Source organism: Henriciella marina, assembly GCF_027213945.1.
GTDB lineage: Bacteria > Pseudomonadota > Alphaproteobacteria > Caulobacterales > Hyphomonadaceae > Henriciella > Henriciella marina_A.
Genome location: NZ_JAPWGW010000001.1, coordinates 725,021 through 781,517, shown reverse-complemented (window position 1 = coordinate 781,517; position 56,497 = coordinate 725,021). Strand labels below are relative to the sequence as shown.

52 protein-coding genes (2 of these 52 cut by a window edge) are annotated in these 56,497 nt (G+C 60.0%); 33 read left to right on the top strand and 19 right to left on the bottom strand.

The window, feature by feature from the left end:
• Window positions 1–1,893, top strand: the 3' portion of a protein-coding gene (locus tag O4G74_RS03950) for a TonB-dependent receptor (RefSeq protein ID WP_269401357.1). Its footprint begins 360 nt before the window's first position; the window shows 1,893 of its 2,253 coding nt (coding positions 361–2,253); the start codon falls outside the window, past its left edge; it ends in the stop codon at window positions 1,891–1,893.
• A gap of 190 nt (window positions 1,894–2,083) precedes the next feature.
• Here O4G74_RS03950 and O4G74_RS03945 read toward each other — a convergent pair whose 3' ends face one another.
• Complete coding sequence (locus O4G74_RS03945; protein WP_269401356.1) at window positions 2,084–3,958, bottom strand: ribonucleoside-diphosphate reductase subunit alpha; 1,875 nt, start codon at window positions 3,956–3,958, stop codon at window positions 2,084–2,086.
• Window positions 3,959–4,301: 343 nt separating this feature from the next.
• On the bottom strand, window positions 4,302–5,534 hold the full coding sequence (locus tag O4G74_RS03940) for a serine hydrolase domain-containing protein (RefSeq protein ID WP_269401355.1): 1,233 nt from the start codon (window positions 5,532–5,534) through the stop codon (window positions 4,302–4,304).
• Window positions 5,535–5,579: 45 nt separating this feature from the next.
• Here O4G74_RS03940 and O4G74_RS03935 point away from each other — a divergent pair, with 45 nt between their 5' ends.
• Window positions 5,580–5,900, top strand: a complete 321-nt coding sequence (locus O4G74_RS03935) for a hypothetical protein (RefSeq protein ID WP_269401354.1) — start codon at window positions 5,580–5,582, stop codon at window positions 5,898–5,900.
• Between the two features lie 6 nt (window positions 5,901–5,906).
• Here O4G74_RS03935 and O4G74_RS03930 read toward each other — a convergent pair whose 3' ends face one another.
• Both O4G74_RS03930 and putA read right to left on the bottom strand, forming a co-directional pair.
• On the bottom strand, window positions 5,907–6,773 hold the full coding sequence (locus O4G74_RS03930) for a DUF3298 and DUF4163 domain-containing protein (protein ID WP_269401353.1): 867 nt from the start codon (window positions 6,771–6,773) through the stop codon (window positions 5,907–5,909).
• 33 nt (window positions 6,774–6,806) lie between these two features.
• On the bottom strand, window positions 6,807–9,932 hold the full coding sequence (gene putA, locus O4G74_RS03925; protein ID WP_269401352.1) for a bifunctional proline dehydrogenase/L-glutamate gamma-semialdehyde dehydrogenase PutA: 3,126 nt from the start codon (window positions 9,930–9,932) through the stop codon (window positions 6,807–6,809).
• A 120-nt stretch (window positions 9,933–10,052) separates the two neighbouring features.
• Between putA and O4G74_RS03920 the strand changes: the two genes are divergently transcribed.
• Window positions 10,053–11,159 (top strand): glycosyltransferase family 4 protein, encoded by a 1,107-nt coding sequence (locus O4G74_RS03920; protein WP_419715346.1) that lies wholly within the window; start codon window positions 10,053–10,055, stop codon window positions 11,157–11,159.
• Entirely contained in the window at window positions 11,156–12,037 is an 882-nt protein-coding gene (locus O4G74_RS03915; protein ID WP_269401350.1) for a phosphotransferase, read from the top strand. Before O4G74_RS03920 ends, O4G74_RS03915 begins: the two co-directional genes overlap by 4 nt.
• On the opposite strand, the gene O4G74_RS03910 is transcribed toward O4G74_RS03915, so the two are convergent.
• Both O4G74_RS03910 and murI read right to left on the bottom strand, forming a co-directional pair.
• Entirely contained in the window at window positions 12,034–13,128 is a 1,095-nt protein-coding gene (locus O4G74_RS03910) for a substrate-binding domain-containing protein (protein ID WP_269401349.1), read from the bottom strand. The two genes, O4G74_RS03915 and O4G74_RS03910, sit on opposite strands and share 4 nt — an antisense overlap.
• Window positions 13,129–13,206: 78 nt before the next feature.
• The gene (murI, locus tag O4G74_RS03905) at window positions 13,207–14,067 is read right to left on the bottom strand and encodes a glutamate racemase (RefSeq protein WP_269401348.1); all 861 of its coding nucleotides are present in this window, start codon (window positions 14,065–14,067) and stop codon (window positions 13,207–13,209) included.
• Window positions 14,068–14,212: 145 nt separating this feature from the next.
• Here murI and O4G74_RS03900 point away from each other — a divergent pair, with 145 nt between their 5' ends.
• Complete coding sequence (locus O4G74_RS03900) at window positions 14,213–14,845, top strand: hypothetical protein (RefSeq protein ID WP_269401347.1); 633 nt, start codon at window positions 14,213–14,215, stop codon at window positions 14,843–14,845.
• Window positions 14,846–14,853: 8 nt separating this feature from the next.
• Here the strand turns inward: O4G74_RS03900 and O4G74_RS03895 are convergent, their stop codons facing one another.
• The gene (locus tag O4G74_RS03895; protein ID WP_269401817.1) at window positions 14,854–16,272 is read right to left on the bottom strand and encodes a dihydrolipoyl dehydrogenase; all 1,419 of its coding nucleotides are present in this window, start codon (window positions 16,270–16,272) and stop codon (window positions 14,854–14,856) included.
• A gap of 20 nt (window positions 16,273–16,292) precedes the next feature.
• Window positions 16,293–17,330 (bottom strand): zinc-binding metallopeptidase family protein, encoded by a 1,038-nt coding sequence (locus O4G74_RS03890; RefSeq protein ID WP_269401346.1) that lies wholly within the window; start codon window positions 17,328–17,330, stop codon window positions 16,293–16,295.
• Between the two features lie 104 nt (window positions 17,331–17,434).
• Here O4G74_RS03890 and O4G74_RS03885 point away from each other — a divergent pair, with 104 nt between their 5' ends.
• Window positions 17,435–18,325, top strand: a complete 891-nt coding sequence (locus O4G74_RS03885; RefSeq protein WP_269401345.1) for a hypothetical protein — start codon at window positions 17,435–17,437, stop codon at window positions 18,323–18,325.
• Here the strand turns inward: O4G74_RS03885 and aguB are convergent.
• The 3 genes from aguB to O4G74_RS03870 form a co-directional block, all read right to left on the bottom strand.
• On the bottom strand, window positions 18,307–19,149 hold the full coding sequence (gene aguB, locus O4G74_RS03880) for an N-carbamoylputrescine amidase (protein WP_269401344.1): 843 nt from the start codon (window positions 19,147–19,149) through the stop codon (window positions 18,307–18,309). The genes O4G74_RS03885 and aguB overlap by 19 nt on opposite strands.
• Complete coding sequence (locus O4G74_RS03875) at window positions 19,146–20,153, bottom strand: agmatine deiminase family protein (RefSeq protein ID WP_269401343.1); 1,008 nt, start codon at window positions 20,151–20,153, stop codon at window positions 19,146–19,148. The genes aguB and O4G74_RS03875 overlap by 4 nt, the downstream gene beginning before the upstream one ends.
• A gap of 86 nt (window positions 20,154–20,239) precedes the next feature.
• Window positions 20,240–23,338 (bottom strand): TonB-dependent receptor, encoded by a 3,099-nt coding sequence (locus O4G74_RS03870; protein ID WP_269401342.1) that lies wholly within the window; start codon window positions 23,336–23,338, stop codon window positions 20,240–20,242.
• A gap of 222 nt (window positions 23,339–23,560) precedes the next feature.
• Here O4G74_RS03870 and O4G74_RS03865 point away from each other — a divergent pair, with 222 nt between their 5' ends.
• The 7 genes from O4G74_RS03865 to clpB all read left to right on the top strand — a co-directional run bounded on the left by O4G74_RS03865 (window position 23,561) and on the right by clpB (window position 33,773).
• Window positions 23,561–25,282 carry an ArnT family glycosyltransferase gene (locus O4G74_RS03865; protein WP_269401341.1) on the top strand — a complete coding sequence of 574 codons (1,722 nt, stop codon included), beginning with the start codon at window positions 23,561–23,563 and terminating at the stop codon, window positions 25,280–25,282.
• A 49-nt stretch (window positions 25,283–25,331) separates the two neighbouring features.
• Entirely contained in the window at window positions 25,332–28,073 is a 2,742-nt protein-coding gene (locus O4G74_RS03860; RefSeq protein ID WP_269401340.1) for a helicase-related protein, read from the top strand.
• A 288-nt stretch (window positions 28,074–28,361) separates the two neighbouring features.
• Window positions 28,362–28,802, top strand: coding sequence for a TerB family tellurite resistance protein (locus O4G74_RS03855; RefSeq protein WP_269401339.1), 441 nt, complete (start codon window positions 28,362–28,364; stop codon window positions 28,800–28,802).
• A 66-nt stretch (window positions 28,803–28,868) separates the two neighbouring features.
• The gene (gene fdxA, locus O4G74_RS03850) at window positions 28,869–29,210 is read left to right on the top strand and encodes a ferredoxin FdxA (RefSeq protein ID WP_269401338.1); all 342 of its coding nucleotides are present in this window, start codon (window positions 28,869–28,871) and stop codon (window positions 29,208–29,210) included.
• 155 nt (window positions 29,211–29,365) lie between these two features.
• Window positions 29,366–29,893 carry a CarD family transcriptional regulator gene (locus O4G74_RS03845; protein WP_119379117.1) on the top strand — a complete coding sequence of 176 codons (528 nt, stop codon included), beginning with the start codon at window positions 29,366–29,368 and terminating at the stop codon, window positions 29,891–29,893.
• A gap of 173 nt (window positions 29,894–30,066) precedes the next feature.
• Window positions 30,067–30,951, top strand: a complete 885-nt coding sequence (locus O4G74_RS03840; protein WP_269401337.1) for an RNA polymerase factor sigma-32 — start codon at window positions 30,067–30,069, stop codon at window positions 30,949–30,951.
• Between the two features lie 197 nt (window positions 30,952–31,148).
• Window positions 31,149–33,773 (top strand): ATP-dependent chaperone ClpB, encoded by a 2,625-nt coding sequence (gene clpB / locus O4G74_RS03835; RefSeq protein WP_269401336.1) that lies wholly within the window; start codon window positions 31,149–31,151, stop codon window positions 33,771–33,773.
• A gap of 76 nt (window positions 33,774–33,849) precedes the next feature.
• Here clpB and O4G74_RS03830 read toward each other — a convergent pair whose 3' ends face one another.
• Entirely contained in the window at window positions 33,850–33,990 is a 141-nt protein-coding gene (locus tag O4G74_RS03830) for a hypothetical protein (RefSeq protein WP_269401335.1), read from the bottom strand.
• A 10-nt stretch (window positions 33,991–34,000) separates the two neighbouring features.
• Window positions 34,001–34,174 (bottom strand): hypothetical protein, encoded by a 174-nt coding sequence (locus O4G74_RS03825; protein WP_269401334.1) that lies wholly within the window; start codon window positions 34,172–34,174, stop codon window positions 34,001–34,003.
• A 265-nt stretch (window positions 34,175–34,439) separates the two neighbouring features.
• Here O4G74_RS03825 and O4G74_RS03820 point away from each other — a divergent pair, with 265 nt between their 5' ends.
• Window positions 34,440–34,790: a UrcA family protein gene (locus O4G74_RS03820; RefSeq protein ID WP_269401333.1), complete on the top strand. Its 351-nt coding sequence runs from the start codon at window positions 34,440–34,442 to the stop codon at window positions 34,788–34,790.
• A 215-nt stretch (window positions 34,791–35,005) separates the two neighbouring features.
• On the opposite strand, the gene O4G74_RS03815 is transcribed toward O4G74_RS03820, so the two are convergent.
• On the bottom strand, window positions 35,006–36,355 hold the full coding sequence (locus O4G74_RS03815; protein ID WP_269401332.1) for a M23 family metallopeptidase: 1,350 nt from the start codon (window positions 36,353–36,355) through the stop codon (window positions 35,006–35,008).
• Between the two features lie 247 nt (window positions 36,356–36,602).
• Between O4G74_RS03815 and O4G74_RS03810 the strand changes: the two genes are divergently transcribed.
• The 11 genes from O4G74_RS03810 (at window position 36,603) to rimM (ending at window position 45,459) form a co-directional block, all read left to right on the top strand.
• Complete coding sequence (locus tag O4G74_RS03810; protein WP_269401331.1) at window positions 36,603–39,884, top strand: intermembrane phospholipid transport protein YdbH family protein; 3,282 nt, start codon at window positions 36,603–36,605, stop codon at window positions 39,882–39,884.
• Window positions 39,885–39,951: 67 nt separating this feature from the next.
• The gene (locus tag O4G74_RS03805) at window positions 39,952–40,140 is read left to right on the top strand and encodes a YnbE family lipoprotein (RefSeq protein ID WP_269401330.1); all 189 of its coding nucleotides are present in this window, start codon (window positions 39,952–39,954) and stop codon (window positions 40,138–40,140) included.
• A 23-nt stretch (window positions 40,141–40,163) separates the two neighbouring features.
• Window positions 40,164–40,517: a YdbL family protein gene (locus O4G74_RS03800; RefSeq protein ID WP_269401329.1), complete on the top strand. Its 354-nt coding sequence runs from the start codon at window positions 40,164–40,166 to the stop codon at window positions 40,515–40,517.
• Window positions 40,518–40,540: 23 nt separating this feature from the next.
• Window positions 40,541–40,780: a hypothetical protein gene (locus O4G74_RS03795; protein WP_119379125.1), complete on the top strand. Its 240-nt coding sequence runs from the start codon at window positions 40,541–40,543 to the stop codon at window positions 40,778–40,780.
• Window positions 40,781–40,858: 78 nt separating this feature from the next.
• Complete coding sequence (locus O4G74_RS03790) at window positions 40,859–41,515, top strand: histidine phosphotransferase family protein (RefSeq protein ID WP_269401328.1); 657 nt, start codon at window positions 40,859–40,861, stop codon at window positions 41,513–41,515.
• A 67-nt stretch (window positions 41,516–41,582) separates the two neighbouring features.
• Window positions 41,583–41,948, top strand: a complete 366-nt coding sequence (locus O4G74_RS03785) for a response regulator (protein ID WP_119379127.1) — start codon at window positions 41,583–41,585, stop codon at window positions 41,946–41,948.
• A 69-nt stretch (window positions 41,949–42,017) separates the two neighbouring features.
• Window positions 42,018–42,860, top strand: a complete 843-nt coding sequence (locus O4G74_RS03780; RefSeq protein ID WP_269401327.1) for a CheR family methyltransferase — start codon at window positions 42,018–42,020, stop codon at window positions 42,858–42,860.
• A 187-nt stretch (window positions 42,861–43,047) separates the two neighbouring features.
• Window positions 43,048–43,668: a hypothetical protein gene (locus O4G74_RS03775; RefSeq protein ID WP_269401326.1), complete on the top strand. Its 621-nt coding sequence runs from the start codon at window positions 43,048–43,050 to the stop codon at window positions 43,666–43,668.
• Window positions 43,669–43,679: 11 nt separating this feature from the next.
• Window positions 43,680–43,991, top strand: a complete 312-nt coding sequence (locus O4G74_RS03770) for a winged helix-turn-helix domain-containing protein (protein ID WP_269401325.1) — start codon at window positions 43,680–43,682, stop codon at window positions 43,989–43,991.
• A gap of 110 nt (window positions 43,992–44,101) precedes the next feature.
• Window positions 44,102–44,851, top strand: coding sequence for a beta/gamma crystallin-related protein (locus O4G74_RS03765; RefSeq protein WP_269401324.1), 750 nt, complete (start codon window positions 44,102–44,104; stop codon window positions 44,849–44,851).
• A 50-nt stretch (window positions 44,852–44,901) separates the two neighbouring features.
• Entirely contained in the window at window positions 44,902–45,459 is a 558-nt protein-coding gene (gene rimM, locus O4G74_RS03760; protein ID WP_269401323.1) for a ribosome maturation factor RimM, read from the top strand.
• Here rimM and O4G74_RS03755 read toward each other — a convergent pair.
• Window positions 45,448–46,587, bottom strand: coding sequence for a glycosyltransferase (locus tag O4G74_RS03755; RefSeq protein WP_269401322.1), 1,140 nt, complete (start codon window positions 46,585–46,587; stop codon window positions 45,448–45,450). The genes rimM and O4G74_RS03755 overlap by 12 nt on opposite strands.
• 126 nt (window positions 46,588–46,713) lie before the next feature.
• On the opposite strand from O4G74_RS03755, the gene O4G74_RS03750 reads away from it, so the two are divergent.
• Window positions 46,714–47,718 carry a glutathione S-transferase family protein gene (locus O4G74_RS03750; protein WP_269401321.1) on the top strand — a complete coding sequence of 335 codons (1,005 nt, stop codon included), beginning with the start codon at window positions 46,714–46,716 and terminating at the stop codon, window positions 47,716–47,718.
• A gap of 82 nt (window positions 47,719–47,800) precedes the next feature.
• Here O4G74_RS03750 and O4G74_RS03745 read toward each other — a convergent pair whose 3' ends face one another.
• Window positions 47,801–48,277: an Hsp20 family protein gene (locus O4G74_RS03745; protein WP_269401320.1), complete on the bottom strand. Its 477-nt coding sequence runs from the start codon at window positions 48,275–48,277 to the stop codon at window positions 47,801–47,803.
• Window positions 48,278–48,460: 183 nt separating this feature from the next.
• Between O4G74_RS03745 and O4G74_RS03740 the strand changes: the two genes are divergently transcribed.
• The 4 genes from O4G74_RS03740 to O4G74_RS03725 all read left to right on the top strand — a co-directional run bounded on the left by O4G74_RS03740 (window position 48,461) and on the right by O4G74_RS03725 (window position 51,431).
• Window positions 48,461–49,429: a class I SAM-dependent methyltransferase gene (locus O4G74_RS03740; protein ID WP_269401319.1), complete on the top strand. Its 969-nt coding sequence runs from the start codon at window positions 48,461–48,463 to the stop codon at window positions 49,427–49,429.
• Window positions 49,430–49,569: 140 nt separating this feature from the next.
• Window positions 49,570–50,178, top strand: a complete 609-nt coding sequence (locus O4G74_RS03735) for a TIGR02466 family protein (RefSeq protein ID WP_269401318.1) — start codon at window positions 49,570–49,572, stop codon at window positions 50,176–50,178.
• An 83-nt stretch (window positions 50,179–50,261) separates the two neighbouring features.
• Window positions 50,262–50,792 (top strand): inorganic diphosphatase, encoded by a 531-nt coding sequence (ppa, locus tag O4G74_RS03730; protein ID WP_119379137.1) that lies wholly within the window; start codon window positions 50,262–50,264, stop codon window positions 50,790–50,792.
• 15 nt (window positions 50,793–50,807) lie between these two features.
• Window positions 50,808–51,431, top strand: a complete 624-nt coding sequence (locus O4G74_RS03725; protein ID WP_269401317.1) for a LysE family translocator — start codon at window positions 50,808–50,810, stop codon at window positions 51,429–51,431.
• Here the strand turns inward: O4G74_RS03725 and O4G74_RS03720 are convergent.
• Window positions 51,428–52,051, bottom strand: coding sequence for a carbonic anhydrase (locus O4G74_RS03720; protein ID WP_269401316.1), 624 nt, complete (start codon window positions 52,049–52,051; stop codon window positions 51,428–51,430). The genes O4G74_RS03725 and O4G74_RS03720 overlap by 4 nt on opposite strands.
• A 150-nt stretch (window positions 52,052–52,201) precedes the next feature.
• On the opposite strand from O4G74_RS03720, the gene O4G74_RS03715 reads away from it, so the two are divergent.
• A complete protein-coding gene (locus tag O4G74_RS03715; protein ID WP_269401315.1) occupies window positions 52,202–52,813 on the top strand; it encodes a TetR/AcrR family transcriptional regulator in 612 nt (203 codons plus the stop codon).
• 3 nt (window positions 52,814–52,816) lie between these two features.
• Here O4G74_RS03715 and tsaD read toward each other — a convergent pair whose 3' ends face one another.
• Window positions 52,817–53,902, bottom strand: a complete 1,086-nt coding sequence (tsaD, locus tag O4G74_RS03710; RefSeq protein WP_269401314.1) for a tRNA (adenosine(37)-N6)-threonylcarbamoyltransferase complex transferase subunit TsaD — start codon at window positions 53,900–53,902, stop codon at window positions 52,817–52,819.
• Between the two features lie 45 nt (window positions 53,903–53,947).
• On the bottom strand, window positions 53,948–54,958 hold the full coding sequence (locus O4G74_RS03705) for a glycoside hydrolase family 5 protein (RefSeq protein ID WP_269401313.1): 1,011 nt from the start codon (window positions 54,956–54,958) through the stop codon (window positions 53,948–53,950).
• Window positions 54,959–55,088: 130 nt separating this feature from the next.
• Here O4G74_RS03705 and hemC point away from each other — a divergent pair, with 130 nt between their 5' ends.
• Both hemC and O4G74_RS03695 read left to right on the top strand, forming a co-directional pair.
• Complete coding sequence (hemC, locus tag O4G74_RS03700; protein WP_269401312.1) at window positions 55,089–56,051, top strand: hydroxymethylbilane synthase; 963 nt, start codon at window positions 55,089–55,091, stop codon at window positions 56,049–56,051.
• Window positions 56,044–56,497, top strand: the 5' portion of a protein-coding gene (locus O4G74_RS03695; RefSeq protein ID WP_269401311.1) for a uroporphyrinogen-III synthase. 266 nt of this gene lie beyond the right edge of the window; 454 of the gene's 720 nt are visible here — the first part of the coding sequence; it begins with the start codon at window positions 56,044–56,046; its stop codon lies off the right edge, out of view. Before hemC ends, O4G74_RS03695 begins: the two co-directional genes overlap by 8 nt.

Here is a 56,497-nt window from a genome sequence, read left to right as displayed (position 1 = left end):
TCCGCCGCCTCCCCCGACCATCAGGTCGCTGGCGACGGCATTGATGCGGAGAAGATTGAAATCCTGCGCGGTCCGGCGGCGCTGGCCTATGGCGGCCAGGCAATTGGCGGCGTGGTGAATGTCATCGACGGCCTCGTCGTTGAGGACCTTCCTGAAGAGCCTGTCTCCGGCGAAGCCTATGGCGCCTATAACAGCGTCAATGAAGGTCAGGAAGGCGCTATCAAGGGGCGCTTCACCACCGGGCCGTTCGTGCTCTCGCTGTCGGCGTCGGCACGCGACTTCGACAACTACGACATTCCCGGCTTTGCCGAATCCTCACGCCTGCGCGCCCTGGAAGCGCTTGAAGGCGACGATCATCATGAAGAGGACGGGCATGAAGGGGAAGAAGATCCTGAGGAGCATGATCACGAGGTGCACGAAGACGAGGAAATTCGGGACACGCTGGAGAACTCCTTCGTAGAGACTGAATCCTTTGCAGGTGGTCTTTCCTGGGTTGGTGATGGCGCCTTTGCAGGTATTGCTGTGCGCCGTCAGACATCTTCCTACGGCCTACCCGGTCATAGCCACGCACATGAGCATGGTCATGAAGACGAGCATGATCATGAAGATGGCGAAGATCATGATGAAGATCATGATGAAGATCATGACGAGGATCACGAGGAAGAGCACGAGGAAGGCGAAGAGAACCCGTTCATCGACCTCGAGCAGACCCGCTATGATTTGCGCGCTGGCGCTGACCTGAATGTCGGTCCGTTCACCCGCATCGCCGGTAATATTTCCATCGCAGACTATGAGCACACCGAGTTCGAAGCGCCGGGCGAACCCGGCACCAAGTATGAAAGCGACGGTGCTGAAGGCCGTGTCGAGCTTGGAACCGGTTTCGGTGACTGGGAAGGCGCAGTCGGCGTTCAAATCCTCGACAAGACACTGGACGCATTCGGTGACGAGGCCTTCATTACAAAGACCGACACCATGTCGACCGGTGTGTTCCTCTACCAGACAAGGGAATGGGCCAACGGCTTCGGTGTCGAAGGCGGTCTTCGCTACGACTCGGCCGAGCTGGACAATATCGTTGCCGGATCTCGCGAGTACGACCTCTTCTCCGGCTCTTTCGGCGCACACCAGCACTGGGAGAATGGCTGGTTCGTCGGTGGTCAGATCAGCCTGACCGAACGCGCACCAAACGAAAGCGAGCTCTTTGCTGACGGCGCACACCTTGCCACCGAACAGTATGAAGTCGGCGACAATACGCTGGACAAGGAACGCGGCCTGAACTTCGAAGGCACGGTCCGCTGGCGCGGTGACACGGGCTTCGGCTTCGGGGCAAACCTGTTCCACACAGAGTTTGACGGCTTCATCTACCTGACGCCAGGCCTCGCCTTTGATGATGATGGTGACCTCGTCGACGAGATTAACGAACTCCCCGTCTATCTCTTCGCGCAGGAAGACACGAGCTTCACGGGCGGCGAAGTCTATGTCGACTACCTTCTCTCCGGCGGCCCGCTCGGCGCAGACTGGCGCGCTGAAGCCAATGTCGACTTTGTCAGCTCCGACATCGATGATGGCGGCAACGTGCCACTTCTCCCGCCAACGACTTTCAATGCTTCCCTCGATGGCGACTGGGGCCTCTGGAAAGCCGGAGCAAGCGTGATCGTCGCAGCCGACCAGGACGATACCGGTGTTGGTGAGCTGCCAACCGATGGCTACACGACCTTGGACCTTCGAGGAGCTCTGTCACTGGCGGATCTTGGCGTTGGCCGTGAAGGCACCGAATTCTTCCTCGAGGCGCGCAACGTCACGGATGAAGAAGTTCGCTACGCCACCTCCGTACTGAAGGACACCGTCCCAGCCCCCGGCCGCAACTTCCGCGGCGGTGTAAGGATCGTGTTCTAGGCCAGCGGCTCCAGCTTACACTCAACCCCCTCGTCCTTCGACTTTGCTCAGGATGAGGGCGTTGAAATTGCTACCGCTGCGAACATGAAGCACGAGCGGCGTATCTCAGCATCCAAACTAAACAAAAACCCCGGCTCATCGCTGAGCCGGGGTTTTTCTTATTCCCTCAGACGAAGATGAAAAACTGCGCCTACTGGCAGGCGAGGCATTCGTCATAGTCAGTGTTCGGCACGTCCATACCGGTTGCCTTTTCCTTGTCGGCGGCGCCCGCAAAGCTAGCGCGCTGGACCGATTTGGAGCGGCAGTAATAGAGAGACTTCAGGCCTTTTTCCCACGCCGTCCAGTGCAGCATGTGAAGGTCCCACTTATTGATGTCGGCCGGCAGGAAGACGTTGAGCGACTGACTCTGACAGATATACGGCGTGCGGTCTGCAGCCAGCTCAATGATCCAGCGCTGGTCGAGCTCGAAAGCTGTCTTGAAGACGGATTTCTCATGCTCGTCGAGGCATTCGAGATGCTGGACGGAGCCCTCATTCTCGAGGATCGAATTCCAGGTCTCTTCGGTGTTCGCGCCCTTCTGCTCGAGCACACGCTCCAGCTGCTGGTTCTTCACCGTGAAGGAGCCTGACAGCGTTTTGTGCGTGTAGACGTTTGCCGGGATCGGCTCGATGCCAGCAGACGTGCCGCCGCAGATAATCGAGATCGACGCGGTCGGCGCAACGGCCATCTTGTGGCTGAAGCGGGCCATCATGCCGGCTTCGCGCGCATCTTCACATGGGCCACGCTCCTTGGCGAGCTTGACCGATGCCTGGTCGGCGCCGGCGCGGATGTGCTTGAACATCTTCTCGTTCCAGACTTTCGACATCGCGCTTTCGATCGGCACGTTCATCGTCTGCAGGAAGGAGTGGAAGCCCATCAGGCCAAGACCGACCGAGCGCTCACGCTTTGCCGAATAGACAGCGCGGGCCATCTCGTTCGGCGCGCGCTGGATGAAGTCTTCCAGCACATTGTCGAGGAAGCGGAAGATGTCTTCCAGGAAGTTCTCGTCTTTTGACCATTCGAGGAATTTCTCGGCATTGACCGAAGACAGGCAGCAGACAGCCGTGCGGTCTTCGCCATTCTGGTCAACGCCCGTCGGAAGCGTGATTTCCGAACAAAGGTTCGACTGGTGGACCTTGAGGCCAAGCTTGCGCTGGTGCGCAGGCATGGCGTTGTTCACCGTGTCTGTGAAGAGCAGGTATGGCTCACCGGTCTGGATGCGCAGCTCGAGGATCTTCTGCCAGATCTTGCGTGCATTGACGGTGCGCAGCACTTCGCCGGACTTTGGCGAACGCAGGCCGAACTCTTCATCCTTGCGGACGGCTTCCATGAACTCATCGGTGATGTTGATGCCATGGTGCAGGTTGAGGGACTTGCGGTTGAAGTCACCCGACGCTTTGCGGATTTCGAGGAATTCCTCGATTTCCGGGTGGTGCACATCAAGATAGCAGGCAGCCGAGCCACGGCGCAGCGAGCCCTGGCTGATCGCAAGCGTCAGGCTGTCCATCACACGGATGAAAGGAATGATGCCGGAGGTCTGTCCGTTCTGGCCGACTTTCTCACCGATGGAGCGGACATGCCCCCAATAGGTACCGATACCGCCACCATTCGAAGCAAGCCAGACATTCTCGGTCCATGTCTCCACGATATCGTCGAGCGAGTCGCCAACCTGGTTGAGGAAGCACGAAATCGGAAGACCGCGATCAGCGCCGCCATTTGAGAGCACGGGCGTCGCTGGCATGAACCAGAGGCGTGACATGTAGTCATAAATTCGCTGGGCGTGATCCTGATCGTCAGCGAAAGCCTTCGCGACGCGGGCGAACATCTCCTGATAGCTTTCCCCGGTGAGGAGGTAGCGGTCTTCGAGCGTCTTCTTGCCGAACTCGGTCAGCAGCGCATCGCGCGACTCATCGATCGTGATCTCGATATCGTTAACGACCTTGAGATCCGGACGCGGTGTCTGGCCCTTCGGCTTGCCCCGGCGAAGCGCGGCGGATGTTTTGGTCGCAACAGTGCTCGCAGACATGGTGTCTTTCCTCTCAATCGGCCCGTCAAATATAGGGATTTAGCCCCAGAAGCGCCATATGCGGTGCCTCTACCCCGTCCCAATACTAGATATAGTGTTCCTAAGGTTAAGGCTTGGTCAATGGGGACTCTGCCGAATTTACGACGGTTGCCGTGGAATTCTCGCCGTCTTCGGTGGGATTCCTGTCCGCAACGCCCGTCACTAAAAGCGATAAACAAATTGAAGGAAATTTCATTTCGGATGCGGAAAGATCTGGGCCACTGGCGCTCAAACGCGCACCGATGGAAACTCTTTTCCGCAAGACGATAAACACCTTTCAATATGCAGGCGATCGGTCCTCGAATCACCCCTCGCCCTCTGCCGATGAGACCTCCCGGTCGGACACGTCCGGGAAGAGCCGGGCTACCGACTGATTCCACTCATAAAGCCTCGGCCAGTTGTCCCCGCCATTCGGCATCAGGCCGAGCCGTACGATGACGAGATCTTTTGAGGGAACAACCCAGATCGTCTGGCCCTCATGCCCCTGCGCCGAGAAGGCATCAAAGGGTGGTGTCGTTGCAGCTTGCCCGGCAGGCTCTGGCGCGGGGTCTGCGCCAAGCCACCAGCCTGCGCCGTAGACATTGGCCCCGGTGGATACAGGGTCCCGGCGGGAAAAGTCGACCCAACCTTCGGGCAAGAGCCGCTCGCCATCCCAGATGCCATCACGCAGATAGAGATAACCGAACTTTGCAAAGTCGCGCGCCGAAGCCCAGACGAGTGAGCCGCCGAGGAAGGTACCAGCGGCGTCAAACTCAGGCTGCGCATCCATGCCGATGGGGTCCGCCAGCACAGCTCTAATGAACGCGCGCATCCAGAATTTGCGACCTTGGACGCTTAAAGCATCGTCACACCCCCCGTCGCTCGCCTCTCGACAGTGCAAAGTGTCTTCGTGAACAGTCTGCAGCGCCCATCCGATCAGATGAAATCCAGCCGTGGAGTAGTTCCACACCGCACCGGGGTCGTGCGCCAGCTCGAACTCATCCACTATATGTTGTGCTACGTCGAACCGGCCGGGGCCGTACATCATCTGCACGACGTCATTGTCGGCGAGCCCGGTCGAGCCGATTTCGAGATAATCGAGCCCATCCGTCATCGTGAGCCATTGACGCCAGGTGATCTCACCGCGTGGATCGCCCTCTTGAAACGGGGTCGGCATCACATAGTCGATATCTTCGATCAGACCGAGTTCGACCGCCCGGCCAACGAGCGCAGACGTAATCGATTTCGCCATCGACCATGAAACCTGTTTCGTATCCGGCCCGAACCCGTCGGCATAGGACTCGGAGATCAGACGTCCCTCATGGATAATGATGATCGCGCGCGTCTGGCCCATCGGCTCTGTTACGCTTGTCGCCATCGCATCGCGGACAAGAAGCGAAAGCTCTTCATCGATCCCGGCAGGCACCTCGCCCTCGGGCCAGTTTTCAGTGGGCCAGGCAACGCCGTCAGGCTGCGGCGGCAGCGGGACGAGGCCCTGCGCACTGGCCTGCAAGCCGACAACGCAGGCGGCTGCGATGAGGAGAGACTTGAACAACATCGACGCGCTCCGTAACGATTGTCACAGCACATCTAGAGGCAGAGCATGAAACTCGTCAAAGCCGCAATCGTCATCGTGATCATGTTGGGCGTTGCAGCACTTCTCGCCTGGCAATTCATGATCAAGGACCAGATCGATCTTGCCCGTGTCGCGACGCCCTATGGCGCCAAAATGGTCTGCTCGTGTCGGTTTGTTGCAGAGCGCCCCATGGAGAGCTGCCTTGCCGACTTCACCGAAGATGTGAGCGCTGTAAGCTTCCACGAAGAGGACAATGCCATACGCGCAACTGTGCTCGGCGGCGTGGTCAGCGCCACCGCTGTCCATGAGGAAGGTCTTGGATGTTCGCTGATTGAACAGGCGCAGTAAAACTGCTCAGGGCGCGGGCGCGCTCTCTAAGACCTCTGCGTCAGTATCGAACAGGTCACCATATCTCGGCGCGAGCTCATCGACGAAGACCGAGGCGGGCACCGCAATCTCATACGGCCCTTCAGCATAGGCACCGACCGTGTAAGGCTGAAAATGATAGATGAGCCCGGCTGGTGCTTCACTGTCCATCCCGCGCGCAATGGTGAAGTTTTCGAAGATCGCCTCATTATTGTCGAATGCCGCCCTCAGCCAGCTATCCATCAGCTGCTCGTCGCTAAGGCTTTGATCGTTCATACGCTCGCGCTTGGCGGCAATCAGGGCCGCCTGTAACGCATCCGCCATGACGGATCGGGCTGCCACGTCATCCTCAAAAAGGTCCTCGAAGCTGATTTCCTCGCCAAGGCCCTCATCCCAGTTCAGCACATCGAACTGGAAGTTGGGATGCGCGCCGCCAGCATAGGCTGCGTAGGAGCCGAGGAAGGATCGGAGCGTTCCTTCGCGGGGGCCGACTTCATCCCAGCTGACGGTCAGCGAGTGGGGCCGGAAAGCGTAGCCTTCATTCTCTGCATCAGCGCGGTCATTCTGAGCAGCCGCCAGGAAGGCTTCCTGGCCATCCGCTGCACGCTGACGGATCAAAGCCGCCAGCTCCGGATCGATCTCGTCTATGCGCGCTGGAAGCCGGATATCGATGGAGGCCGCTTCAGTCCCGCTGACGATGGCGATGCCACTGTTCGGATCAGCAAACCCGTTGCTAGCGGGCTGCTCAGGCCGCGGCAGCTGCGAGACGCGAACGTTCTCAGACTGATCTGCTCGCTCTGCGCCGCATGCCACGAGAAAGATGGCACCCATCAGGAACACGCTGGCTTGCTTCATGGCCTCGCCCTCAAACGAAACGGAATCAGAGGGTTATAGGCTCAACAATTCCGGATCACCACCCTGGGCCGTGATATCCACCGTGACCACACGCTCGCTTGCGAAGCGGAGCATGTAGTGTGGGCCGCCTGCCTTGGGCCCGGTGCCGGAAAGACCCTCGCCGCCGAAAGGCTGCACACCCACCACGGCACCAGTCATTGAGCGGTTGATATAGGTGTTACCCGCCTTCACAGCGTCGCGGACCTTGGCCGCAAAGCTTTCAAGGCGCGAGTGAACACCAAGCGTCAGGCCATAGCCTTTCGCCTCCAGCGCCGCCCCGACTTCGGCGATATTGTCCGGTTTGTAGCGCACCACGTGAAGCACCGGTCCGAACGTCTCTTTCTCGATCTGGTCGAGCGACTTCAGCTCAATGATCGATGGACCGAAGTAGTGTCCGCCTCTCGGCGTCTCCAGCTTCTTGATGACAGATGCCTCTGCCTCCATGCGCGCCATATAGGCCTGCAGCATCTCATGAGCATCGCTATCGATGACTGGTCCGACATCGGTATCGGCGCGCCCCGGATCCCCGATCTTCAGCTCATCCATTGCGCCCTTGAGGCCCTCCAGAATGAAATCCGCAGTCGCATCAGGCAGGAAGAGGACCCGCAGGGCGGAACAACGCTGCCCCGCAGACCCGAAGGCCGACCCCAGTACATCATCGATCACCTGCTCGCGAAGGGCCGTCGTGTCGACAAACATGCCGTTCAGACCGCCGGTCTCAGCGATCAGGGAAATGATGGGCCCTTGCCTGTCTGCTAGCGTCTTGTTGATCAGACGGGCCGTATCCGTGCCGCCGGTAAAACAGACGCCGCTGACACGAAGGTCCCTCGTAAGTTTTGCGCCCACCGTCTCGCCGCGACCCGGGACGAGGTGAAGCGCACCGGCAGGAAGACCGGCCTCCTGGAAAATGCGGACCGCTTCAAAAGCAATGATCGGCGCCTGCTCTGCAGGCTTGGCAACCACCGTATTGCCAGCGCCCAGCGCAGCTGTGATCTGGCCCGTGAAGATCGCCAGCGGGAAATTCCAAGGCGAGATACAGGCAAACACGCCGCGGCCATGCAGCGAGATGTGGTTGGTCTCACCCGCCGGCCCCGGAAGGCGGGTGCGGCCTTCGAACTTTTCTTCGGCCTGCACCGCATAATAACGGCAGAAATCGACGGCCTCGCGCACTTCCGCGATGCCGTCGACAAACGTCTTGCCGGCCTCTTCAGCCATGAGGGCGACCAGCCGGTCCATATTGGCCTCAAGCGCATCGCCCATATCAGAAAGGATTTTCGCCCGCTTTGCCCCACCGAGGGCGTCCCATTGTGGCTGAAAGGCTACAGCCGCATCGAGCGCCGCATCGACATCGGCGTCGGATGCTTCGCGCACTGTACCGACACGCCGCGACGTATCGGCTGGCGCAAACACCTCTACGCCGCCATCGCTTAGCAGCTTACCGGAGATGATCGGCCCCGCGACGAGCGCCTTGCCCGCTCTCAGCTCATCGACATGGTCTTCCAGAACCTTGCGCTCGCTTGCCTGCGACAGGTCCACTCCGATGGAGTTCTTACGCATCGGGCCATAGAGGCGCGGCGGCGTCGGAATGCGTGGATGGCGGCGGGGGCCGGCCTCGACTTTCGCAATCGGGTCATCGACCACCTTCTCGACATCGACATCCGGGTCGAGGAAGGAGTGGACGAAGCTCGTATTCGCGCCATTCTCCAGAAGACGGCGCACAAGATAGGGTAGAAGGTCCTTATGCGCGCCAACCGGTGCATAGACGCGAACCTTGTCGCCTTTTTCAGCCGCGCCATAGAGCGGCTCACCCATGCCATGCAGGCGCTGGAATTCGTAATTCGTGACGCCCTCTGCTTCGGCCATCATCAGGATGGTCGCGAGCGAGTGGGCATTGTGCGTCGCAAATTGCGCATAGATGCGCGGGCCTGCCTGCAGCAGAGCATGTGCGCAGGCGAGATAGTTGATGTCGGTGCCATGCTTGGTCGTGAAGACCGGGAAGTTCACCATGCCCTCTTCATGGGCGTGCTTGATCTCTGTGTCCCAGTAGGCGCCCTTCACCAGACGCACCATGAGGCGCATGCCGGTCTCCCCGGCAAGTTCCGACAGGCGCTTGATCACATCCTGCGCGCGCTTCTGATAGGCCTGCACCGCAAGGCCAAGACCGCTCCAGCCTTTCAGCGATGGCTCACGCATCAACCGCTCAAGTAGCTGCAGCGAGATAACCAGCCTGTCGGCTTCTTCGGCATCAAGACAGAGATTGATATTCGCCTTGGCGGCATCCTCGCAGAGCGCGAGCAGACGCGGGTAAAGCTCTGCATGGACGCGGGCCTCGTTGACCGCTTCATAGCGCGGATGGAGCGCTGACAGCTTCACCGAGATGCCGTTCTTTGCTTCCGGCGAGAGAGACGCATCACCATCTGACCCCACCGTCTTGATCGCTTCGCGGTAAGACTGGAAGTAGCGCTCGGCATCATCATTTGTGCGCGCGCCTTCACCCAGCATGTCAAAGCTGAAATTGGCCGCTTCACCGGCCTTCACTTTCTTGCGGCCGCGCTTCAGTGCCTCATCAATGGTCCGGCCCAGCACGAACTGCTCGCCCATGATCCGCATGGCCTGCATCATGGCCGCGCGGATGACTGGCTCGCCGCTTTCGCGAACGAGGTTGGATACGAAAGTAGAGGGGCCGCGCTTGGCATCGCTCGGTGCGCCGATGACGCGCCCGGTCAGCATCAGCCCCCAAGTCGAGGCATTGACCAGCCAGCTATCGGACTGGCCCGAATGCGCGCCCCAGTCGCCGGAGCGGATTTTCTCAGCAATGAGATCGTCGCGCGTATCGGCATCCGGAACGCGAAGGAGCGCTTCGGCAAGACACATCAGCGCCAGGCCTTCAGAATTGGAAAGCCCGAATTCCTCGAGGAAGCTTTCCATCATGCCTTTTGGACGACCGGCCGCGCGGGCGATCTGAACAAGTTCGCGGCCGCGGCGAACCGCAGCGGTGCGCGCGCGTTCATCCAGCGGTAGCGATTTAAGGATGTCGCCGACCAGCGCTTCCTCGTCGGCGAATTTCGTCCTGTCGAGCGCGTCCCAGTTCTTGGTCATGGGCGTCAGCGTATCGGGCATAATGTCCTCCGTAGTCGGCCGGTCCTGCACGATCATCCTATCGCAAACCGTAAGGCGGGTTTACGCCGGACTGCATGTCTCTAAAAGTGGGACCACGCAGCCATGCGGCAAGGAGTATAGATGCGCATCATGCTTATCACAGACGCCTGGGAACCACAGGTGAATGGCGTCGTCCGGACCATGAAACGTGTCATCGCCGAGTGCGAGGAAATGGGCCATGAATGGGAGGTGGTCTCGCCTGCTGATGACTTTCTGACCATGCCGCTGCCAACCTATAGCGAGATTCAGCTCGCGCTTTTTGCCCGCAACAAGATTTCCGAACGTTTTGAAAGCTTCCAGCCGGATGCGGTCCACATAGCGACCGAAGGCACGCTTGGCCTCGCTGGCCGTGCCATGTGCCTGAAGGAAAAGCACCCTTTCTCGACGTCATACCACACACGTTTTCCCGAATATGTGTCGGCCCGTTTTCCGGTGCCGACTTCGTGGGGCTACAGCTATGTGCGCTGGTTCCACAAATACTCCGGCAAAGTCATGGTCGCGACACCCTCAATGCGCGAAGAGCTTGAAGAGCACGGCTTCAACAATGTCGTCTCATGGACACGCGGCGTCGATGTCGACCTCTTCCATCCCTCGCGCCGTATTGAGGAAGGCCAGCCCGGCGATCCGTTCGAAGGCCTGCCGCGCCCGATCTTCCTGAATGTCGGCCGCGTCGCCGTTGAGAAGAATATCGAGGCTTTCGCAGAGCTCGACCTGCCCGGCACCAAGGTTATCGTTGGTGAGGGACCGCAGCTGCAGGAGCTGAAGCGCCGCTATCCGGAAGTGAAATTCCTCGGTGCACGGTTCAATGAAGAGCTCGCCACCTGTTTTGCAAGCGCTGACGTCTTCTGCTTTCCAAGCCTCACTGACACGTTTGGCCTCGTCATCCTCGAGGCCATGGCCTCGGGCACGCCTGTTGCGGCCTATAACGCCCCCGGGCCGCGGGACATCATCCCCGGCTCGGATGCGGGCGTCATCGATGAAGATCTCGAAATCGCCTGCAAAGCCTGCCTCGACCTCGACCGCCAAGTCACGCGCTCCTATGCCGAAGGCTATAGCTGGCGCGCCTGCGCAGAGGCCTTCATCGAAAATCTCGACCCGCTTCCGGTACCGGAGCGAAAGCGCTTCTGGCAGAAGATCAGGCTTCGCCGGCGCAAGAAGAAATTTCCACCAGACGCAAAAGCCGGGTGAGTACGCCGCCTGACATAGACACGCTGAAACGCATTGTGGGCGAGTCCGTGCCGGCTCTCGCCGACAAGGATTATTCGCGTATTCGCAGTGGCGGAACCGATAATTCCATTTACCGCGTTGGCGACGGCCACGCGCTCCGTGTGGCGCGCCGCCATGAAGCAATTCCCTCTCTTGCCTACCGCGAACCTGTTGCGATGCGCAGTCTCAAGGATCTGCCGCTGGAGACACCGAAGCTTGTCGCCAACGGGCTCACGGACGCCCCCGAAGAATGGCCCTGGCTGGTCTGCAGCTGGCTGCACGGCGAAAGCGCAGAAGCAAGCGGCCATCAGCTCACCGAAACAGATGCCAAGCGTCTTGCCCTCTTCCTGCTCGACCTGCAGGGCCAGAGGCGCGACTTTGCCGCCGAACCGAATATCGACAATCACTGGCGCGGCTGCGCTCTGGCTCGGCGTGATGAACCGACACGAGGCGCCATTACTGATGTCGCCGAAGACTTTGATGCCATTGGACTCGCCGCGATCTGGAAAGCGGCGCTCGACACGCCCCCGTGCCCCGAACAGGATCGGACGTGGATCCACGGCGACCTTCATGCCGCCAATTTGCTGATCAAGGACGGTGCGCTTTCCGGCGTCATAGACTGGGGGCTATCAGGTCTCGGAGACCCGGCTTCAGACTATATGGCAGGCTTCACCCTGTTTGAAGGCGCAGCGCAGGATGCTTTCTGGAAAGCCTCCGGCATCACCGAATCAGTCTGGCGACGCGCGCGCGGCTGGGCGCTTTCGACCAGTGTGATCGCCTACGCCTTTTATCGCGGGACGAAGACACCGATAGAAAAACGCAGCCGCAAACTGCTCGACGATCTCTCGTTCAGCGTCTAGCTCTCTGCGGCGTCCATTGTCTGGAGTTCGAGCGCCTGCTCGCGCACGGCTGCGCGTTCGGCTTCCTGAAGCGGGATCAGGCCCTTTTCGACGAGGTAGCCCGTAGGTCCCCAGGCATCTTCCTGCGTGAACTCCGAAATGAAATCAGTAAGGCCTGGCACCAGGTTCACATTCTGCTTCTTCACATAGAAGAACATGGAGCGTGAAATGCCATAATCGCCGCTCGCAATGTTTTCGAAACTCGGCTCAAGTCCGCCAATGCTCGCGCCTTTCAGACGGTCGAGGTTCTGCTCAAGGAAAGAAAAGCCCATGATGCCGATACTGTCGGGGTTCTTCATCAGGGTCTGGACAATCGCCGTGTCATTCTCACCAGAGTCGATCCATTTCCCGTCCATGCGGATCGTCGTTGCACGCCGCCCGAATTCGTCAGGATTGCTTTCCTTGAGCGCAGCAACCTCTGGCACTTCTTCAGCGCCGCCCTCCATTGCGAGTTCTGCGAACGCATCGCGCGTGCCTGAAGTTGGCGGCGGGCCAGAAACGAGGATCGGCATGTCGGGCAGGTGATCTGCCACATCCTGCCAGGTCTCGTTCGGGTTGTCCTGCCAGCCACCATTCCCGTCCGGCAATTCCTCGGCCAGCGCGCGGTAGATCTCTTCCTTTGTGATATCCATCGTCGGCGAACCTTTTGCGTTCGCAAGGACGATCCCGTCATAGCCGATCTTGACCTCAACAATCTCGGTAACGCCCTGGCGCTCACAAAGCGCAAGCTCCGACGCCTTCACCGGACGTGACGCATTGCTGATCGAGGGTTCTTTCGGACCGATGCCCTGACAGAAGGCCTGAAAGCCGCCGCCGGTGCCCGTTGTCTCAACGATGGGCGTAGGGAATTCCGAAACCGCACCGAACTGCTCTGCGACCGTGGTCGAGAATGGCGAGACTGTTGATGATCCAACGATCCGGATTTTTTCATCGGGCGAAGCCGCGAAGACCTGTAGCTCGCCAGAGCTGGCATCGATTTCCGACAGGTCGGTCTTGGGCGCACAGGCGCTTGCAAGCAACGCTGCGGACAGGGCCAGGAAGATCGTACGCATGGGGCAGTCCTAAAGTTTGCGATAGTCTCGTCGGCTACCGTTTATATGGCTTTTGTGACAGCCACATGCCTGCTGCTGTCATCTTTCTGCTGTTAGCAGCACGGGCGGCCCGACGCGTTCAAATCCAAAACGCGCACAGACTTTTACAAGGCGGGCATGTTCACTGCCTTCATCCGTGATGAACAGCCGGCCGCCTGCTTCTTCAGACCGGCCGGCCAGTGCTGTACTTCCGAGGACACGCAGGGTCTGACGCGCGATTGCAGCGCCTGAATCGATGAATGTCACGCCGTCAGGCGCCGCCGCTGCGAGCCTTGCGCGCACGAGCGGGAAATGGGTGCAGGCGAGCACAATCGTGTCGACGATGTTGCCATCTCTGGCATTAAAAATCGGGGCAAGCGCGGCAGCAAAGCCTCGCGCGTCGTACGCTTCGCCCGCCGCGAAAGCTTCCGCCAAATGAACAAGATCCACGCTGCCATGAAGAATAACTGTGACGTCGCTTGCAAATTCCTCGATCAGTCTGGCGGTGTAGGCGCGCCGTATCGTGCCAGGTGTCGCAAGCAGTCCGATCACGCCTGTGCGGGTCAATGATGCAGCAGGCTTGATCGCCGGCACAGTGCCAACCACTGGAATATCGAGGCGGGCTCGTACGTCATCCAGCGCAAGCGTACTTGCCGTATTGCAAGCGATCACGAACACATCCGGTCGCGCTTCTCGGACAAGGGCCGCTGCAACTTCCGGCAAGCGGGCCCTTAAAGCCTCGTCGCTCTTGTCGCCATACGGGAAAAACCCGGTGTCAGCGGCGTAATCAACCTGCAGCGCGGGGGCGATCTGCCTGATTTCGCGGGCCACGGTTAGCCCGCCCATACCAGAATCGAAAACGAGCACCCGCCCCTGCGCGTCCCGCATCTGCTGCGTCATGGGCCCGTCTGATTTCGTCATCCTGTCTCCCGTCGCCCTCCCTTATCGCGCACCAGCGTCTGGGTGAACAACCGGGCACAAAAGAAGGGTATTGCTTGCCTAGCGCCAGTCGCTTGAAAAAAGATGAAAACCGACGTATGTTGCACCGCAGCATAAAGGAATAATCATGACCACAGAGACGACAAGGCCGAACCCGCTTGAGCTCTGGTCGGAATCCTTTTCCGCCTGGCGCGACCTCAGCCAGAGTGCAAGCGCAGCCTGGATGGATGCGATGATGGCGATGAAGCCAGGCGTCGGCGAAGCTGCTCCGGAAGCTGCGACCCGCGACCTCTTCCGCAAGCTGGCCGATCTCAATCTTCAACACTGGGAACATGCCGCAAAACTGATCGAGGCGATGCCAGCCTGGATGCGATGGCCGCAAACCGTGCCCGCCGACATGATGACGGACTGGTTCGACAGTCTGCGCCGCCAGCCAGGCGCGCCATATGTCCCGAGCGCGCCCAGGACCCCAACCGCAGCAGCAAGAACCGCTGAGGCCGCAGAAGCGGCCTACCGCCAGCCAACCGCGCTAACGGCGCCCGAAGGCGAGGCCGACGACCTCACCCGTATCAAGGGTATCGGCCCGAAACTATCGAAAACGCTGAATGAGCTCGGCATCTTCCACTTCAAGCAAATTGCGAACTGGGAAGCGGGCGAAGCAGGCTGGATTGATGAGTTCCTGTCCTTCAAGGGCCGCGTAGCGCGCGAACAATGGATTGAGCAGGCCCAGAAGTTCTCTTCCAATGGCGCGCTTCATTAAGGCGCGCGTCAGTCTGATCCAAAATCGCCAGGCAGCTCCGCATCATCGCGGGAGTCCGGCTTCGGCAGCCCAATATCCTGACATATCTGCTTCAACGCCGTCTTCAGGCCTTCCTCCAGTGTTGGATGGTAGAACGGCTTGTTGAGCAGGTCGCTGGCTTTCGATCCATTCTCGATTTCCCAGCACAATAGATGAGCGAGGTGTTCAGCATCGGGGCCCACCAGTGTCGCGCCGGTTAGCGCGCCGCTTTGCACCTCCGCATAAAGCTCGCAGACACCCTGATTGACGGCCATGGCCCGCGCCCGGCCCTGATCAGCGAAGTCGACTTTGCCGACAATCGTATCCTCGTCCGGGTCCTTGCCGACCTTTGCCATGTTCGGCTCGGTGAACATCACTTGCAGGCGGGTCGAGCGTTCGAAGGATTTGATATCGGGATAGGAAGCGGCGTTGGCGCCGGCTATCGTTCCTTCAGTCGAAGCCTCATGCAGGATGGGTCGAGCGCCATTCGCGTCGCCGACGATGAAAACCGGTGACTGGCCGCACTGAAGCGTTCCTTGATCGAAAACCGGTGCGCCATCATCATCCAGCTCAAGGCCAGACTTTTCGAGGTCAAGCGCCTCAAGGTTCGCGGCGCGGCCCGTTGCGACCATCAGCTTCTCGAAACGCGCTTCCCTCGCCTCGCCGTTCTCCGTCCAGTTTACGGTTACGCTGCCATCGTCATTGCGTTGCGCCGCGGGCTCGACCTCGAGGTGGAGGCCAAGTTCAGTCTCCAGGGCGCGGCGTAGCGATGTTTCCGGCTCGCCTTCATCAAGGCCTGCAAGCTGGGCGCTTTTGTCAAAGACCTCTACCTGCACACCAAGCCGGGCCAGCGTCTGCGCCAGTTCTAGTCCAAGCGGCCCGCCCCCGATCACGCCGATGGACTTCGGTAGGTCTTCCAGCTCAAACAGGGTCTCATTTGTGATGACAACGTCGCCAAGATCTTCAAATGGTGTCGGGATAACAGGCGAGGAGCCCGCCGCAATTACGATCGCCTTGGCGAGCACCTGCGTGCCGTCATCGAGAGAAAGCTCGGTTGGGGACACAAACCGGGCGGTTGCCTTGATCGTCACGCCATCGGGAAGGTCGGCGATCTGTTTCTTTACGCCCGAGACGAAATCGTCCCTGAGCCGCCTCACGCGGGACAGGGCCCTTGGGCCATCGACCTTGGGTTCTCCAGCCTCCACCCCGAACTCGCCAGCCGTGCGCACACTATGAGCCGCGTTGCCTGCCGCAATCAGGAGTTTTGAAGGCATACACCCGACAGACGCACACGTCGTCCCGGCAAAGTAAGGATCGATCAGCAGCGTTCGGGCGCCCTCGCCGCGCGCCTTTCTTTCCGCTGCAAGCCCCGCAGTACCCGCACCAATAATCGCAACGTCTACATGTATCTCAGCCAGAATGTGCTCCGTCAGGTTCGACCAGCCCTAACAGGTGCGGCCTTGAATGGGTTCCAGTTGCGGCGCTTTGGTTTCGCGCTTTCCCGCGGCCCTGCTGCGACAGCGGCACGTATGAAGGCCAACTTGTCTCGAACCGCTGGCGCGATCACGAAGGGGTAAAGATCGAACAGCCCCATGGACCGGTTCACATGATTGAACGCGATACCAAGATTAGCGCCGGCGCTGATGACGGCATCACCATCGCTTGTCCGGTAAGGGTCCGGCACCATTGTACTGGACTGGCGAAGACCGGTCGCGTTGGCACTGTCGATCATGTCGGTGAGGTGAACGAGGTGCGCAAAAGTTTCCGCCCAGTCTTCATGCGGATGGCTGGAGGCGTATTCCGTGATGTGATTGTCCTGCCATCCTTGCGGCGGCCCATTGTCATAATGTTGGGATAGCGCGGCTCCATAATCGGCGCGCTCATCGCCGAACCGGTTGCGGAACGCGGCCGCGAAACGCTCATCCTCGACGAGCCGCTGGAAGACATAGTGGCCGAGTTCATGGCGGAAGTGACCTGTCAGCGTACGATAGCGCTCGCTCAGCTTCTCACGCCGCGCGACACGCTGGGCGGGGTCAGCCTCCGTCACATTGATTGTAATCAGGCCGTCCGCATGCCCCATGGTGACAGGCGCGGGGCCCGATGATGTCACCTCCGACAGCAGGTGAAAGCGCGGCCACGGCCCCTGATCACCAGACTTGAGCCAACCCCACTGCCCCAGATTGACCAGAACCCAGCGCTTTGCTGCCTCTGTATCTGCCCAAAGTGGCACATTCGTGTTCACCATGGAGTCCGGAACGACTTCCGTCATGGCACAGGCCCGGCAAAGCGATCCCTGCCCGGAAGCGGCTTTCCAGTTACAGCCTATCTGTTCGCGATTGGCGCATGCAGCGTCCAGAACCTCGAACTTTTCAGCTTCCGGGTCGAAGGCGACCTGCGCGCCGCAACCGCAGGCACGATTATTGAAGTAGAGAGTCCCTTTGCAGCGAGGGCACTTAAAAAGTTTCATGTGAGGACATCCAGATTGGCAGGCATTGCCAGACATTGTAACGCCGGTGCGAGCATCGGCGTTCCGCGCTGGGCAAGCGTAGAAGCGAGTATAGACAGTTGGGTATGAGGGCGCTGCTCCCTGCCATTCTTGGCGGCGCAGCAATTCTTCTTTTCGTCGGGCCAGCAGCATGGCTGCAGGCGGGCCATCTCAGCATGGCCCTTGGCGCAGCCTTGCCCGATATTCCCTTCGCATCGCGACTTTCTGAACTCTCATCTGCGCTGCACGTCCTGCCGTTTTTCGCTGGACTTGCTGCGCTCGCTTATCTCTGGCTCGTCATCACTCCGCTATTGATCTGCACCATCAGGCACCCATCAAGAGGGTTTGCCTTTCTCGCCTTAACACTGGGCGTGACCCTGCTTTGCCTGATTGCGGCGCCCTCTCTCATGATTGACCGGGCCCTGGAAGGCGACACGACGAACGCCATTATACTTGCAGCCTTCGCCTTCTTCGCCGCCGCGCTGAGCTTCTATCTCGTCGGCGAGAGCCCGTTCGTGTCTTTTGCCTATCTCAGTTGGGGCTTGATCGCGCTTTTCGCGGCGCTCCACCTCTCAAACATACTCACTGAAGACCCGTCGCTGCTGGACACATGGATGTCCGCTGCCCGGCTTCACGCTGCGGGCATCTCTATCCTGCTGTCGGCACTGGGTCTGCTGGAAAGCCGCGCTCGCGCGCTGGGGTCACGAGGCTCCGGCATACTCAGTGCCCTGCTCGCCATCATCATCTGCATCGCAGCGGCCGTGATGGTCATCTACCAGTATCAGCTCGGTATGTCCGGTCTCGCGCCAGACGCGGTCCCACGCTTTCCAGAACAGCAAAGCGCCTTGCTGCGTGGCTCTATTGCGGCCCTGGTCTTGCTTGCCGGTCTGGTGATCGCAATATTGCGCCACGCCATTCTTACCCGACATGGCCGCCAGACGGCGCTTGAGCCCGAAGATCAGCCGAGCACGTCGTAGAACTCGGTCCGTCGGTCGCGGAAAAAGCCCCAGGCGGCGCGGTGACGGTCGAGGAAGTCGAGGTCGAACTCAGCCATGATCACGCCCTCTTCACCGCGTCCAAGCTCGTCGACGATTTCGCCGGCATGGTCTGCGATAAAGCTGGTGCCATAGAAGATCTGGCCTTCCTCATCACCGGTGCGGTTCGCCGCGACGACCGGGATGACGTTGGAAACCGCATGCCCCTGCATGGCCCGGCGCCAGCGCGCGGCGGTATCGAGGCTCTCGTCATGCGGCTCGGACCCGATTGCCGTCGGGTAGAAGAGGACATCCGCCCCCATCAGCGCCATGGCGCGGGCAGCTTCCGGGAACCATTGGTCCCAGCAAATGCCAACGCCAATGCGGCCCTTCATCGTGTCCCAGACGCGGAAGCCGGTATTGCCAGGGCGGAAGTAGAACTTCTCCATATAGCCCGGCCCGTCAGGGATGTGCGACTTGCGATAGACGCCCAGCGGCGTGCCATCTGCATCAATAATGACGATGGAATTGTAATACTCCGGACCGTCCTTCTCATAGATCGAGACCGGAATGACGACGCCCAGCTCATTGGCGAGGTTTGAGAGCTGCTCGACGGCAGGATGCTCTGCCCACGGATAGGCCGTGGCGAAGAACTTCTCATCCTGCACCTTGCAGAAATAATGGTCGCAGAAGAGCTCTGACGGCAGGATGATCTCTGCGCCCTTGGCGGCAGCGTCTCGCACCAGCTCTTTCACCTTGTCGATATTGGTCTGCATGTCCTTGCTGAACGAGGCCTGCAGGGCAGCGACTTTCACGGTTCGGCTCATGTCGAAAGACCTCCATCTGTTTGGGGGACCTGCTGGGTCATGCAGTGAAAACTGCCACCGCCAGACAGGATATGGCGCGATGGCAGGGCGATGACGTCATGCTCGGGCATCAGCGCCTGCAATTCGGCTTCGGCGAGTTTTGAGTGTTCATCCTCATAGACCGGCAGGATCACCCGGCCATTCGAAATCAGGAAGTTCATATGGCTCGCGGGCATGATCTCACCATCCTCGTCCAGGATGCGTCCCGGTGATGGAATGGTCGATACTTGAAGCTCTGCGGCACGCAGCGTGTCCTTAATCTCGCGCAGGACGTCAGCGTTCGGGTCATTCTCGCCCGATGGCGTCTGGCAGACGACATGACCGGGCGCGATGAAGCGGGCGATATTGTCGACATGGCCATCCGTGTGGTCGCCAAGCAGACCGTCGCCCAGCCAGACAATACGCTGCGCATTGAAGGCGAGCTTCAAATTCTCTTCGGCCTTCTCCTGGGTCCAGTCAGGATTACGGTTCGGGTTCAGCACGCACTGCCGCGTTGTGATCAGCACGCCCGCGCCATCCTGCTCGACCGCGCCGCCCTCCAGAACGAAAGGCAGGCGCTTCAGTGGATGGCCTTCGAGCCGGGCAATCGCAGCCGCCGTTTCGCTGTCACCTTCAAGCTCATACTTGCCGCCCCAGCCATTGAACTCAAAACCGAGCCCTTCGAGGCGGTTGAGATACTTCACGAAAACAGGCCCGATATCGCGCAGCCAGATGTCGCCCATCGGCGCATCGAACATCTCGGCTTTCTCGCCGACAAGGTCCGCCGCCTCGGCCCGGGATGCCGGGTCGCCAATGATGAGTTTAACGCGCACGACCGGCGCGAGCGCAGCAATCAGCGCGGCAATCTCTCGCTGAGCGCCCTCATAATCGTCGGCCCAGGCATCCTTCAGATGTGGCCAGCCCGCCCATATCGCAGACTGGGGCGCCCATTCGGCAGGTGTGAAGGCAATAGTCGTGTCGGTCATGGGCCGCGATTTGCCACAGCTTTCCCCAAAGAAAAAGGGCGGCCCGCATGGAGCCGCCCTCTTCAGTCATAATCGTTTCGGAGCGCTTAGAATTCGTAGCGCAGGCCGAAGCGGATTTCGTAGCGCGAAGCGTCGCCGATACGGCTCTCGCAACGCTCGGTCGGCTGACCGGTCACATCGACGGTGCACTGGGCCGGGAAGCCGCGCTGACGCAGGACGCCCCATTCGTCGTTGAGCAGGTTGGTGAAGTTGTCGATGACAACAAAACCGGATGCGACGTGGTCGTTGAAGAGTGCGAACTCTTGCTCGACCTTGATGTCGACCTTGCCCCACCAGGAACCATCCTCGCCGTTACGCTCTTGGCCAGCCGCAAGGAACGGATTGCCTTCGAGGAACGGGTCGAAACGGGTGAAGCTGTTCGGGTCCTCATTGATTGTCAGAGAGTAAGGAAGGCCGGAATTGGCCTGACCGAACGCCGAGAAGCGCGTGATGTTGTCGCCGAAGAAGGCATGCTCATAGTTCACGAGAGCCGTGAAGCGGTGCTCGATATTGTAGTCCGAGCGAGCTGCCGAAACATCCTGCGGGTCGCCGAATGCGCGGTTGTTGTAGTTCGAGAACGCCACCGACGACGTCATCGGGTGAACATCCTCGGAGTCGGAGTAGGCGTAGCCGAACGACCAGTCGAGACCGAAGTCATACTCTTTCGCGATGGAACCGGAAAGAAGCAGCGACTTAGGCGAGGATTCGGAGTTGGTCAGCACGAAGGCTCTCTCGCGAACGCTTGCATAGGTCGGGTACTGACGGCCATCCGGGCCAGTGGTGAAGCCGGTTTGATCCAGGTCGCCGCGGATCCAGACTGCGCGCTCTTCGCCTTGGGTGAAGAGGATGTCGCCAGAGACAACATACTCACCGCCGAGGGCTGGAACGTTCAGATACTTGGTCGCGCCGAAAGCCCACTTCCACTCGTAAGGGATTTCGAAGTTAGGATCGAGGTAGTTGATCTCGAAGTTCGAACCCTGACCAGTGGCGACAGCGTCTGCCATGGCTTGTGGCACACACCAGCCTGGGCCGGTTGGGACACCAGCTTCACACATGGTGTAAGGGATGGTGAAGATGGACGGGCCACCGTTCTGCTCGAGGCCGAATGCACCGCCGTCTGCACCGAACTGGAGAACGTTGTTCGCCGAGTAGGTGTTGGACAGCCAGACGTTCGGGTTACCACCGGAGTAGATGCCAACGCCGCCGCGAAGGTCGAGCGTTTCATCAACATCGAAGGTGAAGCCGAGGCGTGGCTGCAGGAGGCCTTTGCCGTCGAGGTTCTGGTCGTTCTTGAAACCGTAGCTCGTGAAGAAGTCGAGATTGGTTTCAGGACGATCGTCGGTCGCGTACCAGTCGTAGCGAAGACCGCCGGTCAGGACCAGGCCGTTGCCGAAGTCATACTCGTCCTGTGCGTACACAGTGTGGACTTCGTAGCCCCAGTCAGCAGCCGCATCTTCCGGGTTACCGGATGGTGCGTTGTTGTAGTTGATGTTGTCGGCGAAACCGGCACGGAAGTTCTCGATCGCTGGATCGAACGCGGTCGGCAGGGTGCCGGCATCGGCAGCGCCGCTGCGTCCATCGAAGTCGATCTCGGTTTCGGTGTGCTGGACGAACAGGTTGAACACGTCGAGTGCTTCCTGCTCATAGCCGAATGAGAAGTTGTGGTTGCCGAGGGTGTAGAAACCTTTGAGCGCAAGGGTCAGGGTTTCGTAGTTCAGCTCGTTCGACTGACGCGAGTCATCGCCGCCGATATAGACGTGGACATCGTCGGTCTCGATCGTGATTTCACCGAAATCGGTGCCGCCGAGCGAGTTCTGACGAGCCTGAAGCTCGGAGTAGCCGACGCGGATCTCGGTCGAGAAGTTCGACGTCCAGTCTGAATAAAGCGAACCGACATAGGCTTCGAGCTCCGAGCCACGCTCATAGAGGTGGTTGGAGAATTCGAGCTCGGAAAGGTCACCATCGGAAGGAACGATGTTGAAACCGTCATTCCAGTTATAGGTGAACGATGCGCGGTGGTTCTGGTTGATGTTCCAGTCGAGCTTGACGAGGATCTTCTCGTCTTCGTTGTCGAAGCTGGATGGGATCTCGCCTGGATCGTAGCCGTAGATGTTCTGGGCGATCGCGCGGATCTCGTCGATCTCAGCTTGCGTGATCTGGACTTCGTTGACAGCGCCAGAGCCGATCGGGCCACGGTCGAAGAGGTTCACACCTTCGAGCTTCTCGTAAGCTGCGAAGAAGAAGAGACGATCCTGAAGGATCGGGCCGCCGATGCCGAAGCCGTAACGGTACTCGTCATACTCACCGGTGGTGATGTCGTCGCCTTCAAGGCTGTCGCCGCGCAGACCGTCATTGGTGTAGTCGCCGAACGCGTAGCCGTGGAATTCATTGCTACCGGACTTGGTCACAGCGTTGATGTTACAGGCAGAGAAGCCGCCATACTGAACATCAAATGGTGCCAGTTCGATGGAGACCTGATCGATCGCGTCGTAGGAGAACGGGATACGCTCGGTTGGGTAACCGTTCGAGTTGAGACCGAAATTATCGTTGAGACGAACGCCGTCAACGGTGAGCGAGTTGAAGCGGGAGTTCTTGCCGCCACACTGAACGCCATTGATGTCACCGCGGGACTCATCGACGTAAACGCGCGGATCGAGGCGCAGGATGTCGGTGATGTTGCGGTTGATCGCCGGAGCGTTGTTCAGGACTTCGGTGCCGAAGGTGGCCGAAGGACCGATCGCGACTTGCGCAAGGTTGGCGCTGGACGCGGTCACAACGACCGTGTCCATCGTGCGGTTACCTTCGTCGAGCGAGAAGTTCACTTCGGCTTGATCGCCAAGCGAAAGGGAGACGTTCTCGACAGCGCGGCCCTGGAAGTCGGTCGCGAGGATCTCGACGGTGTAGGACTGGCCAACCGGGAGGTTGCGCAGAACATACGCACCCGTGCTGGTGGTCGTGGTCGTGCGGACAAGACCCGTCTCAGGATCGCGAACGATCACGTCGGCGCCGACGATCGGGGAGCCCGATGCGTCAGTGACTTGGCCGCGGACGCCAGACGTCGTTACCTGCGCTTCGGCAGGGGCGACAATCGCCGCGGTGAAAAGTGTAGCCGCTGCCACACCTGACATTAGTTTCCAGTTGGACATTGAAGAAACCCCTCTTCAGTTGCTCGGTTTGACCAAATTCCAGCGATGGAACGGGATCAAAGCTCAATTGCCCGCGCCTCTATTCCCGCTATGTAAACCTTTCGTGACAGTCCGGGGACTCTGCTGTGCGCCGCAACATTCCGTTTCGGAAGGGTGCAAAAAAGACACACATCATTTCTGGTGCTGGCCTTGGCGCTGACTCCGCGTTAGCAGCAATTCCAGATGACCCATGCCGACGTACACCAGACTGATTATGCCAGACGCACTGCCCTGATTTTAATAGGGCTTCTGGCGCTACGCATGCTGAGCGTCCTTCTGACCCCTCTGGAGCTCTACGCCGATGAAGCCCAGTACTGGCGTTGGGGACAGACGCTGGACTGGGGTTATTACTCCAAACCACCGCTGATCGCGTGGACCATCCATACCAGCACCGCCATCTTTGACGATTCCGCGTGGGCGGTGCGGTTGCCGGCGGCCTTCCTTCATACGATTGCGGCCTGGTGCATCTTCCTCTTGGGCTGTCGCATGGCTGGGCCGCGAACGGGCTTCATGGCCGGAATTGGCTATGCCCTCATGCCAGCGGTCTGGCTCTCCTCTTTCGTTCTATCGACTGACGGCGTCCTGATGCCAATCTGGGCCTGCGCCCTCTATCTGCTCTGGCGCGTGCGCGAGGGCGAAGCTGGCTGGGCCGGCTTTGTCGGTCTGGGTCTCGCCGTCGGCGCAGGCTTTCTCGCCAAATATGCAATGATCTATTTCGCGATCGGCATCGCACTCACATCAATCTTTGATGCGCCGACACGCCGGGGTCTCTTCTCTCTCAAAGGGCTCGCTGCGCTGGCCGCGACGTTGGCCGTCATCACGCCCCACCTTGTCTGGAATGCCGCGAATGATTTCGCGACCGTCGGCCATACAGTGGACAATGCCAATCTTGGGGGTGACCTCCTCAACCCCGAAAACGCCCTCAAATTCCTCGCGGACCAGATGGGCGTCTTCGGACCGGTCAGCTTTCTCGGCCTGATCGCAGCGCTGTTCTTCCTGCGCGCCAGCAGACGGCCAGAGACAGGCCGCCAGGAATTGTGGCTCAGCGCCTTCATCGTCCCGGTCCTGACCATCATCCTCTTCCAGTCGGTTCTGTCCCGCGCGCACGCCAACTGGGCGGCGACCGCCTATCCAGCTGCCTCGATCCTGATCGCGATCTTCTTCATCCGTGCCCGCGCCAATCGCTGGCTCTGGTGGACGATCGCAGCACTTTCTGCGGTCGGCTTTCTGCTTGCGCCAGATTTTACCCTGACCGCGCGTCTTGCTGTCGGCCTTGCCGTAGCTGCCGGCATCGTCGGCTTCGCCTTTTTCTTCCGCTTCCGACCGGAAGGGCTCTTCTGGGCAGGCCTCACCCTCCACGGCGTCCTTGGCCTCGTGATGATGGTTGCCCTCATCCTCCCCAACATGATTTCCGGTCCGCTTGATCTCGACAATGCACTCAAACGCACGCGGGGCTGGGATGCCCTTTCTGACCAGCTTGTCGCTTTCACCGATACGAATGGCACGCCAAGCGCGCTCGTCACCGATGAGCGAGAAGTCTGGCACGGCCTCGACTTTTATCTTCGTGACCGGGTCGATGCACCGCTCATCCTGTGGCGCTATAATGAGGGCGCTCACAGTTTCGCAGAGCAACAGCCCCTCACCGCTGCCATCGACGGCGATGTCCTCATTGCCAGCTACCGCCCGAACCGCCGGCCGGCCATCGCCGCTGACTTTGAAACCTTCGAACGCGTCGGAGCCGTCAGTGTCGACCTTGGCGAGCGTTCCAATGGCTGCCCGATCCAGAGAGAGCTTGTGCTCTACCGCGCCGCCGGCTTCGATCCCCTGCCACGCTCAGGTGACTGGGTGGAACGGTTTGAGGACCAGACGATGGATGCGCCGCCGCCTTGTCCCGCGCAGAATTAAGCGCACCTTCGCTTGAATTCTCTCTCCCTTTTCTGGCAGTTGCACTGATATGGGCACCCTGAAGGCCGTCCTCGGCCCGACCAATACCGGCAAGACGCACTACGCCATTGAGCGTATGATGGGCCACGCGAGCGGCATGATCGGCCTGCCGCTGCGCTTGCTTGCCCGCGAAGTCTATGACCGGGTCGTAAAGGCAAAGGGCGAGCGCGCCGTTGCGCTCATCACGGGCGAAGAACGCATAGAGCCGCCGACCGCGCGCTACTGGGTCTGCACCGTGGAATCCATGCCGGTTCACAAGCGCGTCGAGTTCCTCGCCGTCGACGAAATTCAGCTCGCGGGTGATGAGGACCGCGGCCACGTCTTTACCGACCGCATCCTCCATGCCCGCGGCACGCAGGAAACACTGCTCCTTGGCGCCGAAACCATGCGCGGCGTCCTGCGAGATCTCGATCTCGACGTAGACACCAATACGAGAGAACGCTTCTCGCAGCTCCACTATACCGGCCCGACCAAGATCACCAAGTTGCCCAAGCAATCCGCCGTCGTCGCTTTCTCAACTGAGCAGGTCTACGCCATTGGCGAGCTGCTGAAGCGCCAGAAGGGCGGGGCCGCCATCGTCATGGGGGCGCTCAGTCCGCGCACCCGCAACGCGCAGGTCGCGCTCTACCAATCCGGGGAAGTCGACTATCTCGTCGCGACTGACGCGATCGGCATGGGCCTCAACCTCGATGTAGAGCGGATCGCCTTTGCCGCGCGGTCAAAGTTCGATGGACGGCGCAATCGCTGGCTGTCGGCCGCAGAAGCCGGGCAGATCGCCGGACGCGCCGGGCGCTTTCGTACTGATGGCGAATTCGGCGAGACGGGCGACTGCCCGCCTTTCGAGGAAGAGTTGGTCCACGCCATTGAGACGAACCAGTTCGAGCCGGTCGATGAGCTTCAGTGGCGCAACTCCAATCTCGACTATCGCTCCATCAAGACGCTGATCGCCAGCCTGGCGCGGCCTTCCGCGCATCCAGTGCTGCGCCAGAACCCGCACGCGCTGGATGAATGGGTGCTGCGCCGCATGGCCGAAGATGAAGCGATCGGCCCTGAAATCCGCGGCGAGCGCAAGGTGCGCCGCCTCTGGGACCTTGCTCGCCTGCCAGACTTTCGCAAATCAGGCCATGAAGGCCATGGACGACTGGTCCTCGGCCTAGCCGAAACCCTGGCAGACCCCGATGCGCGGCTTGGCGATGTCGCCATGGAAAAGCGCCTCGACAACCTCGAAGCCAACGTTCCGGACATCTCCAGCCTTCAGCACAGGCTTGCCATGATCCGGACGTGGACCTATGCCGCCCATCGTGAAGACTGGCTGGAAAACCCGGCCTATTGGCGTGAGAAGACGCGGGAAATAGAAGACAGGCTGTCGGATGCGCTTCACGCTGCGTTGACATTGCGCTTTGTAGACAGGCGCACCACGGCCCTGCTTGCCGGACTGAAAAGGGAAGATCTGCTTTTGACTGAACTGTCTGACACCGGAGAAGTCACCGTCGAAGGTCATGTTGTTGGCCGCCTCGTCGGTCTCCACTTTGAACCTGCTTCCACCGCGAAGACGCTGGAAGGCAAGGCTGTGCGCTCTGCTGCCGTGTCTGCATTGGGCCCGATCCTCGCCGAAAGGCTGGGAGAGATTGCTGGCGCGCCTGCAGAGGCTTTCGCCCTTGCCGACAGCGGCACCATCACCTGGAAAGGTGAAGAGATCGCCAGCCTGAAGCCTGGTCCGGACTGGCTTGCGCCCCGTCTTGAGCTGATCGGCGCAGAAGACACAGAAGTTCACCGCCGCGAAGCCGCCCTGAAGCGCGTCGACGAATGGCTTGGTGAGGAAATGAAGCGGGTGCTGCCGACCCACGCAAAGCTCAAGCTTGGCGAGACGGGCACAGAACTTCAGGGCATGGCGCGCGGTCTTGCTTTCCGTCTGCTCGAAAGCGGCGCGGCCATTGACCTTCGCGAAGAGTCGCCCCCGCCGCATGTCTCCAAGGAAGAACGCGACGCGCTGAAAACCGCCGGGCTGCGCACGGGCCGGGTTGCCGCCCATGTTCCGGACGCCCAGAAACCTGCGGCCCAGCGCATGATCGCCATCCTTCAGGCCAGCCAGACCGGCAAAGGCCGCCGCGTCGCGCCGGAAGGCGCAGGTTCGTTCGAGCTCGACGGCGAATGGGACGATGCAGAGCTGCACGCCCAAGGCTATCTGCGATTTGGCAAGCGCGCCGTCCGCGCAGACCTTGCAGAACGCCTCGGATGGGAAATCTCCAAGCGCCGCAAGGAAGCCGACAAGCCGGCCTTTGAACTCCCGGCAGAGCTGGCCTCTGTCATCTCCTGCCCGGGCGAAGAATTTCCAGCCGTTGTGAAAGGCTTTGGCCTTGCCCCGGCCGAGAAAGATCCAGAAACCGGCGCGGTCACGCTCTGGCGCTATCTGTCCCGCAACCGTCAGGACGGCCCGCCGCGTGGCAAACGCCCGCAATCTGGTCCAAAAGGCAAAGGCGGCCCACCGAGGCAGGCAAAGTCTGGCAACCAAAAAGGCCGCCCGCATAGAGGCGGCGGGCGCCCCGCGCCGCGCCAGCCGGACCCGGACAGCCCGTTCGCTGCGCTCGCCAGCTTGCTACCGCCTCCTCCGCCCGCTCCGAAGCCAAAGAAGAAAAAGCCCAAAAAGGCCAAGGCTGAAGGCTCTGCCAATGAGGACGCCGCGAAGCAGGCAACATCTCCAGCGACCGAGACGCCTGAAGCCGGCACAGACACGCCGGAGAGCAAGTCATAAGCGACGAAGTCCGTCTTGATGTCTGGCTCTGGAGAGCGCGTTTCTTCAAGACGCGCGCACTAGCCACAGCGCATGTTTCGGGCAAAGGTGTGCGCCTGTCGCGTCATGAACAATTGCGCAAGGTGACCAAACCCGGCTTTCGTGTTCTGCCGGGGGATATTGTAAGTTTTCCAAGAGGTGGCCAAATAGTCAGCGTCCGGGTGCTCGATCACGGAGAGCGCCGTGGACCTGCCAGCGAGGCGCGCGAGCTCTATGAGGATCTCGCCACAAACAATCAGGAGCGCCACGATGCTTGATGCGCTGAAGAACTTGTTTTCAAAGCGGGACACTGCCCCGCCACGTGAAATCGACCCTGAGGTTGCCACCGCCGCCCTGCTTGTCGAAGTCGCGCTGGTTGATGGCGTCTACGCCAATCTTGAAAGTGACCAGATCGCTGAAATCCTGCTCGACAGCCTCGGCCTCGATGCCGAACGCGTTGATGAAGTCATGGAGCAGGGCGAGGACCTCGCCGAAAATGCCATCGGCTCTCACCAGTTCACCAAACATGTGAAGAAGCTGCCGCTTCTGAAGCGCGTGAAGGTCGTCGAAGGTCTCTACCTTGTCTCACTGGCCGATGGTGCGGCCTGCAAGTTCGAGGACGCCTTCATTCGTCATGTCGCCAGCCTGCTGCATGTCGATGATGTTCGCCGCAATCAGGCACGCCGCCGGGCTGAGACGCGTCATCTCTGACGATTGACTTAAGGCGTCTTCATCGCCAAATGCCCGCACATCTAAAGCCAGGAAGACTATATCTCCATGACATATATCGTCGTCGATGCCTGCATCCGCTGCAAGTATATGGACTGTGTCGAGGTCTGCCCCGTCGACTGCTTCTATGAAGGCGAGAACATGCTCGTCATTCACCCTGACGAATGCATCGACTGCGGCGTTTGTGAGCCGGAATGCCCTGTTGAGGCGATCAAGCCCGACACGGAGGATGATCCCGATTCCAAGTGGCTGAAGCTGAATACCGAATACGCAAAGGTCTGGCCCAACATTACGCGCATGAAAGAGCCTCCCGAGGACAGGGAAAAGTTCGCGCAGGAAACAGACAAACTTGAAAAATACTTCAGCCCGCAGCCGGGCGAGGGTGACTAGTTCGCACCTGCGAAATACTCACAGTTGTAAAATAGTCTTTTTTCTGATACATAAATATCAGCTTAATTTCAGGGAGCCTCCATCAATCTCCGGTCTGACTATCAAATCGTCACCGGGGGATGAAGGCTCATGTTGCGTAGAAAGGCTATCAACACATGTCCAAAGAAACACAGGGTGATGTCCAGGAACTCGCTTTCGAGGTCGGCCAGTCGGTCGTCTATCCGGCACACGGTGTCGGTCAGATCACAAAGATCGAAAAGCAGACCGTCGCCGGCATGTCACTCGAAGTGTACGTGGTGTCGTTCGACCAGGACAAGATGATCCTGCGCGTTCCGACTAACCGCGCCGAAGCCTCGGGCATGCGTGCGCTTGCTGGCTCCAAGCTCGTTGACGACGCCCTGAAGACCCTCGGTGGCAAGGCCCGCATCAAGCGTACCATGTGGTCGCGCCGCGCCCAGGAATACGAAGCGAAGATCAATTCCGGTGATCTGATCTCCATCGCGGAAGTTGTGCGCGACCTGCACCGCGGAGAAGATCAGCCAGAGCAGTCCTACTCCGAGCGTCAGCTTTACGAGAACGCGCTCGACCGCATGGCACGCGAGCTTGCAGCGGTGGAAAACACCGACCATGACACTGCCATGGAGCGCCTTGCAAAGTCGCTCGCGAAAAAGAAAGCCGCCTGATCGGCCTTTCCTTTTTCGGCTAGAAATTCAAAGCCCCGCCCTCACTGGCGGGGCTTTTTGTTTACGGAGATGAACAGGAGCTGAATTTTTTTACCCAGCGAGTGAACCAATACTCGTCATACGCGTATGAACATGCAGGGACCGTCCGTTACAATCAGATGAGGAGCCGCGCCATGGCCGTTCGTTCAACAACAGATACTGCAGATCGCCGTTTTGTTAGAACCGCCATGAACAAACCGATGCTCAGCCAGGAACACGAAGTGGACTTGGCCGTACGTTGGCGCGACCATCAGGACGAAGATGCCCTCCATGAGCTGACCAGCGCCTATATGCGTCTCGTCATCTCCATGGCCTCCAAATTCCGTCATTACGGCCTGCCGCTGTCCGACCTTGTCCAGGAAGGCAATGTCGGCCTGATGCTTGCCGCCGCGCGTTTCGATCCAGAACGCGAAGTGCGTTTCTCTACCTACGCCTCCTGGTGGATCCGCTCGTCCATACAGGACTTCGTCCTGCGCAACTGGTCCATCGTCCGCACTGGCACAACCGCTGCGCAGAAGTCGCTCTTCTTCAATCTGAAGCGTCTGCGCGCAAAGATCGACGACACGGGCGATGGCATTATGACCCCCCAGAACAAGACCTGGATCGCGACCCATCTCGGCGTGCCCGAGCGCGATGTGGAGAACATGGCCTCGCGCCTCTCTGCATCTGATCGCTCGCTGAACGCGCCGCTCGCAACCGACAGCGAAGCCCAGTGGCAAGACCTTCTGGAAGACGAGAACGAAGTCACCGAAACGCGCGTCATGGAAATGCATGACAGTGAACGCCGCCGCCGCTGGATCCTTGAGGCGCTGAAGACGCTGACGGAGCGCGAGAACCTCATCATCCGCGAGCGCCGCTTCACCGATGACACCGTCACCCTCGAAGTGCTCGGCAAGCGTCTCGGCATTTCGAAAGAGCGCGTGCGCCAGATTGAACATCAGGCACTCGGCAAACTCCGCAAGGCCCTCGTTTCCATGGTCGGTGACCCAGAAGAAACCGGCCTCATCCCTACCCGTTAGATTACTCCTCTTCCCCTAAAAACTTCAAAGGCCGCAGGCTCACGCTTGCGGCCTATTTCTTTGCTCCCCATATCCCTTTTGAAGCCGATGGCCGCCGCTGAGCGGGGCCGGAAGCTGACCCGCGGTAACGCCGGATGCAGCACGATGCTGATCCAGTCAGGCCGCATTTAAAATTCTGCCTTTGAAAGGGGATAGATATGAACTTTGAAACGTACACAGAGCGTGCGCGAAGTGTCATCCAGTCGGCCCAGACAGCCGCACTCGCTGCAGGACATCAGCTTTTCCTGCCAGAGCACATCCTGAAAACCATGCTCGAAGACCGCGACCGGCTCGCCGTGAATCTCATTCGCGCGGCTGGCGGTAATCCTGAAATCGTCCAGCAGAAAACCGACGAAGCCCTCCGCGCCCAGCCCAGCGTCTCTGGGGGTGATGCAGGTCTTCGCCTCGACCAGAAGACCGCCAAACTCTTCGCTGACGCCGATGCGGGCGCAAAGAAGGCCGGCGACAGCTATGTCACCGTTGAGCGTCTTCTGATCGCGCTGGCCGGCTTATCAGGCTCCAAGGCGGCTGCAGCCATTGAGACGGGCGGCGTGAAATCCGGCACGCTCGAAGCCGCCGTAGCAAAGCTGCGCCAAGGGCGTACAGCAGACACTGAAAACGCCGAGCAGGGCTATGAGGCGCTGAAGAAGTATACCCGCGATCTCACCGCAGATGCGCGGTCGGGCAAACTCGACCCGGTCATCGGCCGCGATGAGGAAATCCGCCGCACCATCCAGGTGCTCTCCCGCCGCTCCAAAAACAATCCGGTCCTCATCGGTGAGCCCGGCGTCGGTAAAACCGCCATCGCCGAGGGCCTCGCCCTTCGCATCATCAATGGCGACGTGCCTGAAAGCCTGAAGGACAAGCGCCTTCTGGCTCTCGACATGGGCGCGCTGATCGCTGGCGCGAAATTTCGCGGTGAGTTCGAAGAGCGGCTGAAAGCCGTCATCAAGGAGATCGAGCAGGCCGAAGGCGGCGTAATCCTCTTCATTGACGAGATGCACACCCTCGTTGGCGCGGGCAAGACGGACGGCGCGATGGATGCCTCCAACCTGCTCAAGCCCGCACTTGCACGCGGTGAGCTTCACTGCGTCGGTGCCACCACGCTGGACGAGTATCGCAAATATGTCGAAGGCGACGCCGCCCTCGCCCGCCGCTTCATGGCTGTCTATGTGAATGAGCCAACGGTTGAGGACACAGTCTCCATCCTTCGCGGTCTCAAGGGCCGGTACGAAGCTCACCACGGCGTGCGCGTCTCCGATGCAGCGATTGTTTCGGCGGCTGGCCTGTCGAACCGCTACATCACCGACCGCTTTCTGCCGGACAAGGCCATCGACCTGATGGACGAAGCCGCATCGCGTCTTCGCATGCAGGTCGACTCCAAGCCTGAAGCCCTCGATGAGATCGACCGCCGCCTGCTCCAGCTCAAGATTGAGGCTGAAGCCCTGAAGAAGGAAAAGGATCAGGCATCGAAAGACAGGCTCGAAGCGATCGAGAACCAGATTGCAGAACTGCAGTCTGAATCCGATGAGCTGACGACCGCCTGGGCCGCAGAAAAGGACAAGCTGAAAGGCGCGGCGTCCGCCAAGGAAGAACTTGACCGGGCAAATGCCGACATGGCCGAAGCCCAGCGCCGGGGTGACCTCTCCCGTGCGTCAGAGCTGAAATACGCCGTCATTCCCGAACTTGAGGCACGTATCGCAGCTGTCGAACGCGCCGAAGCCGAGGATAAGGAAGATGGCGGCCTCGTTTCAGAGGTCGTGCGGCCAGAGCATATTGCCGCCGTCGTCTCCAAATGGACCGGCATTCCCGTCGACAAGATGATGGAAGGTGAGCGCGAGAAGCTTCTTCGCATGGAAGAGGCGCTCATGAAGCGCGTCGTCGGTCAGGAGGAGGCGCTTGCCGCTGTTTCCAACGCCGTCCGGCGTGCCCGTGCCGGCCTGCAGGACCCAAACCGTCCAATCGGCTCCTTCCTGTTCATCGGCCCGACCGGTGTCGGTAAGACGGAGCTGACCAAGGCACTCGCCGAATTCATGTTCGACGACGACTCGGCCGTCCTGCGCCTCGACATGTCGGAATTCCAGGAGAAGCATTCGGTCGCAAGGCTGATCGGCGCGCCTCCCGGCTATGTCGGCTATGAAGAAGGCGGCGTTCTGACCGAAGCTGTCCGGCGCCGGCCCTATCAGGTCGTCCTGTTCGACGAGGTGGAAAAGGCCCATCCGGACCTCTTCAACACGCTGCTTCAGGTGCTTGATGATGGTCGTCTCACAGATGGCCACGGCCGTACGGTGGACTTCCGCAACACGATCATCATCATGACCTCGAACCTTGGCGCAGATGCGCTTGCCAGCGGTGACGCCGGTGAGATCAACGATGCCCAGCGCGAAGCGGTAATGATGGCGGTTCGGGCGCACTTCCGGCCTGAATTCATCAACCGGATCGATGAGATCGTCTTCTTCAAACGGCTTGGCCGGGCAGAGATCGACCACGTTGTCGATATCCAGATGGCCCGCCTGTCGAAGCTGCTGGCCGATCGCAAGATCAAGGTCGACCTGACCGAAGCAGCCCGCACCTGGCTTGCTGATCGAGGCTATGACCCGGTCTATGGCGCACGCCCTCTCAAGCGCGTGATCCAGAAAGAGCTTCAGGACCCGCTGGCCCGGCTCGTGCTCGAAGGCAAGGTCGCCGACAATTCGACCGTGAAAGTCGATGTCGAAGGCGATGCTCTCTCGATTAATGGCGTGCCGAATGACTTCGCCAAGGGCGCCGCTGCCCTGAACTGATCGGGCAGCGACAGACCTGAAATCCTCACTCGGCCCCTCAACGGGCCGGGTGGTTTTTTCCAGAAATACAAACGTCTCACGCAGCACCTGCGCGCGCCACGCGAGAGATGACGGCACGCTCATTGTCATCGATGTCGTAGGAAGGCGCCTGGAGAAAATTGTAATCCCGTTGGCCGTCCACCGTCTGAAGTGATTGGAAGGTCGAGACGTTGATCATGAGATAGTCATCAGACGGCCAGTAAAAGCCCTGAAGGCGAACAGTTAACGGCGAACAAATCACCGGTTAGAGACAGGCTCGGCCATTTCACCTCATCGGCGCGCCCATACAGGTCTGCCGTATCTGCAAATACCGGCAGTCCTGCAGCAAACGCTACACAAAGCGCCGCGATCAGCTTTCTCATGGATCAGCTCCTCCCTCTTCAACCTCAAGGCTAGAGAGACGGGTCATAGTGGGCAACCGCGCAACGGCGGCCCATAATGATTATTTTGGGACATTTGTCTGTACGCCGCGTAACGACCGTCAGATCTGCGCAATTATGCATGGGTGCGCTGCACAAATACCCCTTCAAATTTATGCTGCATGAGCGAAGTTTGTGTTGTGCACCTGCGAAATGCGGGGCCTCAAAGGGCAACGACCCAGCAATTCAAATCGAAAAGGGCTCGATTATGAAAAAGCGTATTTCCTCCTTCCTCTTCGCAATGTCCATCTTTGGCGGCGTTGCTCACGCAGAAACCGAATACAAGGCCGTCTCCGCGACGCTGACCTATGACGAGGCCGCACTCGCGACCGAAACCGGTGCCGCTGAAGTGCTCGAAAGCCTCGAGCTGCAGGCAGAGCGCGCTTGCCGCAAGGTTTCCCTCGTCACCATCGGTCTCGCCGTTGACGAAGTCTGCGCAGAAGACCTGATGTACCAGGCTGTCGACAGCATCGGTAACCGCAACCTGTCGATGCAGTACGCCGACTCCACCTACTTCACGCCAGCACCATCGGCCCGCATTCAGCTCGCCGCACGCTAAGCGTCAGTTTCGCCTCTCCTCCATTCGAGGCGACACAACAATAAGAACCCCGGCACGGATCATCCGGCCGGGGTTTTTTATGCCTGACATGCGGAAGCATGAACGCGGTCGCCCCTGAAAGCATACGGACGATGCGAAGAAGCCCAAGAAAAAGCCCGCGCTCATGAACTGAACGCGGGCCTTTATGACTTGAACCGTGTTTGCAACAGCGCCGTTTATGGCGCTGGAGGGACCTCGTTGGAGGCCATCATCACGCCGCCGCCATTCGGGGTCGGCGCCGTGCGGCGCATCTGATCGATCTCATCGCGGCGTGCGACGAATTCCTCGAACGTGGCCGGGCTGTCGGCCAGCTTGCGACCGGTCGGCATGTCGAGCGTCATTGCGTTGATGTGGGAGCCATTGCGCAGGACTTCATAGTGAAGGTGCGGACCGGTTGATGCGCCGGTGGAGCCGACATAGCCGATCACATCGCCCTGCTGGACGCGGCTACCGGCGCGCATGCCGGACGCAAAGCGGGACATATGTGCATAGGCCGTCTGGAAGCCATTGGCATGCTTGATGCGGATATAGTTGCCATAGCCGCCATAGCGGTTTGCGCGCTCAATCGTACCGTGGCCGGCCGCATAGATCGGCGTGCCACTCGGGGCCGCAAAGTCGGTACCCTTATGCAGCTTGTTATAGCCGGAAATCGGGTGGCGGCGATATCCGAAGTTCGAAGAGAGACGCGCGCCATTGATCGGCGTTTTCATCAGGAATTTCGTGGCGCTTTCACCGTCAAAATTGAAGTAATCCGTCGCGCCATCATCTTCCGGCGTGAAGCGGTAATAGGACTTGTCGACGCGGCGGCCATTGAAGGCTGCATAGAGAACATTGCCGGAGCTGACGCGGTTGCCGCGCTCATCGACCATCTCTTCATAGACAATCTCGAACTCGTCGCCTGGCTGGACGTCGCGCTGGAAGTCGAGGTCATAGCCGAAGATCTTGGCGAAATCGACGACCTGCTGGTCGTGTGCGCCCTGGGACAGCGCCGTCTGATAGATGCTGCCATCGATGCGGCCGGAAACCCGACGCTCGACTGGCTGGGTGTGTGGCTGCAGGACCATTGGCATGAATTCGCCGTCGCTCATCCGCTTGGAGAGGATCTGGCCGCCATTGTCACGGCTGAGCGACAGGGAGACGAGCTCAGCAGTGTCTGGCGTATCGCCGCGGAATTGTGCCGTCACATTGAGACCCGGGCGCACGCGGCGCGGGTCGACAAGCTCGGCATCGTAGATCGCCTGGAGCGAACGCGACGCATCGGAACCACCGACACCGAGTTCAGTTACCAGTTCGATCAGCGTCTCGCGCGGCTGCAACGTGCCGTCGCGGGTAATGACTTCGGTTTCGGGATCGAACCCGTCAGCTGTCAGAAGCGTTGAAGCAAGCGGCATGGCAAGCTGCACGGTCGCCGGGATCTGGGCCTCGGCGGTGCGGGACTGGCCAAGCGAGTGGAAAACACCAAGAGATGTCCCAACAGCGGCAACGCCAAGCATTGAAAGGGTAACTGTACTACGCGATAGGTTCATGTCGAGAAACGGGCCTCCCTGGTCCCAGCGTGCAAGACGCGTGCAGACGGTTCAAGTCTATGCCCCTGTGAGTTGAATTCCTTACCTCGCAATTAAGGTAAACGGATTTATCAACCTGCCCCGGTACTGTAGCTATCGTAGGGACGGGGGCTTCTGCAAGCAGGTGTTCCATTACATCTGCATTAGTCGCTGCGACGCAGCATCTGGATACGGAATGATCAGGCGTTTGATTAAAAATCGTCCATGGGTGACCATCAGCTGTGCTGTGGTGGGACTGATCCTGCTTGCCGTTTGCACGGCCTGGCTTCTGCGCCAGTCGATCGCGCGCCATTACACAGAGCGTTGGTGCGCCGCCAACGAGCTGACCTGCCGCTTCGAGATCGACCGCCTTGGCCTTTCCGGCGTCATGCTCAGCGATATTTCCGTTGCCAACCAGGCCGGCAAGGTGCCGCTCGAAGCTGGTAATCTGGAAGTCGGTCTCGACTGGCCGGGCCTCTTTTCGCCGAGCATCCAGCTCGTAGACGTCGAGGACCCCGTGATCCGTCTCGACTACAACTCAGATGGCAGCGTCACCCTTGGCGGCCTCGAAGATATCGCCGCCAGTGACAGCTCTGCCGACACCGAGCTCGATATTCCTGCCATCCGCCTGCGCAATGCCCGCTTGGAAATCGCAACTCCTGCCGGCGATATCCAGATGTATGGCGACGTGAATGCTCAGCTTCCTCTGCAGGCCGAGATCCATGCGCGCGCAGAGCCCGCTGACCTGCGCACAGAGCAGGGACGTCTGAAGATCGAAGAAGGCCGCCTCGACCTCTCAATCATCGGCGCGGCCGTTCAAGGCAGCGCCCGCTTCCAGCTCAGTGAGGCGCGCTTCGATGCCTATCAGGGCCGCGGCATACTCCTGGATGCGAGCCTGACGCCTTCGCTTCGGCCAACGCTCGAATTCACGCTCGAAGCGGAAGAGAGCGCCGCGCAGGACTTCGCGGCGGCAGACCTTCGCCTCACCGGAAGCGCGGGCCTCAATCCAGGCAAGCTGGATACAGCTGAACACGGTCCTATCGGATTCCTCCGCTCGCTTGCCCTTTCAGGCGAGGCTGCGACCCTCCGCTTCAAAACCCATGAGATGACATCGCCAACACTGACGCTGGATGCTGCACGCGGACGCTCCGGCCCGCTAACAGGCACACTCGCTATCGACACAGAGGCGGCCATGCTTGCAGGCATAACGCTGGGCCGCTCCACGCTGACCGGAGAGGGCGAGGTGGACGATCAGCTTGAGAAAGTCGAGCTGGCAGGCGACCTGACAATTGCTGACGCCTCCCTTCCAGCAGCAATGAGCCGCGACATTCTCTCTCCGCTTCGCTCCGGCCCGCCCTTCACCGCCCATGGCACCTCGCTTCGCAGCGGCCTCGCAGCTGCCATGGCCAGGTTCAGGTTTGGCACCTCCTACCGCTTCGGGTTCGAACAGGGCGATGGATGGATGCTGGAAACCAGCGACAAGATCACCGCCACAGCGGCAAACGGGGCGCAATTTTCTCTATCACCCGCTGAGACGGAACGTGTGCTGACAATTTCCAGCGGACACGCAGAGCTGAGCGGCGTGGCCGCCCTGAAGGGCCCATCGCTTCCATCTGTGAATGCCTATGTGAAACAGGCGAACATTTCTGCTGGTGGCGTCCTGCTGGAAACAGGCAGGCTGCGGATAGCCCCCTGGCGCGCCGATGGCCTGACCCTGTCGACCAATCTCGAACAGCTTGTCCTGAACACCCGGGCCGCCGAGCCAGGCCTTCAGGCCGTGGGTACGGCGAGCGTCACAGGCCGTATGTTCGGTCTCGATTTCGCGAATACCAGCGTCTTCGGCGGCGTGGATGCGCGCCTGTCGGACCCGCTTCGCGTGCAGTCCTTCCGTACACGCTGCATTGGCCTCAAGTCCGAGGGCTTTTCATCGCCGGACACGTTGCGCGTCGGCGCGTTCCTGACAGAGCTTTGCCCGCAGGATGGTCGCCTCCTGCGCCGTGCGAACGGCGCCATATCCGGACAGCTCGGTGTCGCCTCGCTCGAACTTCCGTTTGAAAGCGAAAACACCTCGGGAACACTTGCCCTGACCGATGCCGTTCTGGACTGGCGCGCCGCCAGCACGGCAAGGCTCAACCTGACTGGCCGGCAAATGGCAGCGGACCTCAAAATCGGCGAGAACACGTTGGTCATTGCCGCCGCGCGCCCCGAACTCGGTTTCGAAACAGGCCGCCCGCTCTCCTTTTCAGCACGCACACGCCGCACGGAACTGACAGGCTCTCTCATTCCAGCGCTGATCGACATCGAGACGCTCACGCTGGACGCCACCCTGCCTGAAACCGGTATTGCCGGGTCGGGCAGTGCAGGCACCGTCATCATCCGCGACAAGAATGCTGACCCATTCTACGAATCCCTGCAAACTGATCTGGCCGCCGAATTTGCCAACGGCATCATGCAGCTGAGCGGTCCGCTTCGCACGCGTTACGGCCAGCGCGAGATTGCGGACCTTCAAGTCACACTCGACATCGTGGCGCTGGATGGTGAAGCCTCGTTGCGCTCGCGCGGTCTTGTTTTTGAGCCTGGCGGTTTTCAGCCAACTGCGTTGAGTGAGCGCGTGCGCGGTCTTCTTTCGAACGCGCGCGGTCGCCTGAATGCAGGTGCCTCACTCCTGATTGATGGCGGCGCGCTCAGCGGGACGGGCTTTTTCGAGGTCCGCGACTTTGGCTTCGACACGCTGCGCGTCGGCGCCGTGAACGACATCAATGGCCGGATCGAGTTTGACGAGTTGCTAGAACTTCATACGCCGCCCGGCCAGACAGTGACCGTCGGCGAGATCAATCCGGGCCTGCCCCTGCGGGACGGCGAGATCGGCTTCCAGATACTCGGACCCGACACGGCGATCATCGAGCATGCCTCCTGGCCATTCGCTGGCGGCACACTTCTTCTCGGTCAGTCGCAATGGACGATCGCGGGCACCAGCGACATCGTCGAGATCACTGCCCAGAACATTGAATTGTCGCGGCTCATCGAAGTCTTCAGCCTGCCTGACATTGAAGCAAATGGCACCGTCTCCGGCACTTTCCCGGTCGAACTTCAAGGCGCCAATGTCTTCATCCGGGACGCCATCCTTCGCGCCGATGAGGAAGGCGGGAAAATCGCCTATACTGGCAGCGTCGCCGATGCCGCTTCACAGGCCGATGAGCGCGTCGATATGGCTTTCCGGGCACTTCGAAATTTTGAATTCTCCGTTCTGGAAGTTGGCGCAGACGGTAATCTGACGGGAAACATGATGATCACGCTGGAACTCGTCGGCACCTCGCCTGATGTTCTGGGCGGCGCGCCCTTCGCATTCAATATCGGCGTCGACTCCGAGCTTTCGAAACTCATCCGGAGCAGCCAGAGCGTAACCGGAACCGACTGGCTCGCCGAAGTGAGGAACGGCTCGCTTACAGGCGATAGTACCGCAGATGACGATGAAAACGCGCCGTTTGCCAACAACCCGTCTGACCCATGAGCAAATACCTGTTCAAACCTGGTTCAGACACTATGCTGTAGGATGATTGCCTATGAGAGCTGTGAACATGAAAAAAGCTGCCATTCTGGCCCCAGGCCTTGTCGCCATCGCGGCTGCATGCACGCCAACCGTGCGCGTGCAGGCGCCGACAGAGCCGATTACCATCAATCTCAATGTGAAAGTTGAGCAGGAAATCCGCGTCAAACTCGAAAGAGAAGTCGAGGACCTGATCGCTTCCAATCCGGACATCTTCTAGGTCTAACTAACCAGGTTTCAGCTATGGCTCGTATTCTCCGCATCGCACTTTCCGCGCTTTTCATTGCCGGATCCGCGCTCACACTCTCCGCGCCCGCCGCGGCGGCCAATCCAGAACTGGAAGCGGCCAAGGACCAGGGCGTTGTTGGTGAGCGTATCGATGGCTATCTCGGCATTGTCGATGGCAGTGCAGACCCGTCTGTCGTTCGCCTTGTGCAGGACATCAATAACCGCCGCCGCGCCGCCTATGGCGAAACGGCTGAGCGCACCGGCGCAACCCCTCAGCAGGTCGCTCGCGTGACAGGTGAGACGCTCATAGAAAAAGCGCAGCCTGGCGAATACATCATGGATGACAGCGGGGCCTGGTCGCAGAAATAGATTTCTGCCCTACCTGACAGTCCATGACCCGAACGACGATACTTTTCATCCTCGGCGCGATCGGCGTTCTCATTCTTGCCGGCGTTGGCGTCGGCATGATGTGGGCCGAACTCGGCGTCACAATGAGCCTGCATGGCTGGATCGCCTATGGCCTTGGCGCGATTGCAAGTATTGCACTCTCCGTTGGCCTCTTCTGGCTCAGCTTTCATAGCGCCCGCAGCGGCCATGACGACATCGAGCGACCGGAAGACCTCGATAGCTGACCATAACGCTGCCCATGGGGCGTCATAAGCGGCCGAATCAGCTAGATTCGCACTCTTTGCGGACACTTAGAGGCCATCATGCAAACTACCATCGACCCCGCGCACCTGTCGGCCTACATCGCCTCGCGTATCTGCCACGATCTGGTCTCATCCGTGTCCTCGATCACCAATGCGCTCGACTTCATGAACGAGCCGCAGGATTCAGAGATGCGGGTCCAGGCCGAAAAGCTCCTCTATGACGGGGCTGAAAGCGCGGCCTGCAAACTGAAATTCCTGCGCTACGCGTTTGGCTCTGTCGGCCTCTCGAACGGCGCCGCGGACATTCACGACGCCAAGCAGATCACTGAAAGCTTCGTATCGCACCACAACAAGAAGCCTGAACTCGAGTGGGACATCGAGACAGAGCATCTCAGTTTTTCCCATGCCCGCCTCATCATGAATATGGTCATGCTGGCCATGGACTGCCTGCCGCGCGGCGGCTCGATCGTGGTCAAAGTCCGAAATGAAGTCGAAGGGATGGGCATCGTGGTCAGCGCCGCCGGTAAGCGCTGCAAGCTGCGTGATGACACCGCCTCTGCCATCGCCGGAGACAAGCCGGAAGAAGGTTGGTCGGCCCGCACGGTCCAGCCCCTCTTCACCCGCATCATCGCCGAAGGTCTTGGCGGCGATCTCAGCGTTGAAACCGAGGAAGAGCAAATCACGCTTAAGGCGACCAGTCTCAATGCAGAAGGCTAAACTGCTCGTTAACCGGACTATGTACATGCTGGGTCGTTCTGCGCGCATTAGCTAGGGGGCTCGCGACATGAAATCCTGCCTGATCGTCGATGACTCCCGGGTTGTGCGCAAAGTTGCTGGCCGTATTGTTCAGGATCTCAAATTCGAGACCCGCGAAGCCAGCGATGGCGCCGAAGCGCTGGATGCCTGTCGCCAGCAGATGCCTGACGCGATCCTGCTCGACTGGAGCATGCCGATCATGAATGGGCTGGATTTTGTTCGTGCGCTCCGCCGCGAACATGAGGGCAGCAAGCCTGTCGTCGTCTTCTGCTCGACGGAGAATGACGCCGAACATATCGGTGAAGCTCTGCGCTCTGGGGCGAACGAATTCATAATGAAGCCTTTCGATGCGGACATCATCGAAAGCAAATTTGCTGAGGTGGGCCTCATCTGATGCGAAGGGCGCTGTACGGCGCTCGACAGGATCAGCGGCTCATCGAGACGAGATCGGACCGGACTGGATATGGAAGAGACCGTCTTTCGTGAAATTGCAGAGCTCGCCCGAAAAGGGTCGGGCCAGCACATCCCGCCGACGAAGTCCTATCTTGTCGAAGCGCGCCTGTCGTCCATCCTCCGCCGTGAAGGCCTCTCCAGCGTTGAAGACCTGGTCGCCATCCTGAATGCCCGGCCAGACAGCAAGCTCAGCACTGAGATCGCCGCCGCCCTGACATCCAAGCGCACTCGCTTCTTTTCGGAACGCGGCACGCTGGAGCGGATCGCAAAGCTCGTCCTGCCCGAATGTGCCAAACGCGCCCGCGACGGCCGAGTTCGTATCTGGTGCGCGGGCGGCTCAACAGGCCAGGAAGCCCTTTCGCTCGCCATCCTGATCCATGAAATGGGCAGAAAGGCTTTTGAAGACCTCCAGGTTGAAATCGTCACCACCGATATCTGCGAGCGCACCAGCGCCTCGGCGCGCTCTGGTATCTTTGGTCATTTCGACATCCAGAAAGGCCTTTCGGCCCGCCGGATGCTTGCTCACTTCACACGGCTCGACACAAGCGAGTGGCAGGTCTCCCACGCCCTCGCCAGTCAGATCGGCGTGCGCACACATAATCTGATGCAGTCGGCCGAAGGCCTTGGCATGTTTGATGTCATCCTCTGCCGGAATGTCATCACCGACATGACGAAGGAGGCCCGCATCCGGGCGCTCCTCAACGCCGCGCGCCAACTCTCAGAGCACGGCCTTCTCTTCCTCGGCGATACAGAATCAGCCGCCGGCCTCATCGCCGGACTTGAACCCTCGCGGGCTGTCCGTGGCGGCTATAACCGGAATGTCGACGCCGGCGATCTGACCGTCGCCGCCTGATTTCTCAGAACACCGGTAGAAACACCGCCAGTACACCGCCACTACACCGTGAAAACACGGGGACTGCGGCCCTGTTTCCGCCGCACTTTCCTCATGCGCGCTCGCATTCCATTCAACACGCTGAGCAAAAGCTTGACGAACTCATCAAGACCCACTACTTTGTATTTCAAAGTTGTTGGAGACCAAGATGACCAAAGCCACTAATGATGATCTCGCCTATGTCCGCTCGCTTGCCGAAGCGGGCGCCGCAGCCCCTCTACTGGGCGGGCGGTTCCTTGTCTGGTGGGGCGGCCTCGTCACGGCCGCCTATGTCGGCCACTATCTGATAGCGACGGGCAAACTCGGCCTCGGCATGGAAGCCCTCGGCATCATGTGGGGCGGCTTCATTGTCCTGGGACTTGGCGGCTACTTCCTGCTCGCAAAGGCTTTCCCAGCGAACAAGCCGGGGCAATCTTCCGAAGGAAACCGCGTCTCCGAGACCGTCTGGATGGCCGCTGGTTTCGTGCTTGGCAGCTTCTTTATCGGTGTGACCATCAAATCATTTCTGATCGGCGCCGCCTCCATTGGCTATATGTGGTCCATTCCGCTCGTGCTCGGCGTCTATGGCATCGCCCAACTCGTCAGCGGCGAAATCGCGCGGGTCGGTTGGTTGAAGCTTGCGGGCCTTGTCGCCATCGCCTTTGTGGGCCTGACCGTTCTCATCATCGACACGGCTGAACTCTACCTCGCCGCAGCCTTCGCCGCAGCCTGTAGCGTGCTGATACCTGGCATTCTCATGCTCCGCGACGAACCATCTGGCGTCGTGTAAGGTGGATCGTCATGGAACCCGAAAATCCCTTTGATCACAGCCAGATAGACGATGTCATACATGGCCGCCTGCGGCTCGGCGTGATGGCCTACCTCTCTTCGGCCAGCCCTGCCATCTTCGGCGAGCTGCGCGACAAGGTCGGCGCGACAGATGGCAACCTCTCGACCCATCTGAAGAAGCTGGAGGAGGCAGGCTATGTTCGCCAGGAGAAGCGCTTTGTCGGCAAGAAGCCCCAGACCCGCATTTTCCTGACAGACTCCGGCCGCAAGGCATGGCTCGACTGGATCGACCAGATGCGCGGCCTGATGGAAGCGGCCGACTAGGACCAGCCGGAACGCAATTAGACGGTCAGCATTAGTCTGAAGACCCGGTTGTCAGAGGTTCAGCCGGGTCTTGCTAGTTTGTGCCAGATAGACAGATCTGGAGACCGGACATGATCCCTCTTAAGAAACTCGCCCTCGGTTTTGCTGCCCTGACAGCCTTCACCCTGCCAGCGATGGCGCAATACGGCCCAAGCGGGCATGGCTACGACAATCGCGGCGCTGGCACTGCAGTGATCTATCAGCACGCCGACTTTCGCGGACAGTCTCTGCGCGTGACCGGCCCGATCGCACACCTCAGCGAGTACCGCTTCAACGACAAGGCATCCTCCATCCGTATTCATAGCGGCAGCTGGGAAGTCTGCGTCGATCCGAACTTCCGTGGACGTTGCGAGATCCTCACCTATCGCGAAGACCAGCTCAACGAGTTCCGCCTGAACGACAAGATCAGCTCCATTCGTCCGGTCGCAGATCGCTGGGGCCGCAACGATCGCCGTTATGATCGCGGCGGACGCTATGACCGGGACAATCGTTATGACCGCCGGCGCGACCTTGATCGCGGCCAGCGAGGCCACGGTAACGCGCCCATGATCCTGTTCGCTGATCCGCAGTATCGCGGCAGCGCCCTGCCCGTGAATGGCGCCATCCCGCATCTCAATCAGCTGCGCTTCAACGACAAGGTCTCTTCCATCGTGATCAATAGCGGCGTCTGGGAAGTCTGCACTGACCCAAATTTCCGAGGCCGCTGCGAGATTATAGACCGTTCTGTCGATGAGACCGGCTATTATCGGCTGAACGACAATATCACCTCGGTCCGCCCGGCAGGCTATAGTCGTCGTCCAGGCTATAACCGCCCGTTCTAGGCTGCTCGAAGGGCTTCCAGCTTTTCCGATTGGGAAGTAGGAAGCCCTTCATGTCTGACCGATCCAATCCTGACAGGCTCGTCGTTGTCGGTGCGCTTTCCGGCGCGCACGGCGTTCGCGGCGATGTCCGCGTGCGTAGTTTCACGGCCGAACCTGAAGCCATCTTCGAATTCGACCAGCTTCTCGATGAGACCGGCAAACCGGTCCTCAGCGTCAAATCCTACAAGTCCGCCAGCGATCACTTCATCGTCACGCCGAAAATGTCTCGCCAGAAAGAGGAATGGGACGCGATGAAGGGCGTGAAGCTGCATGTCAGCCGTGCCGACCTGCCCGTGGCCGAAGAGGATGAATTTTACATTGAGGACCTTGTTGGTCTGAAGACCTGCCACCCGGATGGCACTTTGTTTGGCCATGTAAAATCGGTTCAGAATTTCGGGGCGGGAGATCTTCTGGAAGTCGCCCCTGATGCAGCGGGCGAACCTGCCTATTTCGTGCCCTTCACGCTCAAAGATGTGCCGGACATCGACTTCGCCACACGCACCGTCACCATTGCAGAGGCGCAGGTCTGGGCCGACCAGTCAGACCCTCGCAAGAAATCAGACGTCTGACGCCTTCATTGTGCCTGCCTTGACCGCGAGGTCGATAAGGTAGGATTCCAGCTTCCGGCTCTGCGTCTGCAGATTGAAGCTCTCCATGGCAAGGGCACGCCCAGCCTCGCCCATACGGGCGGTGCGCGCACGGTCGCTGAGCATTCGCGCGAGCCGGTCGGCCAAGGCTGCATCGTCGCCCTCGTCTACAAGATAACCTGTCTCGCCTTCCTTCACGCATTCCGGGATACCGGCATGGCGCGTCGCCGCAAGCGCGCAGCCGGACAGCATGGCTTCGATACAGACCAGCGGCAGGCCTTCGGCATCACCCGACTTTGCGCGTTTTGACGGAACGACAGCAATGCGCGCTTCGGCCCAATGTTTCGGCATCTCGTCGGCAGGCACCCAGCCAGGAAGCTCAGCTTTGACCCCGGCTTCCTGAAGCTTCGCGACAAGCTCTTCCTTTAGATCGCCATCACCGATCAGCCTGATGGTCCAACCATCCAGCTCATCGCCAAGGCGCGCCAGCGCAGCGATCAGCGTGTCGATGCCCTTCTTCTCGGTCCAGCGGCCAGCAAAGACCAGCAGGTCCTTCTTCTCACCCGGCTCAAAGCGCGAGGGGTCTGCCGTATTATGGTGGACCAGCATCTTGTCGGTCGGCGCGCCTTTGCCAGCAAGCTCGTCATGGATGAATTGCGAGCAGGGCAGGATCAGATCCGCTTCACGCCAGAGCTTTGCCCGGCGCCGGTTATAGACCCGCACGAAGCTATCCTTGGTGTTGGTCGTCTTGGTCGCGTCGCCGCCATAATAGGTCACGGCGAGCGGCAGGTTCAACCGCTCTGCCAACGGCAGCGCATAGGCGCCAGATTTGCCGAAACTTGCGTGAATAGCGACGGGCTCAACCTCTTCTATCGCATTCTGGAGCTTCGCTGAGATCGTCCCGAGCTGCTTGTAGGCCGCCTCTCCGCCAGCCCCGTGGAGCGGGCCAAGCTCGATGACTTCGGCGCCCTCAGGGACCGGCCCTTTCAGCTCATGACCGATATAGACCGGCTTCAGCTTGCTGAAGGCCGAATAGCCGCGGGGAATGAAGCTTTCGGATGGGGTGAAGAGCTTGTCGCAATAGGCTAGAACCCGTCTTTGCGTGCTCATGATAGTCACCCTCTTTCTGACTGGCGCGCGGCTTGACTATGACACGCCCTCCGAACCGTCAAACATGTCTTGGCAGTCACCGCCCCATCGCATAAGACCCGAAGGCTGCAGCCCAAAGGACCAGACATGTCAGATTACCGCCTCTTCGGCGCTGAAACCTCTCCCTATTCCATGAAAGTCCGTGCCTTCCTGAAATATAAGGGCGTAGACTTCGACTGGATCGGCCGTTCGTCGGAAAAGGAAGAAGAGTTTCAGTTCCATGCGAAGGCGCCGACGGTCCCGCTTCTGGTGTCACCCGGCCGCGCACCGAACCAGGACTCGACCGACATCCTTTCGGCGATCGAGAACGACCATGCGGAGCCCTCCTCCGTACCGGACGATCCAGCTTGCGCCGTGCTGGCCCTCATCCTTGAGGATTATGGCGATGAGTGGCTGAGCAAGGTCATGTTCCGTGAGCGCTGGGGTCAGAAGCCTGACCGCGAGGAAGCAGCCGACCGCACAATGGAACAACTCTTCGATGGCAAGCTGCCGCGGGCGAAGAAAAAGACCCGCGACCAGATCGTAAAGCGGATGCGCGAGCGCCTTGAGCTGATCGGCATCGAACGGAAGAATGAGAAGGCGCTGAAAACCTCATTTGAGCGCTTCATTCCGTTGTTGAACGCACATCTGGAAAACAACCTCTTCATCTTCGGCAATCGTCCATCCGTGGCCGACTTCTCGATCTCGGCCCAGCTGTCGCAAATGCTGATGGACCCGACGCCGGCCGCTTGGCTTCGTGAGCATGCGCCGTTCGTGACCGCCTGGTGTGAATTCATGGACGCGCCAAAGGCAGGCGACAGCTTCAAGCCATTGTCCGAACTCGAGCCCACTCTGCTGCCGCTCTTCACGCAGGAGCTGTCACAGACCTATCTGCCATGGGCCAAGGAAACGCTTGAAGCCGATATCGCCAAGCAGGACCGTGTCAGCGTCAAGATCGATGGCAAGCCATTCGAGCAAGTCACTCAGCGCTATGCGGCGACCTCGTTCAAGTCAGTCCAGAAAGCCGTGCGTCGTCTCAGCGATAATGAAAGCCTGACGACTTTCCTCAACGCCGCCGGCGCCGATGTCTATTTCCAGAATCCGAACAAGTAGACGGCCCTGAACAACTAACGGAATGAAAAAAGCCCCGGACATCGCGTCCGGGGCTTTCTCGTCTCAGGGGTCTGCGCGGAGGTTACGCGGCAGACTGTTTGCCGATCAGTTTCGGCTTCGACTTCGGCTGGCTGGACGAGCCGATCTCGATCTTGCGGGGCTTCTTGGCTTCAGGAAGCTCACGCAGAAGTTCGACGCGAAGCAGGCCGTTCTGCAGCGATGCACCCGTCACGACGACATGGTCAGCAAGCTGGAACCGGCGCAGGAATCCACGCTCGGCAATGCCGCGATGCAGGTATTGACGCTCTTCGCCATTGTCGCTGCCGGACTTTTTGCCCGCAACAGTCAGCAGGTTCTCATTGGTCTCAATGTCGAGCTCGTCCTCAGCGAAACCGGCCACGGCGATTTCAATGGCGAAGGCGTCGTCTGCAACGCGCTCAATATTGTAAGGGGGATAGCCTTGCGCGCCATCGAGGCGGCTGGCTGAATCGATGAGGTTGGCCATACGGTCAAAACCAACCATCGTGCGATAAAGTGGGGTGAGATCAATTGTGCTCATGACAAACAGTCCTCTCTAAGCAACTGTATCCGGACGTGCCGGATCATCATTTCGGCTTACCTGTCACTCCGGCCCGTCCATCGGCGCCGGCAGATTACCGGACCGGGCCCGCTTGGCAGCGCCCGGTCATAGTGTATTTGGGAAACACGCCCCCGCGTTCAAGGGGAAAATGAGGAGACGAAAATGAACCGGATATTCGCAACAAGCCTTCTGGCACTGACCCTTGCCGCATGCGGCGGCGGCGACGATGCCGCGATTGACGAAACAGAACTGGAAGTCGCAACACCCCCTGCGAGCGGTGAGGCGGAGAACGGCATGGAAGCTGATGCCACGCAGGCATCCTTCACGCTTGAAGACGCCATGGAAGGCAGCTGGCGCAACCCAAAGGAAATCGCCCGCGACGAATATCGCAATCCGGCTGAGACACTGGAGTTCTTCGGGATTGAGGGCGACGATACCGTCATGGAAATCTGGCCGGGCGGTGGCTGGTACACCAACATCCTCGCCCCGTGGCTGCACGCCAATGGCGGCACCTTCATTGCTGCGGTCATCAGTCCGGATCGCTCTGATCGCGCGGCGGAGGCCCTTGAAGCCTATCAGGCGAATTACAGCCCCTACCCGGACCTGTTTGGCGACCTTCAGTACACATACTACGATTCCGCCTCTGGTCCGCTCGGCGAACCGGAAAGCGTCGATGCGATCGTGACCTTCCGCAACATCCACAACTGGATGGGCGGCGACCATACCGACAAATTCTTCAATGACGCCTTCGCCGTGCTGAAGCCCGGCGGCGTGCTTGGCGTCGTCGAACATCGCCTGCCATCAGCCTTGAACCAGGACCCATCGGCCCCCACCGGCTATGTCCATCAGGATTATGTCACCCGCCTTGCTGAAGAAGCCGGTTTCGTCCTCGAAGAGGCAAGCGAGATTAACGCGAATCCGGCAGATACCGCCGATCACCCGTTCGGTGTCTGGACCCTGCCACCCGTCTCCCGCACAACAGACCGCGAAGGCAACACGCCGGAGGGCTTTGACGCAGCGAAGTATCAGGAGATCGGCGAATCCGACCGCATGACCCTGCGCTTCGTGAAACCAACCGATGGCGAAACGCCAGCAGAGCCTGAAGTGATGGAAGACGCGACCGAAGAATAGGCCGGTCTGTCATCCTGTAAAATGAGCCCTGCCCCTTGATCGGGGGGCGGGGCTTTTTCTTTGTGACGAAGGCTAGGCGTTCCTCCGCCCACAAAGATGGCTTCACCTTCTACCGCCCTGCGACTAGAAGGCTCGCCATCATGACGCGTCTTATTTTCCCGACCCGCCTTTTCGAGTTCGACCTTGGCGATGAGAGCCTGCTCGAGGAGCTCGAAGCCAGCTGCTGGATGATCGAGGAGGGCGACACCGCCGGCCATGAGTGGTGCGAGGAAAAAGGCTATCCCGGTTACACCTCCTATGCGTCCCTGAATGACCTCCCCCAACGCGCGCCAGCTTTCGGCGCGCTAGAGGCAAAACTTCTTTTGTGGGCGGGGCAAGCGGCAGGTGAGCTTGGCTGGGACCTGGATGCGCGCCGGATTACGCTCGATGCGCTCTGGGTCAACATCCTTGGCGAAGGCGGGACCCATTCAGGCCATATACACCCCGGCAGCATCCTCTCGGGCACGATCTATATCGCCATCCCTGAAGGCGCCGGCGCGATCCGCTTCGAAGACCCCCGTCTCGCAAATATGATGGCAGCCCCGCCGCTGCGAGATGAGACCGCTGAAGACCAGGGCCGCTTTGTCTATGTCGCCCCCAAACCGGGCAATGTTCTGATGTGGGAAAGCTGGTTGCGCCACGAAGTGATGGCGAGCCGCAGCGAGGACGCACGCATCTCGATAAGCTTCAATTTCGGACTTTCTGACTGACGAAGCAGCAAAGTGGTCTTGACGCAGGCGCTGCGCTTTTGCACTGCACCATCAACTTTTACCCGTCCTTTCTGGAGCGACGCATGGATATTTCCAAAATTAGCATTGGCGAGAATGCGCCAGACGATCTGAACGTGATCATCGAGGTCCCGCTGGGCGGCGAGCCAATCAAGTATGAGATCGACAAGGCCTCCGGCGCGATGTTCGTCGACCGGTATCTCTACACCTCCATGCGCTATCCGTGTAATTACGGCTTCGTCCCCCACACGCTGAGCCTCGATGGCGACCCGATTGACGTCATGGTCGTCGGTCAGCGCGCGCTGGTTCCGGGCGCCGTCGTCCGTGCCCGTCCGATTGGCGTTCTTCTGATGGAAGATGATGGCGGTGAAGACGAGAAAATCCTGGCTGTGCCACACCAGAAGCTCACCCGCTTCTATGAGAAGGTGCAGAACTATACCGACCTGCCAGACACGCTGATCGACCGCATCCAGCACTTCTTCGAGCACTATAAGGACCTTGAGCCAAATAAGTGGGTGAAGGTGCGTGGCTGGGAAGGTGTCGACAAGGCACGTGAGCTGATCCGGGAATCGATCGAGCGCGGCGCAAAAAGCTAAACGCGAGGGGCCAGTTTGGAACTCTCGGTCTGGCTGGCACTCGTCGGTCTCTTCTTTGCTGGTGGGCTGACACCCGGCCCCGCTGTGATGCTGGTCGTATCCTCGTCGCTGAGATACGGCGTGCGGCCAGCCATGCTGCCTGCGATCGGGGTTTCGATCGCCAACCTTGTCTGGATCGGCCTTGCCGCTGCGGGCGCTGCGGCAATCGCCTCCCAGTTTCCGCTCGCATTTCTGGGCCTGAAGCTCGCCGGTCTCGGCTTTATCATCTGGCTGGCCTACGGGCTGGTGCGCGGCGCAGCGCGAGACCTGCGCCTGTCGCGTGAAGCCATGCCGCAGCTGGCCGCCCTCCTCGGCAAGGGCTTCGGGCTGCAGCTGGCAAACCCGAACGCGCTAGTCTTTTTCGGCGCGCTCCTACCTGGCTTCTTTGATGCGTCCCGCCCACTCGCCCCGCAGATCGCCATCATGGTCGCAACGATCACGGTCAGCGAAATGACCGGACTGTTCGTCTATGCCTTTGCCGCCGACCGGATGGCGAAAAGCTTCAGCGACCCGGTTTTCGCCCGCTGGTTCAATATCGGAGCCGCGACCCTGATGGTCGGCTCTGCAGCATTCGCCGTCTGGGCGACGAGCAAGCCCTAGGCTTCGATCAGCTCGAACTCACCGGTGGTTGCGCTGCGCCAGTAAAGCTGGCCGAGCGCAATCGCGAACCAGGCCCCGTGCAGCGTCAGCTTGCCTGTCTTCACGCGCTCTTCAACAAAGGGAAATGTCATCAAATTTCTGAGCGACTGCTCCACGCCTGCGAATTCGAGCGCGCGCTGCGGGTCTTCCGGATTGGCGGCGAGCACCTTGTCACGCGCCTCGTCGAGCAGTTTGACCCATGGCGCGATGAACTCTCCAACCGGCTTGTCATTCGCGGCGGAAAGGGACGCATTCACGCCGCCGCAGCCGCCATGACCCATGATTACAATGTGCTCGACCTCCAGCGCTGTGACCGCGAATTCGAGCGCCGCACTGACACCGTGCTGGCCGCCACCCGTCTCATAGGGTGGCACGAGATTGGCAACATTGCGCACGACGAATAGCTGGCCCGGCGCTGCATTGAAGATGTCAGCTGGCTCTGCCCGGCTGTCGGCGCAGCCAATCAGCATCACATTCGGGTTCTGGCCTTCGCCCAGCGTTTCATAAAGCTTGGCCTGCTGCTTGTAGGTGCCGCGCCTGAACGCGCGATAGCCGTCAATCAATTCATCAGGTGAACGCATGTCGATCTTTCCCTTATTCTGACCCGGAACTAGTCAGAACCCGCCTGCTCGGCAATGTTCGATAGGTCAAAATTTGAAGTTGCGATCAATCCTTTTGAAAACTCTATTGATTGGGATAGGCTTCGAGACTCGGGTCCTGGGAATGGGTGGATGACTGAAGACACATCTTCAAAGAAATCGAAACCAGCACGCCGCAGGCAAGGCCCGCGTCGAAGCGAAGCCTCAAGGGTCGCGATCCTAGAAGCCACGCGCGAAGAACTGGTTCGCTCTGGCTGGCGCAAGTTCAGCGTCGACAGCGTGGCGCGTACCGCCCACGCCTCCAAGCAGACGATCTATCGCTGGTGGCCTGCAACAGGTAGCATGTGCGTTGAGGCGGCGATTGGCCTTTTACCGGCCGTCTCACAAGCAGCCGAGACTGATCCAGCAGAACGTATTGCAGCGCTCATCCTGCCAATCGAGACCGTCACCCGTGCAGGTAACGGCCATGCTGTCCTGCGCGGTGCGCTCATCGCTGCTGCCGACGAAAAGACTGCGGGCGAAAGCTGGCGCAACTGGATGAAGGCCAATATCCGCGCCCCGCTTCGCCTCATCCTCGCCGAGATCGCCGCCAAGCAGCTGATTCGCCGCGACTATGATATCGACGAAGCGGTAAACCTGCTGATCTCACCGGCCTGGCACAATCTCATCGTGATGAGGGCGCCGCTCAAAGAGGGCTTCTCCCGCGATCAGGCCGCCCACCTTATCCAGCTGCTGAAACCTTAAGCGTCAGGCTTTCGCGCCGCGCTTTCCGCCGCCATAGGCCGGGTCAGAAAGGGCACTTGCCTCATCCAGCGGCCAGCGTGGCCGCGCGGAGAAGCTCATCGCATCCGCATCAACCTGACCGGCAGCAAGATGCTCTGCGCCCGCGAGCGCAATCATGGCCGCATTATCGGTACAGTGGCGGAGTGGCGGCGCGATCAGTCGTGCGCCATGCCGTCTGGTGGCCTCCTCCAGACTGGTCCGGATCACCTGATTGGCCGCAACACCACCTGCAACAACCAGCCGCTTATCGCCATCGGCTTCGAACATGCCAAGAGCCCGGTCGGCTCGCTGGGTCAGGCAATCAGCAATGGCCGCCTGATAGCTGGCGCAGAGATCGCTTTTGTCCTGCTCCAAAAGGTCGCCCGCCTCAATGATCCGGGCCGCAGCCGTCTTGAGGCCTGCAAAACTCATATCGAGACCGTCCCGGTCCATGAGCGGGCGCGGTAGCTTGTAACGCTTCGGATCGCCGCCCGCGGCGGTCCGCTCGACAGCTGGCCCGCCCGGAAAACCAAGCCCCAGCAGCTTGGCAAGCTTGTCGAAGGCTTCACCGGCGGCATCGTCGATCGTGGTGCCGAGCCGCCTGTACTCACCGAGCCCGCGCACTTCGATGAACTGGCAGTGGCCACCGGACACGAGCAACAGGAGATAAGGGAAGTCGCAGTCTTCAGCGAGGCGCGGCGAGAGCGCATGGCCTTCGAGATGGTTCACCGGCAGGAAGGGCTTGCCGGACGCAAGCGCCAGCGCCTTGCCGGTCATCATGCCGACCATTACCCCGCCAATAAGGCCCGGCCCTGAAGTCGCTGCGATACCGTCCAGCTCAGCCAGCGACAGCCCGCTCTCTTCCATAGCGGCCGCAACAATCTGGTCTGCAATATCGGCATGCGCGCGAGCGGCAATCTCTGGCACGACCCCGCCATAGGGCGCGTGGGCCTCGACCTGCGACCTTACGATTTCCGACAGTATGGTCGCGCGTCCGTCCTCCAGACGCAGGACGGCCGCCGCAGTCTCGTCGCAGCTCGTTTCAATTCCAAGAACCGTGTGAGAGGTCATGGCCCTCACTTAAGGCGCACAGCCTGAAATCGGAAGCGTGGCGCCTCAGTTGTCGAGGAGCGCGCTCTTGATCGAATAGATCCACTCATCGCGCTCAAGATTGTAAGCCTTGAAGGTGGTCGCAAAGTCCCAGTAGCACCAGCCAATGCCACGGTCCTCTGCTGCCTTTCGCATGGCCCGCGTCCAGACGGCACGTTGCTCCAGCGGCACCTCTTCATAGACGCCAAATTCACCCAGCAGCATGGGATGGCCCTGCTCGCTCGCAAACCGGGCGGCCGCTTCGGCACCTGCATTGATCTCGCTATACTCGGCTACCGTGCCCCAGCGTGTTCCGGTTGGCGGCGGCGGGTCAGCGAAGAAAGCGCCCTGATGGGTAAAGTCATAGGGTTCATAGCTGTGGAAGGTCAGGATGATCCGGTCATCCTCTGGCGGATCGCTTTCAAGAAGGGCCGAGAGTGAGCCCCAGCCAGCGCTGCCCACCACGACCCAACGGTCCGGATGGTATTCTCGAACGATAGAGAGAAGTTCTGCATTCACCGCATCGGTGCGCTCGACCGTCATCTTGTTATTCGGCTCATTCAGAAGCTCGAGGATGACACTGTCGGGCGCATCCTGCAGCGCCTCGGCAATCTGGCGCCACATGGCAAAAAGCCGCTCATAATGCGCATCAGGACGCGACATCAGCTCGTTATAGTGATGCAGGTCCACGATCGTCTGGAGGCCTGCAGCATCCGCCTGCGCGATGACTTCTTTTACCCTGTCGATATGGTGCTGCCGGATCGTATAGGGCGCACGCTGCATAGCATGGATGTCCCAGCGCACAGGCAGGCGCACCGTGTCGAAGCCAGCCGCCTTGATGGTCTCAAGGTCTTCTGCGCGGATCGTATAGCCCCAGTCGCCTTCATTGGGTGCTTCCAGGGCTCCGCCGAGGTTCATGCAACGATCAACAGGAGAGGCTGGCACGCGAATATCGCCGCGTGGAGCCGCTGACGAAGACGGCTCCGAACACGCCATAAGCGTAAGAGCGAGAACGGAACTGGCAAAACGGACCAGCATGGGCAGTCTCCTTGGCGGGCAATTCTTGCACTGCTGGCGCATACATTATGCCAGCTCTCACTGCCTAGCCCTGTCTTGCCTGCCATCGCCTTAATCTGTAGCAGGCAATCGATCACAATCTGGAGATGACATGCCCGCAGGTCTTGCCCCCAAGCTAAAACTCAGAATCGGCACCAGAGGGTCTCCGCTGGCCCTGGTGCAGGCACGGCAGGTGGGCGCAGACCTTGAACGCCTTGGAAACGGCGAGGTCACCTGCGAGATCGTGACCTTCACGACAGGCGGCGACAAGCTGACAACGCAGCGGCTCATCAATGCCGGCGGCAAGGGTCTTTTCACGCGTGAAATCGATCAGGCGGTGGATGATGGTCGGTGCGATCTCGCGGTTCACAGCCTGAAGGACGTGCCGGGCGCGCTACCGGATGGGCAGGCCCTCCTTGCCTTTCCAGAGCGCGAAGATCCGCGCGACGGCTTCATTTCCCTGACAGGTGTCAAAAGCGCGCGCGACCTTCCAGCAGGCGCGACCGTCGGCACAGCCAGCCTGCGGCGCGAATCCCAGACGCTGGCCATGCGGCCCGACCTCAAGATCGTCACCTTCCGCGGCAATGTGCAGACGCGGATGAAAAAGCTCGAAGATGGCCTCGCTGACGCGACCTATCTCGCCATGTCCGGACTCGAACGTCTCGAAATGACACATGTCGCTGTGCCGGTCCCGATCAGTGACATGATCCCGGCTGCGGGCCAGGGCATCATTACGGTCGCCGCGCGCCCCGACGATCTCGACCCCGCCGTCGTCGACCTCATCAAATCGCTGAACCATGAGCAGAGCCGCCTCGCCGCCACCGCTGAGCGCGCCTTCCTCGTTGAACTCGACGGCTCCTGCCGCACAGCCATGGGCGGCCATGCGAGGCTGGAAGACGGCAAATGGCTGTTCGACGGCGAAGTGCTGGAGCCGGATGGCTCGCGCCGCTGGATGCAGGCGGACGCGCTGTCAGGCGAGGTGACCGATGAGGCACTGGCAGGCCTTGGCCGCAGCATCGGCCAGCGCATCCGTGAAGCAGCTGGCGGCGATTTGCCAGCCTTCGAAGATGACTAGCCCGCCCATCATTGTTACCCGCAGCCAGCCGGGCGCAAACCAGACCGCGCAGGCCCTGAAAGAACGTGGCCTGACCGCCATCGTCACGCCGGCCATCGAGCTATCTCGCAGTGAAGCCAGCCTCCCGGACCTCTCAGCATATGGCGGGCTGATCTTTACCAGCGCGAATGGCGTGCGCTTCCTGTCAGCCGAAACCAAAGCGCGCGAGCTGCCTGCATGGTGCGTCGGACCTGCAACAGCGTCAGAGGCGCTGCTCGAAGGCTACAGCCCCGTGCATCAGTCATCAGGCAATGCCGAGGACCTCGCGCATTATATCGCCCATCACTGGCCGTCGGGCCAGTCCAAGCGCTTGCTGCATGTCGCCAATTCCGCGGCAAAAGGCATTGTGAAAGCTGCGCTCGAGCGGGAGGGATTTGAGGTCGACTTCCTCGCCCTCTATGAGGCCA

What these genes read in the sequence shown, in the direction of transcription:
- O4G74_RS03945 (WP_269401356.1), bottom strand. Translation starts at nt 3,958, where the DNA reads ATGTCTGCGAGCACTGTTGCGACCAAAACATCCGCCGCGCTTCGCCGG.
- O4G74_RS03940 (WP_269401355.1), bottom strand. Translation starts at nt 5,534, where the DNA reads ATGTTGTTCAAGTCTCTCCTCATCGCAGCCGCCTGCGTTGTCGGCTTG.
- O4G74_RS03935 (WP_269401354.1), top strand. Translation starts at nt 5,580, where the DNA reads ATGAAACTCGTCAAAGCCGCAATCGTCATCGTGATCATGTTGGGCGTT.
- O4G74_RS03930 (WP_269401353.1), bottom strand. Translation starts at nt 6,773, where the DNA reads ATGAAGCAAGCCAGCGTGTTCCTGATGGGTGCCATCTTTCTCGTGGCA.
- putA (WP_269401352.1), bottom strand. Translation starts at nt 9,932, where the DNA reads ATGCCCGATACGCTGACGCCCATGACCAAGAACTGGGACGCGCTCGAC.
- O4G74_RS03920 (WP_419715346.1), top strand. Translation starts at nt 10,053, where the DNA reads ATGCGCATCATGCTTATCACAGACGCCTGGGAACCACAGGTGAATGGC.
- O4G74_RS03910 (WP_269401349.1), bottom strand. Translation starts at nt 13,128, where the DNA reads ATGCGTACGATCTTCCTGGCCCTGTCCGCAGCGTTGCTTGCAAGCGCC.
- murI (WP_269401348.1), bottom strand. Translation starts at nt 14,067, where the DNA reads ATGACGAAATCAGACGGGCCCATGACGCAGCAGATGCGGGACGCGCAG.
- O4G74_RS03900 (WP_269401347.1), top strand. Translation starts at nt 14,213, where the DNA reads ATGACCACAGAGACGACAAGGCCGAACCCGCTTGAGCTCTGGTCGGAA.
- O4G74_RS03890 (WP_269401346.1), bottom strand. Translation starts at nt 17,330, where the DNA reads ATGAAACTTTTTAAGTGCCCTCGCTGCAAAGGGACTCTCTACTTCAAT.
- O4G74_RS03885 (WP_269401345.1), top strand. Translation starts at nt 17,435, where the DNA reads ATGAGGGCGCTGCTCCCTGCCATTCTTGGCGGCGCAGCAATTCTTCTT.
- aguB (WP_269401344.1), bottom strand. Translation starts at nt 19,149, where the DNA reads ATGAGCCGAACCGTGAAAGTCGCTGCCCTGCAGGCCTCGTTCAGCAAG.
- O4G74_RS03875 (WP_269401343.1), bottom strand. Translation starts at nt 20,153, where the DNA reads ATGACCGACACGACTATTGCCTTCACACCTGCCGAATGGGCGCCCCAG.
- O4G74_RS03870 (WP_269401342.1), bottom strand. Translation starts at nt 23,338, where the DNA reads ATGTCCAACTGGAAACTAATGTCAGGTGTGGCAGCGGCTACACTTTTC.
- O4G74_RS03865 (WP_269401341.1), top strand. Translation starts at nt 23,561, where the DNA reads ATGACCCATGCCGACGTACACCAGACTGATTATGCCAGACGCACTGCC.
- O4G74_RS03860 (WP_269401340.1), top strand. Translation starts at nt 25,332, where the DNA reads ATGGGCACCCTGAAGGCCGTCCTCGGCCCGACCAATACCGGCAAGACG.
- O4G74_RS03855 (WP_269401339.1), top strand. Translation starts at nt 28,362, where the DNA reads ATGCTTGATGCGCTGAAGAACTTGTTTTCAAAGCGGGACACTGCCCCG.
- fdxA (WP_269401338.1), top strand. Translation starts at nt 28,869, where the DNA reads ATGACATATATCGTCGTCGATGCCTGCATCCGCTGCAAGTATATGGAC.
- O4G74_RS03845 (WP_119379117.1), top strand. Translation starts at nt 29,366, where the DNA reads ATGTCCAAAGAAACACAGGGTGATGTCCAGGAACTCGCTTTCGAGGTC.
- O4G74_RS03840 (WP_269401337.1), top strand. Translation starts at nt 30,067, where the DNA reads ATGGCCGTTCGTTCAACAACAGATACTGCAGATCGCCGTTTTGTTAGA.
- clpB (WP_269401336.1), top strand. Translation starts at nt 31,149, where the DNA reads ATGAACTTTGAAACGTACACAGAGCGTGCGCGAAGTGTCATCCAGTCG.
- O4G74_RS03830 (WP_269401335.1), bottom strand. Translation starts at nt 33,990, where the DNA reads ATGATCAACGTCTCGACCTTCCAATCACTTCAGACGGTGGACGGCCAA.
- O4G74_RS03825 (WP_269401334.1), bottom strand. Translation starts at nt 34,174, where the DNA reads ATGAGAAAGCTGATCGCGGCGCTTTGTGTAGCGTTTGCTGCAGGACTG.
- O4G74_RS03820 (WP_269401333.1), top strand. Translation starts at nt 34,440, where the DNA reads ATGAAAAAGCGTATTTCCTCCTTCCTCTTCGCAATGTCCATCTTTGGC.
- O4G74_RS03815 (WP_269401332.1), bottom strand. Translation starts at nt 36,355, where the DNA reads ATGAACCTATCGCGTAGTACAGTTACCCTTTCAATGCTTGGCGTTGCC.
- O4G74_RS03805 (WP_269401330.1), top strand. Translation starts at nt 39,952, where the DNA reads ATGAAAAAAGCTGCCATTCTGGCCCCAGGCCTTGTCGCCATCGCGGCT.
- O4G74_RS03800 (WP_269401329.1), top strand. Translation starts at nt 40,164, where the DNA reads ATGGCTCGTATTCTCCGCATCGCACTTTCCGCGCTTTTCATTGCCGGA.
- O4G74_RS03795 (WP_119379125.1), top strand. Translation starts at nt 40,541, where the DNA reads ATGACCCGAACGACGATACTTTTCATCCTCGGCGCGATCGGCGTTCTC.
- O4G74_RS03790 (WP_269401328.1), top strand. Translation starts at nt 40,859, where the DNA reads ATGCAAACTACCATCGACCCCGCGCACCTGTCGGCCTACATCGCCTCG.
- O4G74_RS03785 (WP_119379127.1), top strand. Translation starts at nt 41,583, where the DNA reads ATGAAATCCTGCCTGATCGTCGATGACTCCCGGGTTGTGCGCAAAGTT.
- O4G74_RS03780 (WP_269401327.1), top strand. Translation starts at nt 42,018, where the DNA reads ATGGAAGAGACCGTCTTTCGTGAAATTGCAGAGCTCGCCCGAAAAGGG.
- O4G74_RS03775 (WP_269401326.1), top strand. Translation starts at nt 43,048, where the DNA reads ATGACCAAAGCCACTAATGATGATCTCGCCTATGTCCGCTCGCTTGCC.
- O4G74_RS03770 (WP_269401325.1), top strand. Translation starts at nt 43,680, where the DNA reads ATGGAACCCGAAAATCCCTTTGATCACAGCCAGATAGACGATGTCATA.
- O4G74_RS03765 (WP_269401324.1), top strand. Translation starts at nt 44,102, where the DNA reads ATGATCCCTCTTAAGAAACTCGCCCTCGGTTTTGCTGCCCTGACAGCC.
- rimM (WP_269401323.1), top strand. Translation starts at nt 44,902, where the DNA reads ATGTCTGACCGATCCAATCCTGACAGGCTCGTCGTTGTCGGTGCGCTT.
- O4G74_RS03755 (WP_269401322.1), bottom strand. Translation starts at nt 46,587, where the DNA reads ATGAGCACGCAAAGACGGGTTCTAGCCTATTGCGACAAGCTCTTCACC.
- O4G74_RS03750 (WP_269401321.1), top strand. Translation starts at nt 46,714, where the DNA reads ATGTCAGATTACCGCCTCTTCGGCGCTGAAACCTCTCCCTATTCCATG.
- O4G74_RS03745 (WP_269401320.1), bottom strand. Translation starts at nt 48,277, where the DNA reads ATGAGCACAATTGATCTCACCCCACTTTATCGCACGATGGTTGGTTTT.
- O4G74_RS03740 (WP_269401319.1), top strand. Translation starts at nt 48,461, where the DNA reads ATGAACCGGATATTCGCAACAAGCCTTCTGGCACTGACCCTTGCCGCA.
- O4G74_RS03735 (WP_269401318.1), top strand. Translation starts at nt 49,570, where the DNA reads ATGACGCGTCTTATTTTCCCGACCCGCCTTTTCGAGTTCGACCTTGGC.
- ppa (WP_119379137.1), top strand. Translation starts at nt 50,262, where the DNA reads ATGGATATTTCCAAAATTAGCATTGGCGAGAATGCGCCAGACGATCTG.
- O4G74_RS03720 (WP_269401316.1), bottom strand. Translation starts at nt 52,051, where the DNA reads ATGCGTTCACCTGATGAATTGATTGACGGCTATCGCGCGTTCAGGCGC.
- O4G74_RS03715 (WP_269401315.1), top strand. Translation starts at nt 52,202, where the DNA reads ATGACTGAAGACACATCTTCAAAGAAATCGAAACCAGCACGCCGCAGG.
- tsaD (WP_269401314.1), bottom strand. Translation starts at nt 53,902, where the DNA reads ATGACCTCTCACACGGTTCTTGGAATTGAAACGAGCTGCGACGAGACT.
- O4G74_RS03705 (WP_269401313.1), bottom strand. Translation starts at nt 54,958, where the DNA reads ATGCTGGTCCGTTTTGCCAGTTCCGTTCTCGCTCTTACGCTTATGGCG.
- hemC (WP_269401312.1), top strand. Translation starts at nt 55,089, where the DNA reads ATGCCCGCAGGTCTTGCCCCCAAGCTAAAACTCAGAATCGGCACCAGA.